The organism is Histophilus somni (assembly GCF_014202395.1).
GTDB classification, from domain to species: Bacteria; Pseudomonadota; Gammaproteobacteria; order Enterobacterales; family Pasteurellaceae; genus Histophilus; species Histophilus somni.
This window is the reverse complement of record NZ_JACHGQ010000001.1, coordinates 230,686-288,356: the sequence shown is the minus strand read 5'-3', so window position 1 is coordinate 288,356 and position 57,671 is coordinate 230,686. Positions and strand designations below refer to the sequence as shown.

Here is a 57,671-nt window from a genome sequence, read left to right as displayed (position 1 = left end):
TGTTGCAATAGGAAGTAATATTAATGTAGGAAGTGGCAACGATGATTTAATCGTAATAGGAAATAGAGGCGACAGTTCACCACAAATAACAAACGCCAAAAACTCCGTCATTATCGGCAAACAGGCAATTTCTCAAGCGGAAAGTGCGGTTGTTATTGGTACGAGTGCGAATGTTGAAGCAAACGCAACAGGTGCTGTGGCGATTGGGGATAGTGCGAAAGTTGAAAGTGCGGCTGGCGATTCGATTGCTTTGGGGAAAAATTCTGTTGCTAAAACTAAACAACCTTCACCAGCTGGGTTAATTTCTAATTCAGGAACAAATGATATAAAAATTACTTGGAGAACTACTGAAGGAGATACAACAAAATCAGTATTTAGCGTTGGATCATCAGGAAACGAGAGAATAATAACTAACGTCGCAGATGGTAAAGTCGATACAGGGTCAACCGATGCGATTAATGGTGGGCAACTTAAGAGTGTAATTGATGTGTTTGCTAATTTAGGTGTAAGTGTACTCGGTGCGGAAAAAGCGGATAGCGGAGATGGCTTTAAACAAACCGCATTTACCAAATTGAAAGATGAAACTGGACAAGATACAGCGGTTAAGGCTCAGACCACGTTTAAAGGTGCGATTGAGGAAAGTATTAAAACCATTAATAAAGGCTTGAAGTTTGCTGGGGATCAAGGCAATGAATTTACTCGCCAACTTGGTGCAACGGTAAGCATTAAAGGTGCGAAAGGTGATGCCTCAAGCCCAACGTCAGCCTCAAGTGCGGTGCAAAATGGTGCGGATAACCATCAAAATATTTTCACCACTGCAAAAGCCGGAACGCTGGAAATCGCTTTGAATAAGGATTTAAAAGGTATTCAATCCATCGCTAATGGTGAGAAAGCAAAAATCGCTTTGGATAAGGACGAGAAAACTATTACGTTCTCATCAGGTGAGAAGCCAGAAAGCGTAACCTTAAAAGGAAGCACATTTAGCGGTGTTTCTGAAATTACCAAAGGAGAGAATAAAGCCGCATTAAAACTAGAAGATGCCAAGGCGACTTTAAAAAATGCGAAAGACGGTTCAAGTCTGGCATTGGATAATACCGGTGCGACCTTAAGTGCGGGTAAAGATAAAGGAAGCATTAAAGTTAGCAATGGAACATCTAACAAAATCGAGTTAAGCCCTGAAAACGGTTCAATCGTTACTTTGAAAAAAGACACAACGAATAGCGGAGTACAAGCCACTGGCTTATCTACCATCGGTAAAGATGGGGATAACGCTTTAGTGTTTAAAAATGGTGCTGGCAACAAGGCAGAGTTAAAAGTTGGCGGAAGTACGTTGACCTTTACTAAATCCGATAGCGGAAATGCCGTGAAAATCTCAAATGTGGCGGTTGGTAAGATAGAAAGTAGTTCATCAGAAGCTATTACAGGCGGACAACTTGCCGATTTAGCTACTCATTTAGGGGTTAGTGTTAAAGATGACAATGGTAAGAAAATTGCATTTGAGCAGCCAAATTTTGATGTTATCAAAGGCGGTACTAAAGAAGCGAATAGTGGCACGACTACGGCTACAGGTCCTACAACCTTTAAGGGGGCGATTGACCAATTAATCACCGCCGTGAATGGTGGCTTGACCTTTAAAGGCAATGATGGCATGCCAACTTCAACCACATTACAATTGGGCGGTACGTTAACCATTGATAGCTCGACAGTGGGCAATGGTACGACCGGTGCGACTGTTGAAAAAGACATCACTGTATCCTTAACACCATCTACCAATGGTGATGCTAAAGAGGCCGGCACACTCACGCTTAAATTAAATAAAGCAACAGAAGTTAAAGAAGACGATGAAAAAGTCGTGACTTCTAAAGCGGTAGCAACAGAGTTGAAAAAATATACGACAACAGCTGATTTAGATAAAGGCTATCTCAAAGTCGATGGGTCGAATATTGGTGAAGATGAAGAGAAGAAGAAACAAGGCAGAAAAACATTCGGTAGCAATGTCGGTATTGCTGAAATCAAGTTAGATAGCACTGACAAGAGCGACACTGAATTAGTACAAGCTAAAGCCTTAATCGGTTATTTAAAAGGTAAAGGAACTAACTCTGTAAAAATCTCTGATTCACCGGAAACTAAAGCTGATGGGGATAATTCAATCAGTATAGGTCTGAAAGCCGTTACACAAAATGCCGACTCCATTGCAATTGGCTATAACACAAGTGCTACAAATCGCAAGTCATTGGTGTTAGGTAGCGATAGCAAAATGGACGGCGAAGAGTCTGTGGCAATCGGTTCAACAAATACCGTGAGCGGTAAATATTCAGGGGTATTAGGAAAAAGAAACACGGTTAGCGGAGAGCATTCCTATGCTGTGGGTGCTTATAATACGCTAGCTGGCGAACACACTTATGTCTTGGGTTCAAATATCACGACAGACGACAAAGTAAAAAATGCTGTTATCTTAGGTAATAACTCAAAAGGTGAGAAAGATGCGGTGTCTGTGGGTAGTGATACGCAACAAAGAAGAATTGTTTATGTCGCCAATCCAAAAAATCAACACGATGCGGTGAATAAACAATATGTTGATGGACTTGGATTAAATTTCAAAGGTAATGATAATCAAGAGATACACAAAAAATTATCACAAACTTTAGAAATAGTTGGTAAGGGTTTAAATAAAGCTCAAACTGCTAAATTTAAAGGAACAAATGGAAATATTGCCGTTAAATCAAGTAGTGGTAAAGATAAAAAATTAGAAATATCTCTTAATGAGAAATTATCAAATATTAAAACAATAGAAAATAAAGGTAGTTCAATAGAATTTAATGCAAATGATAAAAATGGATCTAGCAAAACAATTAAAAATTTACTTCTTACAGGAAATGGAACAAAAATGGTTCTTTCTTACAAAGGAGTACATTTAAATGAAAAACAATTGATTGGACTAAAAAGTGGACTATTAGAAAAACACAACGGAAAAGATCAAGAAAGAAAAGGTTTAGACGATTTAATAGGAGAAAATTTTGATAAATCATCGATTAAAACTCATGCCGTCAATGTTGGAGATTTAGCGAAAATTTCTAAGGAAATAGTTGAAAAAGGATATAAGTATAAAGCTGATATTCCGTCAAATAATAGCAATGATACCAGCATAAAACTAGGCTCAACCATATCTATTGTTAAATTATCCGGTACATCAACAAATGGAGTAATAACATCTTCACAACCGAGTACACCTACAATAAATATTGGGGACTATAAAGGAGATAACCTAATCACTCGATATACCAACGAGAGTGGAAACGCTAAGATCGAAATCGGGTTTAAAGACGCACCGATATTTAGCAAAGTGACACTTTCTACACCGCAAATGTATGGTGGTAATAGCATTGGTGGTAACGACTTAATCACCAAGTCCTACCTTGAACAAGCGTTAGATAGCTTTAAATTCAATGTGGCGAATGGTGATGGTACAACTTATCAAATTGGTCGTAATGATACGTTGAAGTTTAATGCTGGCTTGAATATTCAATTAACGTTAGCTAAAGAGGGTGAAAAACCGGAAAATGGGGCAACGTCTGCAAGTAGCACAAGTGCGGTAACTTCTACCCCAGCACCAGCACCAGCACCAGCACCAGCACCAGCAGTGGCAGTGGCAAGCAGTCCGTCAGGTGGTACAAGTACAAACGGCGGTGGTGCAAATAGAGGAGGTAGCTCAAATGGTGCAGGTTCAAATGGTGGCGGTTCAAACGGGATGGCTTCGCCAAGTACAACCGCTTCAACTGGTGCTGGCATGGCTACGACAGGTGCTACCTCAAGCACAATGCCAACAAGTACACCAACAACCACTACTACCCCAACAACAGCTGTAGTAACCATTGGTACAAAAAATGATTTAACTGATATCACCTCGATTTCTTCCAAACCTAAGGATGGAAGTGCGGATGGAAGCGGTGCAGGTTCAAGTGCGGGCGGAAGTAGTGCAAATGGTGCAACTGGAGAAGTGACGAAACTTACGTTAGATCCGACTAAGGGGGCGACTTTCCAAGTGGGCAAGCAAGGTTCTCAAGTCACTATTAATGACGATGGTATTTCCCTCACACCGAAAGGGGCGAGTGGAATGAATAATCCATCTGCTAGCACACCATCAATTGTGATTAATGCTGGTTCAGCACCAGCTGATTCAACTAGTTCAGCGACTCCAGCTGATCCAAGCTTGCCTGCTGTTGATAACGGACCATCTATTACTTTCTCTACAAAAGACGAGAGTGGTAAGAAAATCGGTTTCGGTACGATCAAAGGTCTTGCGGACATTAAGCCAAATGAAACGGATGGAAGCATTGCAGCGAATAAAAACTATGTTGATAGCAAAATAAAAGAAGTGACAGCTGGTCAACCTTTTGAATATGCTACGATAAAGGATAACGCTAAAGTTGTGAGAGGGTTGGACGGTAAACTGTATAAAGAGGCTGATCTGAATAAGTATTATTACGATGAGAAAACTGCTTCATATAAACCAAGAGATCCGAAAAATTCTAGCATGACTGAATTAAAAGCATTAAAAAATGATGAAGTTATCGTAAACTTAATGCCAAAAGGAGGAGATGATAAATCTCCGATAGCAATTGGAAATGTAAAAAGTATTTTAGGTGCAGAGGCTTCAACAGACCAAGATGAAGCAGCAAAAGCAATTGAAGAACTTATTAAAGAAAACGGAACGTTATCAACTAAGAAAGATAATGTTGCGACAGGTTCTGATATAGCCGCTTTGGCGAAAGCAGGTTTGAATTTCAGTGTCAGTACAGGAAAAGATATTCATAGAAATTTAGGCGAAAAAATATCTATTGTAGGTAGAGATCTGAAAGCAGAAATTCTAAAAGAAATGAATATTTCGAATGGAAAAGTTGATGATGATAAAAAAGCAGAATATGAAGCTAAATTGGCGGTAGCTAAGAAAGCAATTGCTGATGGATTTAGCACTAAGAATGTGGTTACTATTGCCAATCAAAATTCTGTTGTGATCAATATTGCAGATAAACCTGAGTTTAAAGCTATTTCTATTAAAGATGAAACAGCACCTGGTATGTCTTTAGATTTAAATCCAAATGCGATTAGTATGGAAGACGATGATGGTAATAACACAGTCATGGATGCTGGCGGTATGGTCGTTACTGATGGTAATAACAGTGCTGAAATTAGCACGAGCGAGATAAGTTTGACGGGTTCTGATGGTAAAGAAAGCCATTTGGAAGCAGGTAAATTGGTATTATCTCATACAGACAAAGAGCTTGTTATTGAGGCGGGTGAAAAAGGTGGCAAGATAACAGGCTTGGCAGTTCGTCATCCAACAGATAGCGATTATGGTACCGATACAACTCGTGCAGCAACGGAAAGTGCGGTGAAGAAAAACCGAGATGATGTTGAGGACGGTGTAATTGGTCCGATGGTTTATACTGATAACAAAGGTAATCGCTTAGTTAAAGTAGAAGGTAAATATTACCTCGTTTCAGATGTTGAAAATGGTAAAGCCAAGGAAAAAGCCAATGCGGTGGCAAATCCAGCTCTGTCGTTAGTGAATGCTGATAGAAATGGAGGAGATACAAAAGCCCCTGTTGTGTTAAATAATGTTGCAGCGGGAGAACTTTCTGAAAATAGTCGTCAAGCGGTAAATGGGGCTCAGTTACATCAAACTAATGTGCATGTTCAAAACAATAGCTTGCGTATTAATAACTTGCAAAACCAAGTCAATATCTTAAACAAAGATATGCGAGCAGGGGTTGCTCAAGCTGTTGCACAAGCGAACTTGCCGGTCAATATATTACCGGGTAAAAGTACGTTAAGTTTGGCGACCGGTAACTATATGGGTACGCAAGCCTTTGCGGTAGGTTATTCCAGAGTGTCCGATAACGGCAAACTTAGCGTCAAATTCAGCTTAGGACATGGCGATAAGAAAACCTCTGTGGGTGCAGGTATCGGTTATAGCTGGTAATTCTTGATTGCTATCCATCAAAAAAGGGCGTTTATACGCCCTTTTTTCTATTAGTGTCGATATTTTTTGTCAATCTAACCGCACTTTTCGTAAATACTAAATTAATTTAAGCAATACCTTTATGTCGTAGTAGTGCATCTAATTGAGGCTCACGACCTCTAAAGCGTTTAAATAGAATCATAGGTTCTTCCGATCCTCCACGAGTTAAAATTTCATCTAAAAATGAACGACCTGTTTCCGCATTAAAAATTCCTTCTTCTTCAAAACGGGAATAAGCATCGGCAGATAAAACTTCAGCCCAAAGATAGCTGTAGTATCCGGCAGAATATCCGCCTGCAAAAATATGACTAAAGCTGTGAGGTGTTCTTGCCCAATCCACACCTTTGATCACCGCAACGTCAGATTTAACCTGTTTTAAGGTCGCTAAGATTTGATTTGGTTTATTAGCTTCAAAATAATGGTGTAAACGGAAGTCGAATAAACCGAATTCTAATTGACGTAAAACAAACATTGCCGCTTGAAAGTTTTTCGCTTTTAGTAATTGATCTAATTTTTCTTTTGGTAGTGGCTTGCCGGTTTCATAATGTCCTGAGATGAATGCTAACGCCTCTTCTTCCCAACACCAATTTTCTAAAAATTGACTTGGCAATTCTACTGCATCCCAAGGTACACCATTAATTCCGGCAACATCAGCGACATCAATTTTTGTGAGCATATGATGAATACCATGTCCAAATTCATGGAATAGGGTAGTGACTTCGTCATGGGTGAATAAAGCAGGTTTGTCGCCAATCGGAGCATTAAAATTACAAGTCAGGTATGCAACAGGTTTTTGAATTGAACCGTCAGCTTTACGTTTTCGTCCAATACAATCATCCATCCAAGCACCGCCACGTTTATTTTCTCGAGCATAAAGATCTAAGTAGAAACTTCCTCTCACTTCATTCTTTTCATCAATTAAATCAAAGAAGCGTACATCTTTGTGCCAAGTGTCTACGTCAAAACGCTCTACTGCTCGAATATTGAAAATTCGTTTAATTAATTCAAATAGACCTGAAATAACTTGATCTTCTGGAAAATAAGGGCGAAGTTCCTCATCATTAATTGAGTATAAATACTGTTTTTGTTTTTCGCTATAAAAGCTAATATCCCAAGGTTCAAGTGCGGTGATATTGTAATTTTTTTGGCAAAATTCTTGTAATTCGGTCAATTCTTTCTCGCCTTGATTTTTTGAACGTTTTGCTAAACTTTCCAAGAAATCAATAACTTGTTGTGGAGTGTCCGCCATTTTGGTCGCAAGGGAAAGCTCTGTATAAGTATTAAAGCCTAACAAATGAGCAAGTTCGACACGCAAAGTCAAAATTTCTTGCATAACATCTGTATTATCCCATTTTCCTGCATTTGGTCCCAGTTCTGAAGCACGAGTAGCAAAAGCTCGATACATTTCTTCTCGTAGTTCTCGGTTTTCACAATAGGTCATGACGGGTAAATAACTAGGGAATTCCAAGGTAAAACGATAACCATCAAGCCCTTTAGATTGTGCGGATTGTTTTGCTGCTTGTAATGCACTTTCAGGCAAGCCAATTAGATCTTGTTCATTTTCGACGACTTTATCCCATCCCATTGTTGCATCAAGGACATTATTACTAAATTTAGCGTTTAGTTCAGATAAACGAGCAACGATTTCACCGTATCTTTGCTGTTTATCTTCTGATAAGGCAATACCCGATAATTCAAAATCACGCAACGCATTTTCTATCGCTTTTTTTTGTGCAACCGTATATTGGGTAAATTCCGGACTATTTTTTAGTTGCACATAGGCATTATATAACCCTTTATGTTGCCCTAACCAAGTACTATATTCTGAAATCAGCGGTAAACAAGCTTGATAAGCGGCACGCAATTCAGGACTGTTTTTCACCGCATTTAAATGAGAAACAGGCGACCAAGCACGACCAAGTTTTTCCTCTTTATCGTTTAGGGGTTGAATAAAATTCTCCCACGTAAAGTGCGGTTGTTTTAACAGTTGTTCTACTGTTTCACGATTTTCTCGGATTAATTGCTCAATCGCCGGTTGAACATGTTCAGGCTTGATTTTTGAAAATTGTGGAAGTTCTGAATGGGTTAACAGTGGATTAGACATAAGTGTTCCTCAAAATAGACAGTTATTTTATATAAAAAAGTGGTAAGTAGATTGGGATTTATTCTAGAAAATCAAGGTTGAGGTCTAAAAAATGTGAATAATTTAGGGGTATTTTATTAATAGTTCATAGGAAAATTTTTATTTTGTTTTCATTTTATTTTTCATATCTTATTTTGTGTACTAGATCACAAAAAAGAAAAAAAGTAAATTAAATATTAAAATTAATAATTTAAAAGATTAATTTCAATAGATAAACTTACTTAAAGTTAGAAAACAGGGGAATTCCATGAAAGAGTTATCTGTGGATTGTATTATTGAGCGGAGAGATTGTCATAGTGCTAAATGGGAATTAGCAAAAAAATATAGTGAAGATATTATTCCTATGTCGGTAGCTGATATGGATATTCCTTCACCTAGAGAGTTAATAGAGTATTTAGGAAAGTTAAATAAAAAAGGGATATATGGATATACTATTTTTCCTAATAATTATAAAAAAATAATTCAAAAATATTTTTTAAGACATTATGGAAGTTATATAGATGAAGAAAGTATAGTATTTTGTCCAAGAATAATACAGGCTGTTTCTATTTATATCAGAGAGTTTACATGTATAAATGATAATATATCTATTTTATCACCTTCTTATAAACCATTGGTAAATGCAATTTCTTTAAATAAAAGAAATGCAATTTTATGTGATTTAATATATAAAAATAATCAATACTATATTAATTTTGATTTGTTAGAAGATTGCTTTAAGAAATCAAAAGTATTTATATTTATTTCTCCACATAATCCTACAGGAACAGTATGGAGTAAAAATGATTTGGAAAAAATAGCCATGTTAGCAGAAAAATATGGCGTTTTTATTATATCTGATGATATACATGCAGATTTTAATTTTTCCAACAATAAGCATATTTTTATTTCATCTGTTAGTGAATATGTTGAGAATAATTCTATTATATGTACATCCCCGTCTAAAACTTTTAATATTCCTGGATTAGAAATATCAAACTTATTAATAAAAAATACCTGCATTAGAAATAAATTTAAACATCACTTAGAAGCATTGGGATTTCATAATCCAAATTATTTTTCTGCATCTGCATTAATAATTACATATAGTAATTGTGATGAGTGGAGAAAAGAATTATTGGAATATATTAGAGAAAATAGATCTTTGGTGAAAGATTTTTTTGAAAAAGAGATTCCTGAGTTAGAGGTTGTTAATAGTCAAGGGACATATCTTGTTTGGATTAACTATAAAAAATTAAATCTAAATGAAGATAAATTAAAATATTGGCTCATTAACTTATCTAAAATTGAAATGTCTTGGGGGTCTGATTTCTTAAGAGGTGGTGAATATTTTTTTAGAATGAATATAGCTATGCCAAGAATAGTTTTAATATCTTGTTTAAGAAAAATAAAAGAAGGATTAATTTTGCTATTAGAGGAATCAAATTATGGAAAATAATATGAAAAGAAAACCGAAATTATTAGAGGCATTATCTCCAATTTTATTTATGCTATTTTTATTGGGGTGCGGTTATGCATTTTTTGATTTGCCACCAGAGCCTTTAATGATTCTTTCATGTGTATTTGCAGGTATTTTAGTGAAAAAGTTAGGGTATTCTTATAATGATATTTTAGATTCAATTTCATTTAAAATATCTAAAACTATGCCTGCATTATTAATTTTAATTACTGTTGGCTTATTAATTGGAACTTGGATCATTGGCGGTACTATACCAATGATGATTTATTATGGATTAAAGGTCATTGATCCTAAATTTATTTATATTACAGCATTATTTCTAACAGCAATAGTATCAATTTGTACAGGAACATCCTGGGGGTCAGCGGGTACAGTTGGTGTTGCATTTATGGGTGTTGCAATTGGTTTGGATGCCAATTTAGCTGCCACAGCGGGTGCCATTGTTGCCGGTGCTTATTTTGGAGATAAACTTTCACCATTATCTGATACAACAAATATAGCTTCTGCTGCAACTAATGTTGATTTATATGAACATATTGCTCACTTACTTTACACAACATTACCATCTTTTCTAATTTCTGCTTTAGTTTATATTGTATATGGATTTAATATTAATATTGATAATGTAGCAACACCTGATAAAGTATTATTGATGATTTCAGGGTTAGAAAGTATTTATAATTTTAATTTATTTTTATTGATACCTGTAATAATTATTTTGTGGGGATCTATCACCAAAAAACCAACAATTCCAGTTATGTTATTTTCAGCAGTTATAGCATCATTTAATGCAATTTTTATTCAACATTTCTCATTAAATGATGTTATTAATAGTGCATTAAATGGATTTAATATCTCAATGTTACCTGATTCTTTAAATATTAGTTCAGATCTTGCCCGTTTACTGAATCGGGGAGGGATGAATTCTATGATGGGAACCTTATTAATTTGTTTTTGTGCGTTATCTTTTGCAGGGATACTTTCACTTAGTGGTGCATTAGATGTAATCATTAATTACTTATTGAGATTAGTGAGATCAACGGCTTCATTAATTTTTATTACTATTCTTTGTGGTCTTACTATGATTGGTGTGACTTGCAATGGGCAAATATCAATATTAATTCCAGGAGAAATGCTTAAAGATGCTTACATTGACAGAGGTTTACATCCTAAAAATTTAAGTCGTACTGTTGAGGATTCAGCTACAATTATAGAGCCTATCCTTCCTTGGACTGCTGCAGGGGCTTATATGGCTGGTACTTTAGGTGTTGCCACATTAACTTATTTACCTTGGGCAATCCTTTGTTGGAGCGGTATTGTATTTGCGATGATCTACGGTATAAGTGGGATTGGTATCGCTAAATTAAAACAAGAGTAACGTAGGAAGAAAATACTTAAGGAATTACTCGTCCTTTTAATTAAAACCAGTGAAAAAGAGCGGTTAGTTTTAGAAAATTTTATATGAAGCAATTTTTCGTATTTGTATGGTGAAGCTAAAGCTCGATATTATTAAAGGAAGATACATGGATAACACACAAAAATATTACCGCATTGCTTTATTGTTCAACGCCAATAAGGTGTATGATCGAGAGGTGGTGGCTGGCATTGGACAGTATATTCAAGCATCGCAATGCACATGGAATATTTTTGTGGAGGATGATTTTGTTTACCATAAAGAAACCATTGAACGACTGTCTATTGATGGTATTATTGCAGACTTTGACGATCCTGAAACCGTTTCCTTGTTGAAAAATATTGATGTTCCCACTATTGCGGTAGGGGGGTCTTATCAGAATTTTGCTGATTATCCGCACTTTCCTTATGTCGCTACTGATAATTACGCTTTAGTCGAAACCGCTTTTTCCCATTTAAAACATAAAGGAATTAGTCAATTTGCCTTCTATGGTTTGCCGACTCAAGGCACTCGGCATTGGGCAAATGAGCGGAAAAATGCTTTTGTAGATCTAATGGAAAAATATGCTTATCAATTTTCTGTATATTTAGGTGATAAAACTGATTCAGGCAGTTGGCAAGTGGCACAATCTGAATTATGCCAATGGCTACAAACATTGCCGGCACATACCGGCATTATTGCAGTCACGGATGCAAGGGCAAGGCATTTATTACAAGCCTGCGAATATTTGAAAATAGCCGTTCCTGAGAAACTTTGTGTGATTGGTATTGATAACGAAGAATTGATCCAATATTTATCTCGCATTTCTCTATCGTCTGTTGCTCAAGGTACCAAACAAATTGGTTATCAAGCAGCGAAAATGTTGCATAGCCTGTTAAGTGGACATAAAGTGAGATTACAACCAATTTTAATTCCTCCCTTAAAAGTAGAAGAAAGGGCTTCTACGGATTACCGTTCTTTGCGTGATCCTTTTGTGATTCAAGCAATGCATTATATTCGCCAACGAGCCTGTCATGGTATTAAAACAGAGCAAGTATTGGATCATTTAAAAATTTCCCGTTCTAACTTGGAACAACGTTTCAAATTGGAATTAAACAAAACCGTTCATCAAATTATCCATGAAGAAAAACTTAACCGAGCCGTGTATTTACTTCGCTTTACCGATATTTCTATGCCAGAAATTGCTGAAATCTGCGGTTATCCTTCTTTGCAATATTTTTATGCAGTAATGAAGAAAGCCTATGGGATAACCCCAAAGGCTTTTCGTCGATAAATTACTAAAGCACTAATGATTTAGTTACTGATTGAGTAAAATCAGGGTTGAAAATCTAAAAAAAATGAGAATAATTGAAAACTGTTTTTATTTTATTAGTAAGCTGTATGAAAATCGTTTATTTAAGTTTTGGTTTTATTTTTCTCGCATTAGGTATTCTTGGCATTATTATGCCGGGATTACCGGGTTTTCCATTTTTACTCTTGACTGTTTTTTGTTTTAGTCGAAGTTCGGAGCGTGTGCATAATTGGTTTTTGCAAACAAAAATATACCAAAAGCATGTTTTACCTTTCAAAGAAAAGAAGGGAATGTACAAAAAAACAAAATACAATATCTTGATTTTTGCGACTGTTATGATGGCAATGGCTTTTTACTTTACACCCAGTGCGGTCGGAAAAGCGATCATTCTTATCGCCTTGGTCATTAAATATTGGTATTTCTTATTTAAAATCAAAAATTTAAAAACTTAACTGGTATTGTCCAAGTGTTTTTGTATAATGCCCTAAATAATTTAAATAAGTAACAAAAATGCCTTTTTATTTCTTTCGTATTTATCTTTTTTTATTACTAAAAAGTGCGGTACTTTTTGGTGTATTTCTGTTATCTGCTTGTAATGAAAAACAAGAAAATATTAAGACTGAAGTTTTTCAACATAAACAGTCTGAGCAAGTTCAGTTGCAAGAAATAGAAAAAAAGCAATTAACACGAGGTATTTATGCTGAGTTGGTCGTAGATCCTTTGTTGCTGAAAGAAGAAGGACAGGCAGAGATTTTGCGTGATATTTTCGAAGGATTAACAAGCTACAATACGCAGGGTAAGATTATTCCTGCGGTTGCAGAATATTGGCAAACGGAAGACAACAAAAACTGGATTTTTGTGTTGCGTAAAGATGCAAAATGGTCTAACGGCGTCAAGGTCATCGCACAAGATTTTGTGGATAGTTGGCATAGACTGGCTTTATCTGATAATCCATTGAAGATTTATCTTCGTCTAATGAATGTCAGTAATGCGGAATCAGTTTTAAATAAAATGTTACCTGTGGATAAATTGGGGGTTTTTGCATCAAATGAACGCTTGTTACATATTCAACTTGATAAACCGACACCACAATTACCGGCAATGTTGACCCATGCTGTTTTATTACCTAAATATCAATCGACAGATAATGAATTTATAACAAATGGTGCTTATCAAATTGCTGAACGACAAGAAAAACAAATTGCTTTAGCAAAAAATCCTTATTATCGAGAATCGGAAAACGTTTATTTTGATCGAGTTATTTATCGAGAAATTTCCCAAAATCAATCGATTAACTCTTTAGATTTCGTTCTGAATGCAAAATCATCGCAGGAAAACTTAATTTATTTGCCCCAATTATGTGTTTATTTTTATGAGTTTAATTTTTCTCACCCCCATTTGAAAAAAAGTGCGGTTCGTAGAGCATTAATTTCAATGGCAACCATTCCACAAACTTTTTTTTCAGCGAAAATGCAAGCAATTCATTCTTTTTTGCCTCATTCTTTGCGATTAGGACAAGAAGACATTTGGGAGCCGACTATTGTGGAAAAATTATTCGCAGAAAGCCAAATTACAGAAAAATCGCCGTTAAAATTCACGTTAACTTACGATAAAACGGAAATACAAGAAAACATTGCAAGAAAATTTATTCAACATTGGTCGCAATCAGATTTAATTCATGTAAGAGCAAATCCGGTTTCAAGAGAAGAATTATTGCAACAACGGGCAATTGGTGATTTTGATATTATCCGTTCAGGCTGGTGTGCAGATTATAAGGAACCGTCAAGTTTTTTGCTTAATTTTCATTCTAAGAGTCCGGACAATAAAACAGGCTACCAAAATCCTCAAGTAGATCAATTACTGGAAAAAGCGTTGCAGTCTTTAGAAGAAAAAGAGCGTAATATTTTGTATATGGAAATAATAAAAATTTTGCAACAAGAGCAAGTGGTATTGCCTATTTTTCAGCCTCTTATCCCCGTTTGGCAAAACAACATTTTGGGTATTGAACAGAACAATGACAGTGGTGTGATATATAGCAAAGATTTGTATCGACAGAACAAAGCAAGCGAATAAGAATATCTTATTTCCGCATAAATAACCTATTTAACTTTTAAACATATTAAGGAATTATTGTGGCATTAGTGAGTTTAACCAATGGCTATCTTTCTTTTGGTGATCAGCCGTTATTAGATTGTGCAGAATTACATATTGAGGCGGGTGAACGAGTTTGTTTAGTCGGTCGTAATGGAGCAGGAAAATCGACATTAATGAAAATATTGGCACAAGACGTCATGATGGATGATGGACACTTGCAATTTGAACGAGATTTGATTGTGTCTCGGTTACCTCAAGATCCGCCAAACTATGCAGAAGGCAATGTATTTGATTATGTAGCGGAAGGTATTGGACATTTAGCTGATTTATTAAAAGATTATCATCGTATTTCTCTACGATTAGAAAAAGAATACAGTGAAACATTGCTTAATCAATTAGCACATATTCAAGCTGAACTGGAACATACCGGCGGTTGGCAATTTGAAACAAAAATTAAAGAAATTCTAACTAAATTAGATTTGAATCCAGATACTTTATTAAATGAGCTGTCAGGGGGGTGGCTACGCAAAGTTGCCCTTGCCAAAGCGTTAGTTTGTAATCCACATGTTTTATTACTTGATGAGCCGACTAACCATTTAGATGTTGACGCAATTGAATGGCTCGAAGAATTTTTATTGACCTTTAGTGGCAGTATTATTTTTATTTCTCATGACCGCTCTTTTATTCGAAAAATGGCGACACGTATTGTGGATTTAGATCGAGGTAAATTAGTTTCTTATCCGGGCAATTATGATTTGTATTTAACAGCCAAAGAGGAAAATTTACGGGTTGAAGCACTAAAAAATGAACTCTTTGACAAAAAATTAGCACAAGAAGAAGTTTGGATTAGACAAGGAATTAAAGCTCGCCGAACTAGAAATGAAGGTCGTGTAAGAGCGTTAAAAGCATTGCGTGAAGAACGTCGGCAACGGAGAGAGGTACTGGGCAAAGCTAAACTACAATTAGATAATTCAAGTCGCTCAGGAAAGATCGTGTTTGAATTAGAAAATGTTTGTTATGAGGTAGCAGGGAAAACCTTGTTAAAAGATTTCACAACGACCATTTTGCGTGGAGATAAAATTGCTTTAGTCGGTGTAAACGGGTGTGGTAAGACAACGTTTATCAAGTTGTTGTTGGGAGAAATTAAACCAACGTCCGGAATAATTCGTTGCGGTACAAAATTAGAAATTGCTTATTTTGATCAGTATCGTGCCGATCTCGATCCGGAAAAATCGGTTATGGATAATGTCGCTGATGGCAAACAAGATATTGAAGTGAATGGTATTAAACGCCATGTTTTAGGTTATTTGCAAGATTTCTTATTTCCGCCTAAACGTGCTATGACACCTGTAAAAGCACTTTCCGGCGGAGAGCGTAATCGCCTGTTGTTAGCAAAATTATTACTCAAACCCAATAATTTATTAATTCTTGATGAACCGACAAATGATTTAGACGTGGAAACATTGGAATTGTTGGAAGAATTATTGGCGGATTATCAAGGAACACTTTTAATTGTCAGTCATGATCGTCAATTTATTGATAATACAGCAACTGAATGTTATATGTTTGAGGGAAATGGCGTTCTGAATAAATATGTGGGCGGTTTTTTTGATGCAAAACAACAGCAAGCTAATTATTTTGCTTGTAAAGCAGAGGAACAAGTTAAGCAGAAAAAACATGAAGAAGAGAAAAGAGGCGTAAATTCAGTCGTTGAGAAAGCAGAATACAAAACTCGCCAAGTTAAATTATCCTATAAAGAGCGGTTGGAATTAGAGCAATTACCGCAGTTATTAGAAGAATTGGAGGAAAAAATCACCGCACTTCAAATGGAAATTAGTGATGTGAACTTCTTTCAGCAACCGCATGAATATACTTCAACAAAATTACAGACCTTAGCAGATATGGAGCAAGATTTAGAGAGGGCTTTTTTGCGTTGGGAAGAATTGGAAGAAAAAAAGAATTTAGCTAAGATTAACGCTTAATAAGATAAACCGCACTGAAGTGCGGTTGCTTTATCGATTATATCCCAGCGATAACAACACTGCTATCGCCGGTTTAGTTTTATATGATGAATTAGTTAAACACACCGCTGATGCCGACACGGAAACCTACTCGCCCTCGACTATCAGAAGAAATGCCGCCGGATATGGAATATTTTCCGTTTGCGGAAGTTCTACCGAGGTTTAAAGAGACCGCACTTTCGCTGCTATAATGAGCGGCACCGGCGGCATAAGACCATTTTCCCGGGACGAAAGGGACTTCTTTGAAAGCCATCGCGGCGGCGATACCGGCTTTAGCGTCTTTGTTGACCTCTTCAACACGTTGGTTGGTTGCGTGTAATTGGCTACCGTTTACCGCATCGGTTGAATGATGAGACAATAAACCTGCTGCAACATTTTGAATACGACGTTCATTGCCTTTGCTGCCTACGGAAACGACGCCTTTCGCCTCAACGCCAGCGTAATTGCCGTCGACTTTGCCGATACCGCCTGAAGTCTCGCTCGGTGCGGTGTAAGCGGAACTATCGCCTAGAAATACAGAATTATCTTTTGTATGTTGAATGTTGTAGCCTATAGCAACAGTATTTTTACTATTATTCGTAATTTGACGACCAACTGAGAATGAATTTTTTCCTGTTGTATGTACACCACTACCAAAGCTTATTGAACCTTCGCCAGATGCTAACGAATCAGTACCAATAGCTTGAGAGCGTACCGCACTTGCTTTAGCATTTACCCCAAATGCATTACTATAAGTACCTGTTGCCGTAGCACCATAACCAAATGCGTGGCTAGAATCTCCCGAAGCTGATGCCCTACGACCAAATGCTAAAGTGTGGTTATGAGTTGCTTTTGCTTCATCACCTAATGCTACTGAAAGTGTTCCTGTCCCTTTAGCATCTTTACCTATAGAAATCGCTTGTACACCTGCTTCTGCTTTATGCCCCATTGCCACGGCATACGATTGAGCTTTAGTACCACGCCCTACTGCTGTTGCCCCTTCTTTTTGAGCGTCTGCTTCATAACCTACTGCAACAGCGGATTCACCGACTTTAGTTCTATCTCCAACGGCAACGGCTTTAGCGTTTGGTATGTTTTTAGGAACTTCTGTAATACTTTTCCCAATATAAATACCCTCTTTTTCATACTTTATAATATCCAGAGAACTATTTTGAGCTACAGCTAAATTAGCAGCTAAAACAAGCACCGCACCTAAAGATAAAGAGAAATAACATTTTTTCACTTGAAAGAAATCCTTAATATAAAAAATTAATATAGAAAAATCACAAAAAACATAACCGCATTATGGTGCGGTTATTTATGACAATAATTAAAAAGAGGTAGGTAGTCCTACCGGAGCGGGCGAAATTTTAAGCGGGGGGGGGGTACTGTCAATATATTTTTTTACAAAATGTTTACTTTTTTAACAAAATTGAAACGGAAAAACATTTGTCGAACACGGAAAAAATATTCATTTGTTTTTGTGTTATGGAATGCAGTAGAAAGAAGAAATGAACTTGCGTAAGTGATTTAAACGCTCCACGCATTTTCATCTAGTACTTGTCCAAAATGACTTTCAACGAGGCGTTTGGTTATATCGCTTTGTGGTTGGGTAAAGATTGTTTTTGTATCGCCATATTCGATCATTTGTCCTTCGTCCATCACTAATACATGATCGGCTATGTGTTTGATGATGCCTAAATGTTGACCTACATAAATATAAGAGATGCTGAGTTTCTCTTGAATGTCTAACATCAAATTTATTAATTGAGTTTTGACTGTCGCATCAAGTGAGCCGAGAGCATCATCGGTAATAATAATTTCCGGTCCAAGAATAAGTGCACGTGCAATAGCAACACGTTGTTTTTGACCGATGGACATAGTATTAATTTTTACATTGGCATGTTCGGGATAAAGTCCCACTAAACGTAATGTTTCAGCTATTTTAAGATTACGTTCATTTTCGTTTAGGTTGGTTGTCAGGCGTAGAGGTGCATCTAAAATTTGTCCTACATTTAAACGAGGATTAAAGGCAGAATAGGGGTCTTGAAAGACCATGCGAATATGTTGTGAACGATATTGATAATCTCCGTACTCTAAGGGATTTCCTTTAAATAGAAGTTCGCCAGATGTGGGTTTTATAATACCAACGATCATTTTGGCAACAGTTGATTTTCCGGAGCCATTTTTACCGATAATAGCCAATGTTTTTTTTCGTGCCAAAACGAAACTAATATTTTCTACAGCTTTAAATTGGCTTGTGCTGAAGATACCAATATTATCATTAAAAAATTTTGATAAACCTGAAACTTCCAGTAAGTTCATTTTTACTTCCTGTTCTTATTTTGTTGTGTTTACGACTAATGGGCCAGTTTCCATTTCTTTTTCTCTACGTTGACTTTCTTTTAAATTAATAGGGAAATGGCAGAAAAATTCATGTTGTTTAATCCGTTGTGCACTTGGTTTTCGAATACATTCTTTTTGTGCAAAAGGACAACGTGGACCTAAACGGCAACCGATAGGCATTCCTTCTAATAATGGAACAGCACCTTTTAGCGTACTCAAACGACTTTTATGTACTAAGGGCTGTTTAAAATCAGGAATAGAATGTAATAATGCTCTTGTATAGGGATGGTGAGGATTTTCTAAAATGTTTTCTTTAGATCCTGATTCAGCGTTTTGTCCGCAATAAAGAACTGAAAAACTATCACACCATGCACTAATACTATTTATATCATTACTTACCAGCAGAATACTTGTTCCCTGATTTTGATTCATACTGGCAAGTAAACGAAATATTTGTACTTTTGTCATTGACTCAAGAGAATTTGTAGGTTCATCAGCGATTAATAATCGAGGTTGGTTTGCAATTGCAAGGGCAATCATAATTTTTTGTCCTTCACCTTCAGTTACTTCATGTGGGTAACTTTGCATAATATCTTTATGATCTTTCACACCTACACGATGTAATAATTCAATAGCACGACGTTTTTTCCAACCGAACCATTGCCACCATCGCCCTTTAAATGTCCAAGAGGGAATGCTCTGAATAAGTTGTTGTCCAATTTTTCGGCTGGGATCTAAAGATGCTAAAGGCTCTTGGTAAATCATGGAGATTTCTTTACCTACCAGTTTACGTCTTTTTTTGGGATTTAGTTTTAGTAGTTCTACATCGTCAAAACGAAAACGATCGGCTGTAATAATCCAAGAATCCTTAATTGCATTACAAATAACTTTAGCAATCAGGCTTTTTCCGGAACCCGATTCACCGACTAAACCACAGATTTCACCTTCATTTAAGGTTAAATTAACATTATCAATAATTTTGACTCGTCCTTTTGGTGTTTCTATTTCAATACAAAGATTACGAATATCAAGTAAAGCCATGTCGGTTGTCCTTATCCATAATATTTTTCTATGGCTTTACAAAGCCCATTAGTCAAAATGAGAACGATAACAATGGTGATGATAATAGCAACACCGGGTAAGATTGTTGCCCAAGGGGCAAGATAAATTAATTCTATATAATCTTTTATCATTGTTCCCCATTCTGGCGTTGGTCGTTGTGCACCCAACGAAATAAAACTTAATGCACTAATATCAATAATGGCAATGATAAATGCTCTGCTGGTTTCATGAATATAACGAATAATAATATTAGGTAAAATGGTTTCTTTTACAAGTTGCCAATTACTTGCACCATCAAGTCGTAGCATCAAAATGTATTCTTTTTTCAGTTCTTGTTGTACGGCTTGGTAAATTTCATGAATAAAATAGGGAAGTAATGCAAGCGTGATGGCAAGCATTGCATTGATTAAGCTTGGTTGCATTAATGTAGCGATAATAATAGCGATGAGTAAAATAGGGATTGATAAGAAAATATCAAAAAAATGTCCTAAGACTCTTGCTTTTAACCCTTGTGATAATCCTGCCCAAATACCAAGAATTCCACCCAAAATAGATGTGAATAATACAACAATGAGGGCGGCACCAAAAGTGTAAGTTGTACCTCGAATCAAACGACTAAAAATATCTCGTCCAATATCATCAGTTCCGAAAAAATAGGCAATTTTTCCGTTATCAGCCCAAGAGGGAGGTAGTAACTCAAAACCAATAAACTGTGCTGTATCACTATAAGGTGCGATAAATTGACTGAAAAGTGCGGTAATAATGAGTAATAAAAAAAGATAAAAGCCAGTTAATGCCAATTTATCTTGGTAGAAAAATTTCCAAATATGTTTTAATCCTTGTGTTTCGCGAAATTCTTCAGGTTCTTTATCTAGCATACCAGTTCTTCTTATTAAATGGGTCCAAAATAAAGGATAAGAATTCAGTAAATAAATTCACTGCAATAATACAAAATCCAACAACAATAATGCCTATTGAAATGCTATTATAATCTTGTTGTCTAACTGCATCTATTAACCAATGACCTATACCGAACCAACCGAACGTGCTTTCAATCAGCATACATTGAGCCATAACAAGAGTAAATAAACGACTCATTTGCGGGATCATGATAGGTATTGTGTTACGTAAAATGTAGATTTGTAGAATTTTTCTTTTTGACCACCCTCTTGTTTCTGCAATTTTGACATAACTTTGGGTGAATAAAAAATCAGCTCGTTGCTGAACGATTCTAATAATATCCATAGTTGGTAGAATTGCGAGAACTAATGTGGGCAACACAAGATGTTGCAAAACATTTTGAATCATTTTAATACGATAAGGCTGATCCGTAAACCAAACATCAATAATAGGAAAGCCTGTAATGGGCTTTATCTCATACAATAAATTATACTGTCCAATTGCTGAAATTTCCCAATTTTGAATAGCTGAAAAGTACAACAAGATTGGTGCTAACCAAAAAACGGGGATAGCAATACCTGTGATATAGAAAGAACGAATAGCTTTGCCACACAAATTATCTGCATATAATGCACTGAGTAATCCAAGAGGAATACCGAAAATTAATGCTAACAGCATTGCACTAACACATAGCTCTAATGTAGGAGGAAGTACAGCAAAAATCAATTCTTTTAGTGATTCTCCGCCGTGGTAAGTAATACCAAAATCCCCTTGTAGTAAATTTTGTAGATAGAAAAAATACCCTGAAAAAAAGTGCGGTGTTGCTAGCACTTGATTTAATGGATCTTTGAGCAGGATGCTGTAACTGATGAGAGATAAAATAAACAGCGTGCTGATAACTAAAATGCAGTGACGAAAAAAGGAAAATAGCATTGTTTTATTACCTGTTTATAATTTCTATTATTTTTTAAATGACAGTTTTGAAAAATTAATATTGCCAAACGGCGTTAATTCAATTCCCTGTACTTTTGCATTTGCTAACAGAACACGTTTTACGTTAGCAATAGGAAGAATAGGGATTTCGGATAAAATAATTTCTTGTGCGATATTATAATATTTTGCACGTTCACGTAAGTTCGATGCGGCTAATGCTTGATCTAAGGCGTGTTCAAAAGGTGCATGGCACCAATTTGAAAAATTAGTTATTTCGTTTTGTGTACCGCAACTTAAAATGGGACGCATAAAACTATCAGGGTCTAGATTTCCTGCTAACCAGCCAGTTAAGATAATATCGTAATCCTCAGTTTGTTCTTGAAGCTGTTTCATTAAATAAGTGCGGGTAACGTTACGTATATTTACATTCACCCCAACCTTAATTAAATCTGCTTTAATTAATTCAGCCATTTTTATTGGCGAAGGGTTATACACTTGTTCTTCATTAATAACCCACATATCTAGATTTATATTTTTTCCTGCAAAGTATTCCTTTGCTTTTTTGACATTATAGTCATAGGCAAAATCAGTTGTATTTACAACTGCCCCCCAAGATATTGATGGAATAATATTGTTCGCAACACTTGCTGTATTATGATAAATCAGGTTAATAATACGTTGGCGGTTAATTGCATGAGCAATATGGCGACGAATCTCCAGATCTTGCATAAGTGTTTTTTGAAAGTTAAATGCGATATAAGATAAATTCATGCCTTCAATTGATTTTATATAATATTTTTCATCATTGTGACGCAATAACCCTAATTGGCTCAGTTCTGGATAAGAGGCGATATGGCATTCATTATTGAAGAATTTAATTAATCTGCCTGAGCGATTAGTGGAAAGATCAATGATCACGTTTTCCAGGTTTACATTTTTTTGCCAATAATTAGGGTTATGAACAAGACGAACATATTGATTACGAAAGTAATCTTTAACCTGATAAGGACCTGTGCCGACAGGTAAATTATCTAATTGCACTAAATTGTCGTCCGCATTGAGTTGCAATGCGTATTCTTGAGAAAAAATAATGGCGTATTGGCTGGCTAGGTGGGAAAGCACGGAAGCATCGGGTTTAAACAAGATAATTTGAACTTGGTAAGGATTGATTGCTTTCACTTCCTGAATTTTTTCATTTAATTTAATGCTGTCAAAATAAGGAAAATGCACTTTTTTACGTTGTTCGTGATAGACCTTATATTGTGGATTTTTATAGTGAAGAGTGTTTTGATCTAATTCCGGTAGTGCTATATTTTGACCGAGTATGCGATTTAATGAAAAAACCACATCTTCCGCATTAAAATCACGGCTTGGTGTAAACCAGTCTGTATGATGAAATTTAACGCCTTTGCGTAAATTAATTGTAATAATTTTCCCATCAGGTGAGATACTATAGGATTTTGCCAAAACTGGTTCAAGAGTTGCACTATGATTTTTAATTTCAAATAATTTATTGTAAATTTGCTCCGTGACTATATTCATACTGGTTCCGGCATCTGCAGTTTGAGGATTAAAGGAAAAACTGCTTGCATTGGTACAATAAATCAAACCGTTGTTAGTGAGTATTTTGGGTATTTTTGGGGCACTAAAAGAGGGCAAACTAAAGAGTAGCCCATAGAAGAGTGTACATAATATAAAAATCTTTTTTGCCAACATAACTTAATTAATTATGATAAATTATATGGGAATTGTAAGGCATATTAACGCAATATAGAAATAAAAATGTTTAATTTTATCCATAAAGAACTTGATGAACTCATTAATCGTGGAATGGACCGCACTTTACGTATTGCCGTTACAGGGCTGAGTCGTAGCGGTAAAACTGCTTTTATTACAAGTTTTATTAATCAGCTATTACATATTAATTCCATTGACAATAAACATCTTCCGCTATTTTTACCTGCACAAAATAACCGTCTTCTTGGTGTAAAACGTGTTGAACAACGAGATCTCAGTGTTCCTCGTTTTGACTATGAACAAAATATGAAAGCGTTGAAGCGTGAGCCTGCAAGTTGGTTTAAATCAACGGAGAGTGTCAGTGAAACACGTTTAGCCATTCGTTATATACGTAAAGATGGCTTAATGCGACATTTAAAAGAAAAAGGCACATTATATGTAGAAATTTTTGATTATCCGGGTGAATGGTTACTGGATCTGCCCTTACTGGATTTGGATTTTCAACAATGGTCTTTACAGCAACAAGAGCTATTTATTGAGCAACGACAAGAATTAGCACAAAACTGGCTGAATAAGATCCGCACTTTAGATTTAAGTGAGCCGGCAAATGAAGAGATATTGGCACAACTTGCCCAAGACTATACTGAATTCTTATTTGCTTGTAAAAAACAGGGATTTCATTTAACACAACCAGGACGCTTTGTGCTACCCGGTGAATTAAAAGGTGCTCCGGTATTACAATTTTTTCCTCTGGTTCATTTAACTGAGCAAGAGTGGAAAAGACTAAAAGAGCGGTCTAAATCTGACAGTTATTTTGCGATGTTGAGCAAGCGTTATCATCATTATCAACAAAAAATAGTGAAAGGTTTTTATCAAGAATATTTTTCTACTTTTGATCGTCAGGTGATTTTAGCGGATTGCTTAACACCACTTAATTATGGTCGCCAAGCGTTTCAGGATATGCAAAATGCTTTACAGCAACTATTCAAAAATTTCCATTATGGCAAGCGAACTTTATTCAATCGTTTGTTTTCGCCAAAAATTGATAAATTAATGTTTATTGCGACCAAAGCGGATCACATTACATTGGAGCAATTTCCGAATTTAGTGAGTTTAATGCGTCAATTAGTACAAGAGGGAGGGCGTTACGTAGAATATGAAGGAATAGATACTGAATATACTGCAATTTCCGCCATTCGTTCTACTCAACAAGTACAAGTAACGCAAAATGGACAAAAGATCAAAGCATTACAAGGAATTAGATCAATAGATAAGAAAAAAATTGTTGTATATCCCGGAAGTGTACCGAGTAAATTGCCTCATGCAGACTTTTGGCAGAAGTATCATTTTGCGTTTGATCAATTCGAACCTCTTACAGTGGAAAATGGTGAGCCAATCGCCCATTTACGTATGGATGCTGTCTTACAATTTTTATTAGCAGACAAGTTAGATTAGGATATAAATATGCCAAAAAAGGTTTTTCAACAAGAAGATGTTGAGCAAAAAATCACAGAAAATTTTGAGCCTAAACAAGAATTTGAGCAAGACGAATTAGATATAGAAATGGACTGCTCTCAATTTGAAACAACAATGGATCGGCAAAATACAGATATTCCTTTTCAGCATATGGTTAGACCAAAAGTGACAATGTGGCAAAAATTGCTCATGGCTACGATCTGTTTGTTTAGCTGTGGCATTTTGGCTCAATCGGTGCAATGGTTGGTTGATAGTTGGCGGGATAATCAATGGATTGCTTTTGTTTTTGCTATGGTCAGTTTATTTTTGGTTTTGTTAGGGCTTGGAACAATAATAAAAGAATGGCGACGTTTAGTTCAACTAAAAAAGCGTTTGATATTACAAGAAAAAAGCCGAGAAATTCGCTCAAAAAGTGCGGTTAATTTAACTGAGGTTTCTTCTGAGGGCAAAGAGTTGTGTTTAAAAATTGCCTCGCTTATGGGAATTGATGATAAATCGCCACAACTCATTGCTTGGCAAGAACAAGTTCATGAAGCTTACACTGAACAAGAAATTCTGCGTTTATTTAGTCAAAATGTACTAATACCTTTTGATCGGGTAGCGAAGAAACTTATTAGCAAAAATGCCGTTGAAAGTGCATTGATTGTGGCAGTTAGCCCTTTAGCCATTGTGGACATGTTCTTTATCGCTTGGCGTAATATTCGTTTGATTAATCAATTAGCAAAACTTTATGGTATTGAGTTGGGCTATGTTAGTCGTCTCCGTTTGTTACGTATGGTTTTTGTTAATATGGCATTTGCCGGTGCGGCAGACGTCATTCAAGATCTCGGTTTAGAATGGTTATCTCAAGATATAACAGCAAAATTATCCGCACGAGTTGCTCAAGGGATTGGCGTGGGCATACTTACTGCACGCTTAGGTATTAAAGCGATGGAATTTTGTCGCCCTATAGCCGTTGCTCCAGAGGAGAAATTGCGTTTAAGTTATATCCAAACAGAATTATTGGGAACATTAAAGACGACTTTATTTAGTGCCAATAAAGTGAAAGAGAAAGTGCGGTAGAAATAATTTATTAGCTTCAAAAAGCAAAGATTATATACATAAAAATCTGCACTTTAATAAGTCTGTTAAACTGTTAGAGTGCAGATTAAAATGACCAATTTTTACTCTTAAGCGACAACATTAAATTGTGCTTTCATCAATGCTTCGAAATCTGTGCAACCGCCAATAGGTTTTTCATCAATGAAAATTTGCGGCACAGTTTCTACCGGTTTACCGACAGACAATGATAGATCCGCTTTACTAATACCTTCAGCAACAATATCAATATAACGATAATCGAAGTCTTCAAGGGTATTTTTTAATTTTTCCGCTAAGTTTTTTGCACGAACACAATACGGGCAACCTGAACGACCAAAAATAACAACGTACATATTTATTTTCCTTTTGTTTTGTTAATAAAAAAGTAGCGATATTCTAACTCATTTGGTACAAGATTTTTAGCATTGTTACAACGAAAAAAGCCTATTTCTATCAATATCAGAAATTATTCCTAACTATCAATAAGTTCAATAGTCACACCGTTATGTAATCCTCTCGGTAGAGGCGATCCTTTGCGACCTCGCTCCGCACGAAATTTTTGTATATCCTCCGGTTTTAAGGTGACTTTTCGTTTTCCAGCATGAAAGACAAGACTGGTTTTTTCGCTGATCAAGAATAATTTGACCAATAATTCTGACCGCTCTTTAGCATTTGCAGCGGGAATATGAATGATTTTGTTGCCTTTACCTTTGGATAATTCAGGTAAGTCGGCAACAGGAAAAACCAGCATTCTATTCATGGAAGTTAAAGCGACCAAAAGTGCGGTAGAATTTTGCAAAACTAATGGAGGTAGTACGTTGGCATTTTCCGGTAGGGAAATAACCGCTTTTCCTGCCTTATTGCGAGATACCAAATCTTCAAATTTACAAATAAATCCATATCCTGCATCAGATGCCATAAGCAAAGATTGATTTTCGTTTTCTATCAGTAAATGTTCAATAGTAGCACCGCTAGGTAAGGTCAATTTTCCTGTAAGCGGTTCTCCCTGTGATCGGGCAGAAGGTAAGGAAAGCGGATCTAAAGTGTAGCTACGTCCTGTGCTATCAATAAAGACCACCGGCTGATTGCTTTTACCGCAGGCATGGGTCAAATAGTTATCACCGGTCTTGTAGCTCAAAGCCCGTGCATTAATATCATGTCCCTTTGCACAACGTACCCAACCCATTTCCGATAAGATAATTGTAATCGGTTCGCTCGGTGTCATATCTGTTTCAGAAATTGCTTTTGCCTCAGCACGTTCTACTAAAGGCGATAGGCGAGGGCTTGCGAAAGTTTTCGCATCTTGCTGAATTTCTTTTTTAATTAAATTATTTAAGCGAATTTCAGAGTTTAATATTTGCTCTAAACTGTTCCGTTCTTTTGCTAAATTATTTTTTTCAGCTTGCAATTCTTGTTCTTCTAATTTGGCTAAATGGCGTAAGCGTAAATTTAAAATCGCTTCTGCTTGTTCATCTGTTAAATTAAAGCGTGCGATTAATATTTCTTTGGGTTTATCCTCATTACGGATAATTTCAATAATCTCATCAATATTTAAAAAAGCGATGAGTAGGCCGTCTAAAATATGTAAACGAGCTAACACTTTATCTAAACGGTATTGTAAGCGACGAGTCACCGTTTGACGACGGAAGGTTAGCCATTCCGTTAGAATTTGAACAAGATTTTTTACCGCGGGTTTATTGTCCAAGCCAATCATGTTCATGTTAACACGATAACTTTTTTCTAAATCAGTTGTGGCAAATAAATGAGCCATAAGTGCATCTGTATCTACTCGATTTGATCGAGGAACGATGACCAATCTAATTGGATTTTCATGATCCGCTTCATCACGAATATCTTCTACCATTGGCAGTTTTTTATTCTGCATCTGCTCGGCAATTTGTGCCACAATTTTTGACGGAGAAGATTGATGAGGAAGTGCGGTAATAATTATTTCGCCATTTTCTTTTTTCCATACCGCACGCATTTTAATTGAGCCACGTCCCTGTTCGTAAATTTTACGAATTTCTTCTTTCGGTGAAATAATTTCCGCTTCAGTTGGAAAATCAGGACCTTGTAGTGCGGTCATCAATTGATCTAAATCTGCATTAGGATTATCTAATAGCATAATTGTGGCATCGGCAACTTCATTAAGATTGTGCGGTGGAATATCCGTTGCCATACCTACAGCGATTCCTGTTGTGCCGTTGAGTAAAATATGAGGTAAGCGTGCAGGTAAATATTGCGGTTCTTCTAATGTGCCATCAAAGTTGGCTTGATAATTGACTGTGCCTTGTCCTAATTCAGATAATAAAATTTCCGAAATTTTTGATAAGCGAGATTCAGTATAACGCATGGCGGCAAAGGACTTAGGATCATCAGGTGCCCCCCAGTTGCCTTGACCGTCCACGAGAGGATAACGATAAGAGAAAGGTTGTGCCATCAGTACCATTGCTTCATAACAAGCACTATCGCCATGCGGGTGGAATTTCCCCAACACATCACCAACAGTACGTGCAGATTTTTTATATTTTGCACTCGCATTGAGTCCCAACTCAGACATTGCATAAATAATACGGCGTTGAACAGGTTTTAGCCCATCGCCAATAAAAGGTAAGGCTCGATCCATGATGACATACATGGAGTAATTTAAATAGGCTTTTTCCGTAAACTGGCGGAGTGGCATTTGTTCAATGCCTTCGTAATTCATCTCAGTTTTCATAATGTTATCTTTTATATTTTAATGATAAAAAAGTGCGGTATTGAGAGTGAAAAAATTTGAAAAATGACCGCACTTTTGAACGTATTTTATAAACTAAGTCAAGCAGTTAAATCTACTTGATCACCGTTATTTTGTAACCAAATTTTCCGATCTTCGGAACGTTTTTTAGCTAATAACATATCCATCAATTCTAACGTGGATAGATCTTCTTCGTGGGGTTCGTAGGTTAATTGCACCAAACGGCGAGTGTTTGGATCCATTGTAGTTTCACGTAGCTGATTAGGATTCATTTCACCTAGCCCTTTGAAACGCTGAACATTGAGTTTGCCTCTCTTATTTTTTAAGCGTGCCAAAATGCTCTCTTTTTCGTTTTCATCAAGAGCATAAAAAACTTCATTACCTAAATCTATACGATAAAGTGGCGGCATTGCGACATAAACATGGCCATTTTGCACTAATTTTGGAAAATGACGTAAAAATAAAGCACAAAGTAATGTGGCGATATGTAATCCGTCAGAGTCGGCATCGGCTAATATACAAACTTTACCATAGCGTAATTGAGATAAATCTTCGTTGTCAGGATCAATTCCTAATGCAATAGCAATATCATGAACTTCTTGTGAACGTAAAACTTGATCCGGTGAAACTTCCCATGTGTTTAAAATTTTTCCCCGTAATGGGAGAATTGCTTGATGTTCACGGTTGCGAGCTTGTTTGGCTGAGCCACCGGCAGAATCTCCTTCTACTAAAAAAAGCTCCGTTTTACTTAAATCTTGTTCACTACAATCCGCTAATTTTCCGGGTAAAGCAGGACCACTGACTAATTTTTTACGCACAACTTTTTTTGCTGCACGTAAACGTCTTTCCGCTGAACTTATCACCATTTTTGCAAGTTCTTCGGCATCTTGAATATTTTGATTTAGCCATAAACTGAAACTATCTTTTACAACGCCGCCAACAAAGACCGCACTTTGACGAGAGGAAAGTCGTTCTTTGGTTTGACCTGCAAATTGTGCATCGTGCATTTTTACTGATAACACATAAGCACAGCGATCCCAAATATCGTCAGCGGTTAATTTGACATTTTTGGGTAATAGGTTACGAAACTCACAAAATTCACGCATAGCATCAAGCAAACCTTGACGTAAGCCATTGACATGAGTACCTCCCTGAATGGTTGGAATAAGGTTGACATAGCTTTCGTTAAGTAATTCGCCTCCCTCAGGTAACCATAATAATGCCCAACTTGCCGCTTCTTTATTCGTCGTAAAATCACCGACAAAAGGGGTTTGTGGCAAGAGGTTATAACCATTAACATTTTCCATTAAATAATCAGATAAACCGTCTTGGTATAACCAAGTATCCTCAGTGTTATTGATTTTATCGATAAATTTAATTTCTAATCCTGAACATAAAACTGCTTTAGCACGCAATAAATGACGTAAGCGACTGACTGAAAAATTAGCACTATCAAAATATTTCGGATTAGGTTTGAAGTGAACGGAGGTCCCGGTTGTACGCTTTCCGCAAGTGCCGATAATCTCTAATTCTTCTACCTTAACGCCGTTTTCGAAGGCAATTTTATAGATTTCACCGTTACGTTTTACCTGAATATCTACACGCTCAGATAAGGCATTTACTACAGAAATACCCACACCATGCAAACCACCTGCAAATTCATAGTGCTTATTGGAAAATTTTCCGCCAGCGTGAAGTTTAGTTAAAATAACTTCAACACCGGATACTTTTTCTGTCGGGTGAATATCGACAGGCATTCCACGCCCATTATCAATCACCTCTAGAGATTGGTCTTTATACAAAATAACTTCAATTTTGGTTGCGTGCCCTGCAAGTGCTTCATCAACACTATTATCAATAACTTCTTGCCCTAAATGATTAGGGCGAGACGTATCCGTGTACATACCGGGGCGAAGTTGAACGGGTTCAAGATCTTTTAAAACGGTTATTTCTTGTGCTGAATAATTTGTCATAATGCCATGTGATCAGTAAAAATTTGGAGAATTTTAACAAAAAAAGTGTCACCTTTCATCTTGATTGTTGTGTATCTTCTTTTGAATTCCAAGGAGCAACCCAGAATAGGCAAAGCATACCGGGAATGGCTAACCAGAAACAAAACCAAAAATAGTCATAGTATCCCAAGTAGTTGATTAAAACGCCTGCTTGTGTATTGAAGGTAACTCGAGGTAAGGCGGCAAAGCTGGTAAATAAAGCCAATTGAGTGGCGGTATAAATCGGATTGGTTTCACGTGCCATAAAGGCGACAAAGGCAGAAGTACCTAAGCCGATGCCGATATATTCAGCGGCAACTACTAAACTGAGGGAAATCAGAGCAAAATTATCTATTTCTTCAAATGGGCCTAATTTTGCCAACCATGCAAAGCCTAAAATTGTTACAATTTGTACAACACCAAAAAGCCATAATGCACGATTAATTCCGATTTTCAGCATGATGACACCACCAATAATACTGGCGATGAGCATCGGCCACAAGGAAGAATTTTTGACCACTATGCCAATTTGGGTCATGTTATAACCCATATCGAGATAAAACGGCGAAATGAGGGCTGTTGCCATACTATCGCCAATTTTATAGAGAAAAATAAAAGCGAGAATACCAAGTGCGGAAGACGTGCCTTTGCGTGTAAAAAATTCTTTGAACGGTTCGATCACATTTTCTTTTAAAGTGCGGTCATTTTTTAGCTGAATTTGAGGTTCTTTACTTAAAAATAAGGTCATAAAAATACCGGGAAGCATGAAGAGTGCGGTAATTAAAAAGACCGTTTTCCAAGGTAAATAGTCTGCCAGAATTAAAGAAAGTGAGCCGGGAACAAGCCCTGCAATACGATAGGCATTTACATGAATAGAATTACCCAAGCCCAATTCACGATCAGAGAGAATTTCTCGGCGATAAGCATCAAGTACAATATCCTGACTTGCCGAAAAGAAAGACACCAGCACTGCAATACCTGCAATCAGTTGTAAATTAAAGGAGGAGCTTGGTTGTAAAAAACCGAAGAAAGCGAGTGAAATGAGCAGTAAAACTTGCGAAATGAGTAACCAACCTCGACGCCGTCCTAAAAAGGGCGGTATAAAACGATCAAGTAAAGGAGACCATAGAAATTTCCAAGTAAAAGGAAGCGTTGTAGCTGTAAAATAACCTAAGGTTTCCAAATCTACGTGTTCTTTACGTAGCCAAAGTGGCAATAAGGAAATGATAATATAAAAAGGTAATCCTGAGCTAAAGCCTGTAAACACACAAATAAGCATATTACGACTAAAGATTTGTTGTAGCATTGAGTGAGATTTTTCCATAATTTTTCCGTATGTATAAATTTTTTCAACAGTATAGATGATTTTTTCACGTTCATGATAGGATTTTTTTATTCACATAACAAGTAGATAAAATCTTTTACGCAAACGTTTACTATTTGAAAGTTTCAGGTAAAATACGCGAACTTTTTTTATTCATTTTAATTTGCCTATAGGGGACGCTATGTCTTTAGAAAAAACTTTTGAGTTGACGAAACGTGGTTCTAACGTACGTCAAGAAATTATTGCCGGATTAACAACCTTCTTGGCTATGGTTTATTCAGTAATTGTTGTACCGAATATGCTGAGTGCAGCGGGATTTCCGGCAGAAAGTGTGTTTATAGCAACTTGTTTGGTAGCAGGATTAGGTTCAATTTTAATTGGCTTATGGGCAAATGCACCGATGGCGATTGGTTGTGCTATTTCATTAACCGCCTTTACTGCATTTAGCTTAGTGTTGGGACAAGGTGTGAGTATTCCTGTCGCATTAGGTGCGGTATTTCTTATGGGGATAGTCTTTACTTTAATTTCTGCAACAGGTATTCGCTCTTGGATTTTACGTAATCTTCCGTCGAGTATTGCACATGGTGCAGGTATTGGTATCGGTTTATTTTTGCTACTTATCGCTACAACGAATGTGGGTATTATTGTAGCCAATCAAAATGGCTTATTAGTTAAGTTTGGTGATTTTACGTCTTTCTCTGTGCTGATGTCTTTGGTTGGACTTGCTGTAATTATTGGCTTGGAAAAAATGCAAGTCAAAGGTGGGATCTTATGGGTTATGATCGCAATTACGATCGCAGGGCTTATTTGGGATCAAAATGTACAGTTTAAAGGCGAAATTTTCAGATTACCGACTTTTGGTGAACAATCCTTATTTTTAGAATTGGATATTATGGGAGCATTACAACCGGCAATTTTACCTGTTGTTTTTGCCTTAGTAATGACCGCAGTATTTGATGCAACAGGGACAATTCGTGCAGTTGCAGGTCAAGCAAATTTATTAGATAAAGATGGTCAAATTATCAATGGCGGCAAAGCATTAACAGCGGATTCCGTAAGTAGCTTATTATCTGGGACACTTGGTACCGCACCTGCCGCTGTATATATTGAATCTGCCGCCGGAACTGCTGCTGGGGGTAAAACAGGTATGACAGCGATTGTTGTCGGTATACTGTTTTTATTAATGCTATTTTTCCAGCCATTAGCAAGTTTGGTGCCAAACTATGCAACTGCACCTGCGTTAATGTACGTAGGATTATTAATGTTAAGCAATGTCAGCAAACTTGATTTTAGCGATTTTGTTGGAGCAATGAGCGGACTGGTTTGTGGCGTATTTATTGTACTAACTGCAAATATTGTAACCGGAATTATGCTAGGTTTTGCAACTTTAGTTATCGGTCGTTTAGTTTGTGGTGATTGGAAAAAACTTAATGTAGGTACAGTCATCATTGCCATTGTTTTGGTTGCTTTTTATATTGGCGGTTGGGCAATTTAATTGTATATAAAATGTTAGGTGGGTAAGCTTAGTCAGCTCTCGAAAGTATCTACAAAAAACCGGCGATAACAACACTGCTATCGCCGGTTTAGTTTTATATGATGAATTAGTTAAATACGCCGCTGATGCCGACACGGAAACCAACTCGGCCTCTACTATCAGAAGAAATGCCGCCGGATATGGCATATTTTCCGTTTGCGGAAGTTCTACCGAGGTTTAAAGAGACCGCACTTTCGCTGCTATAACGAGCGGCACCGGCGGCGTAAGACCATTTTCCCGGGACGAAAGGGACTTCTTTGAAAGCCATAGCGGCGGCGATACCGGCTTTTGCGTCTTTGTTGACCTCTTCAACACGTTGGTTGGTTGCGTGTAATTGGCTACCGTTTACCGCATCGGTTGAGCGATGAGAAAGCAAACCGGCAGCAACATTTTGAATACGACGTTCATTGCCTTTGTTTCCCACGGAAACGACACCTTTCGCATCAACACCGGCGTAATTACCGTCGACTTTACCGATACCGCCTGTTGTCTCGCCTTTTTCTACATAAGCAGAAGAATCACCGAGGAAGACGGAGTTTGTAGCGGTGGTTTTAATGTTATTCCCTACAGCAACAGTATTGTTAGAGCTTGCTTCTATAGTGTTATTATAACCTATAGCAACAGACTCTTTGCCGTGATTATGAGTTACATTACCTATTGCCACAGCATGTTCTGCTAATGCTTTGGCAGTATTACCAATACTTACAGATTTTAAGCCCGAAGCTTCAGCTCCAGAACCAACCGCTACTGCACGATCTGCTAGTGATTTTGTACCCCAACCAATCGCTGTGGAGAGATAATTTTTTGCTTTAGCACCTTGACCAAAAGCAGAAGCATAATTGCCTGCCTCTGTTTCTCCCCCTACAGCCGTTCCTGATTGAGCGGTTGTTTTTGCTTTGTAACCAGCAGCGATAGATTGATTGCCGGTTGCTATGGCTTGAAAGCCAACAGCGATAGCCGCTTTAGCCTTACCACCTACTTTTTCGATTTTTGCACCTTTTCCTACGGCGATATTATCTTCATAAGTATCGGCGGTACCAGTAGCTGTAGTACCATCCGCCTCAAAAGCAAAATAATTCTTACCTGCCTGAGCCATAGCCACATTCGCACTAAAAATCATTACCGCAGTTAAAGATAAAGGGAAAAAAGTTTTGTTCATGTTCATTTTGAAAAAAAATCCTCTAATAAAAAAATAATGTCTCATGAGAAAAAAGCGACAAATGAGACGATTGATGATGAAAAACCACTAAGATGTATAAATCTTAAAATCCTATGTACAACAAAAACCCTTTAAGGGTTATTTCATAAAGGGCGGTGGATTATAAGCGGGGGGGGGGGACTGTCAATAAAAAAATGAAAAAAATGTGAAAAAAGATAAAAAAAGTAAAAAATGAAGATAAGAAGCAAAAAAGTGAGAAGTACAAGTAAAAAAGTAAAAAAAGCCCGCACTTTTTAACAAAAAGTGCGGGTTGGATTGGGAAATTTTGGGTTATGTAGAAAGCGAGAAGCTATGATGATTTCCTGAAAATGAATAATCGATAAAAAGCATAGCAATAATCTTAAATCACTAATCTAACATACGTCAAATTTCTTTACTTGCAAGCGTTATTCTTCCAAAATCTCTGCAAAAATCTGAATCCCTTTGACTCCTAGTGCGGTGGCTAACCCAACGAAATCCGCTCCAGCGGTTTTCATTCGTTCAAAACCGGCTTTGTCATTAACACCGCCCACACCAATAATCTGTACGTCTTTTAATTTTGGTTCTTTATCCAGCATTTGACGCAGAGTATAGACATTGCCTAATGATAATGCGTGAATTGCTGTTCCTGCCAGTCCTCCAATACCTGTTCCTGTTTCAGAATTTAATATGGATTTCCCCTCTTGCATCACTAATGAAGAGCCAAGCGTATTAGTAGAAGTAATAAAGGAAATCGGTAGTGTTTTATTTTCTGTTAGCGATTTTAATAGTCCATTAATTAATTCATCATATTGGTTTTGATAGGTAAATGGTGGAATTTTAATGCCAATCGGTAAAGCCTCTTCCCCTAGACTTAACTTGGCTAAAGTGGTTTGTAACGCATTTAAATAAGGTAATAACTCTTCTGCGGCATAGGCAGGCGAAATTTCTCCGGGCATATTGGGGCAAGAAATATTGATTTCCATTGCTAAGGGCATCTTCACTTCTGTTTGCAGAGCCACGATTTGCTCATAGCATTCTCCCACTTCTTCAGGTGAACCAAACACGGAAATAATGAAAGGCTTGTTGGAAATAGTCTTTAATTCATCGGAGATAGTACGAACAAAGCGAATGGTAGTCGCTAAATTATTGGGACTAAGTCCAATTGTATTTAAGCTGGTAGTTTGTTGTAGAGTAGCATTTGCTGTATTGACGCCGGCGGCTTGTTGTGAGGCTGAATCAAATAATACATATTGGTTTTTTGCCCAATCGTGTGGATAAGGTTCAAGCATAGAAGTGCGGGTTGTAACCGCACCTGTATATTCACAGGCGTAAAGTTCACGTAAGTTTTCTAATTCAGAACACCAAGGGCAAGGAGCATTTAATATTGCAGGGCTGATGTAAAGTTTTTTCATTTTAAGTTTCTCCATGAATAAATAATGGTTAATAAAAAAGGACGCTATAAATAGCGTCCCGGTAAGTTAAGATTAATTCTTTTCAGATGTAACAAATTCAATAGAATGGTAACTAAATCACAAGATTTGATGTTTTTTAATGAAAATTTATGGATATATATTAACATGTTGCTGATGCAGAAAAAACATTACCATAGAAAGAGTGTTGAACGTGGTTGAGAAAGTCAATCTTTTATTTATACAAGATTTCTAAACCACGTTATTAAACTGGGGCGGTAATATAACTTATTTCAGCAAAAATGAGAAGCTAATTTAGCTATATTTTTATCTAAAAATTTTAGGGTATTAGAATTCAGTCAAAATTTTATCCTTTGAAAGAGGGTAATATGTTAAACATCGATAGAAAATGGAAAAGTGCGGTAACAATACCAAATAGAATAACCAGTAGAATAGTGACGTTTCCGCCTGCAACCATAAATCCTTGTTTACCATTAGGTAATTGACGTGATTTGTAAGCCAATAATGCAGGGATAATACAAGCCCAAATTGTTGCCACCGCACCTGCATAACCGATAGCTTTCAAAAAACCTAATGGGAAAGCAACTGATAATATTAATGGAGGAAGGAAAGTTACTGCCCAAGATTTTGTTCTCCCTATTTTGTTGTCATCAAATTTAAATAAGTCAGCCAAGAAGTCAAATACACCTAAACCTACACCAATGAAAGAGGATAGAATTGCAGCAATGGAAAAAGCATTAATAGCTTGTTTAACCGATGCAGATTCAATTACATTTCCCAAAGCTTTGAGTAACACATCTAAATTGCCATCACTGGCAATAATTGGTGCAAATTGATTTCGTGGCAGATTACCAAAAATGGAAATGACCCATAGTAAATAGAGTGTAAGGGCAATTATTGTTCCGCCTAAAATAGCTAATTTGGCTTTATATTCATTTTTATAGTATGCACGCATTGTTGCAACCGAGTGGTGATAACCGAAAGATGTTAATGCAACGGGTAATAAACCCATTGTGTATATGACATAGTTATTATCTGAGCCGGTATTTGTATTAAATAAAATGGCTAAGTCAATATTTTTAGTTAAGCCAAATACACTAAGCACAAAGGAGGTTGCCATAAAAATAATTAATATAACGGAAATGCGATCGACAATGCGAGTAGAATGCCAAACAAAGAAAGAGAATATCAAAACGAAGATAATTGACCAAACTCGAGAGTCAATGTTGAACATTTCACTTGTTAATCCACTTAGGATGCCACCTGATGCTGTAGTATAAGCGTACAGTAAAATACCTCCAACAAAATAAACGGATAAATTGTTGATGATGTTGACAGTATTACCTAATAGGCTTTTGGTGACTGTATTAAAAGAAGCTCGTAAATCAAAATGTTTATAAGCCTCAAGTAATAACCAACCGGATAACGTCATGCAAGTCATCGTAAATCCAATGGTGAGGACAGACCAAATAGTCCAAGCTCCCGCACCAGATGTAGGTAAGCCTAACATTCCGGCACCGACACAGACACTCGCAATAATGCAAGCGCCACCGAAAATAGAAGGTGATTTTTGCATAATATAGCTCCTTTTGAAAACTATAAAAAAACACCGCACTTTTTGTTAAAAGTGCGGTGCCAAAATTAAATCTCTTTTAATCGAGCGGTGAAATGACGCAGTACTTTAGGTTCATAAGTAAAATCTAACCCTTTGATATTATTTGCATTCTCTTTCACTTGTTTGAATGCTTCAATGATGAAGTCCATATGTGTTTGAGTGTAGGTCGCACGAGGAATAGTTAAACGTAACAATTCAGCCGGGCAAGGTAATTGTTGACCTGTTTTCGGATCTCGTCCTAATAGGAGAGAACCGATTTCTACGGATCGAATACCTGCTACTTTATATAATTCACAAGCAAGAGCCTGAGCTGGGAATTGTTCTGCTGGGATATGTGGTAATAATTTGCCTGCATCCACAAAGGCGGCATGTCCACCGGGTTGTTGACAAACAACACCGATCTTTTCTAAACCTTGTACAAGGTATTCAATTTGGCTAATACGATAAGCTAACCAATCTTGACGCATACCATCACGTAAACCTACAGCTAGGCGTTCCATTGCACCACCTTCTAGACCACCATAGGTAGGGAAACCTTCTTGTACAACACAAAGTGTACGACACTCGTTGTAAACATCTTCCATTGAATTATCTTTGAAGCAGAGTAGTCCTCCCATAGGTACCATTGCATCTTTTTTTGCAGACATAGCCAAGGCATCTGCATATTTATAGCTTTCGTAAGTAATTTGTTCAATAGTCCAATCTTTGTATTCTGCTTCACGTTGTTGAATAAAGTAGGCATTTTCAGCGAAGCGAGCCGAATCCATAATCACAGGAATATCATATTTACGTGCAATTTGGTACATGGCTTTCATATTGGCAAGAGATACCGGTTGTCCACCGGCAGAATTACAGGTAATAGTACATACAATGTAAGGAACATTATTTGCTCCAACTTCTAAAATACCTTGTTCCAGTTTTTCTAAATCAAAATTACCTTTGAAATCATGATCTACATCTGTGTCAAAAGCTTCTTTTATATAGACATTACGTACAGTTGCACCATTTAATTGGCTATGACCTTGAGTAGTGTCAAAAAAATAGTTAGAGAAAACAACCATTTTATTTCTATCCAACCCTTTTTCTTGCTCACGTTTTTTGATCAAGACAGGAATATAAATTTGTTCTGCACCACGACCTTGATGGGTTGGAATTGTGTATTCATAACCAAAGATTTCTTTCACTGCATTGGCAAGAGCATAGTAACTGCGACTTCCGCTATAAGCTTCATCACCTCTTAGCATGGCAGCCTGCATATCTTGAGTAACGGCACCTGTACCACTATCAGTTAATAGATCAATAAAAATATCTTCACTGTCTAATAAAAATAGATTCATGCCTGCTTTTAAGATAGATTCATCACGATAGGCACGAGTTGTACGTTTGACAGGTTCAATAACACGAATACGGAACGGTTCTGGTAAATGTTCGAAATTTTCCATGATTAAATCCTCAAATAATTGATTAAAAAATGTATATTACAAAAATATTATTAGGATTGAGGAGTTATGGGAAAATACAGGGATAGCTTTGGATCTACAAGTATCCAAACTTGATTTGGTGATAAAACATTTACCATAGCTTATCCCTTTTTAGAAATGAAATGTAATTTATCTCAGACGAGGAAGATAGTAACTTAGCAATTGCACTTTGTCATATAGAATGTTTTAAATTTGTGAACTAAGTCAAAAATTTTGATAAAAAATAAGACTCTACTTATAGAGTCTTATTTTTATGAAAGTGCGGTCTATTTCCGCAAATTTTTATTGTGTCGCTTGAATTGCAGTTAATGCAATAGTATACACAATATCATCAACCAATGCTCCACGAGATAGGTCATTGACCGGCTTACGCATACCTTGTAACATCGGACCAATAGATACTAAATCTGCTGAGCGTTGTACTGCTTTATAGGTTGTATTTCCGGTATTGAGATCTGGGAAGACAAATACTGTCGCTTTACCGGCAACCGGAGAATTTGGTGCTTTAGATTTTGCTACATCTTCCATTACTGCCGCATCATATTGTAATGGGCCATCTATTAATAAATCCGAGCGTTTTTCTTGGGCAATACGAGTTGCTTCTTTTACTTTCTCAACATCAGCACCGGAACCTGACGTGCCTGTTGAGTAAGAGATCATCGCCACTTTTGGATCAATACCGAATGCTTTTGCGGAATCAGCAGATTGAATTGCAATCTCTGCCAATTGTTCTGCGGTTGGATCCGGATTAACTGCACAGTCGCCATAAACAAGTACTTGGTCAGGTAATAACATAAAGAAAATTGAAGAAACAATTGAGTTACCAGGTGCTGTTTTAATGATTTGCATCGGTGGACGAATAGTATTCGCTGTTGTATGTATCGCACCTGAAACAAGTCCATCGACTTCGTTAGCCTCAAGCATCATAGTGCCTAATACGACGGTATCTTCTAATTGCTCTCGTGCAGACGTTTCAGTCATACCTTTGGCTTTACGTAATTCTACTAAACGGTCTACATAATTTTCACGTACAGAGACAGGATCAATTATTGTAATACCTTTTCCTAATACAACGCCTTGAGCATCAGCAACACGTTTAACATCATCAGGATTTGCTAATAAGATACATTCTGCAATACCACGTTCTGCACAAAGACTAGCAGCTTTAACTGTACGAGGTTCATCTCCCTCAGGTAATACTATTCGTTTTTTGGCTGCACGAGCTAACTCAGTTAATTGAAAACGGAATGCAGGAGGAGATAAACGACGAGGACGAGTTGAGGCGGCAACTAAATTTTCAATAAATGAAGATTTAAATTGTTGGCTTGTGTATTGTTTAATGTTTTCGATGCGTTCTTTATCATCAACAGGTACTTCAAGGTTGAAGCTTTGTAGAGCCAATGCACTTTGCCATGTGTTACCTTCAATTCGAAAAATAGGTAAGCCGGTATTTTCAAATACTGGTTGGCATAGTTTTTTAATTTGATTGTCAATTTTGTAACCACCTGTGAGTAAAATACCACCTAGCTCGATCCCGTTAGTCGCAGCAAGTGCGGAGGCAGTTAGGACATCAGGACGATCAGCGGAGGTAACTAACAGACTACCTGTTTTGAAATGCTCAACCATATTTTGTAATGAACGAGCACAGAAAGTAATACTACGAATACGACGAGTTTTAATATCGCCCTCATGTAGAATAGAAGCACCTAAATGATTGACCAAATCAATAGCACGAGTTGCAATAAGCTCCGCATTCCACGGAACGCAAGCTAATACTTTAATAGGGCTTTTTTCAAATAGCTTGTAAACCTCATTAAGGTTATTTTGTTTATGTTGGTAAGCATCAAAAATTTCACTTAGGTCTGGACGAGTACGTCCGGATTCATCAATTGGTGCATTAAATTTATTAATTATGACACCAAGTAAGTTTGGATTATTTTTTCCGCCAAATTGAGAGGCTGCCGCTTCAATGCGTTCTTTTAACTCTGCCAGCGTTTCTGTTGCAGGTGCTGCAACTAATACGATTTCAGCATCTAACGCCTTTGCAATTTCGTAGTTGATACTGTTTGCATAGCCATGCTTGCGAGTTGGAACTAAGCCTTCAACAATAATCAATTCATTATTTTTAGCTAGTTGTTGATGATTTTCAACAATCTTTTCCAGTAACACATCGGATTGATTTTGACCGATTAGATTTTCAGCCACACTTAGCATAAACGGTTCGGCTGTTTCAAGTGTTGTACTGGTACGCACAATTGAAGTAGTGCGGTCTAATTTATCTTCATCGGTACTTGGTTGCGAAATTGGCTTCATGAAACCGATTTTTGCCCCTTTTTGCTCAAGAGCGTGGATTAAACCTAAACTTACACTGGTTAAACCAACACCGGTGCTAATAGGAATAAGGATAATTGTACGAGACATAATAAACCTTAAATAATGTTGTTAAAAAAGAAACTGCCGAATTTATCGGCAGCCTGTAGATTACAATTAGAAACTTAAACGAGCAGTATCTTGTGCAATTACAAGTTCTTCGTTTGTTGGAATAACGATTGCGATTGGCGTATTATCCGCTGTAATAACACCTTCATTACCAAAACGAGCTGCTGAGTTTTTCTCATCGTCAATTTTATAACCAAATAGTTTTAAATGATTTAAAGTAATTTGACGAACCAAGGCGGCGTTTTCACCAATACCGCCGGTAAAGACAATCGCATCTAAGTTTTCGCCAATAATAGCCATGTATGAACCGATATATTTTGCTAAACGATAGCAGAATACATCTAATGCACGTTTTGCAGCACTTTCTTTTTCATAGTTATCTTCAGAATAACGGCAATCACTCGTGACTTCTGTTAAACCTAACAAACCTGATTTTTTAACTAAAGTTTCCTCGATCTGTGCTACTGACATGCCTAACGTATTGTGCATGTAAAAAATGATTGCTGGATCAAGATCACCGGAACGAGTACCCATCACCAAGCCTTCCAGTGGAGTAAAGCCCATGGAAGTATCAATACATTTACCTTGGCGAATTGCAGCAACAGAGGCACCGTTGCCTAGATGACAGGTAATTACGTTTATTTTATCTTCAGCAATATTTAAACGTTTGGCAGCTTCACGACTCACGAAATAGTGGCTGGTTCCATGCATACCATAACGACGAACGCCATGTTCTTTGTATAAAGAATATGGCAGAGCGTATAAGAATGCTTCTTCTGGCATTGTTTGATGGAAGGCTGTATCAAATACGGCTACGTTATTATCTTTTAAATGAGGAAATGCTTTAAATGCTTCTTCAATACCGATCAAATGTGCAGGGTTATGAAGAGGAGCAAATTCAGCAGCATCTTTAATACCTTGGATAACTTCATCGGTAATAACAACAGATTTGGTATATTTTTCACCTCCATGAACAACACGGTGTCCAATGGCTGCGATTGAATTTTTAAGATCTTCAGTTAAGATAGTTGAAACGATAAAGTTTAATGCTTCACTATGTGCTGCACCAGCACCTAAATCTGCATTACCTTTCTCACCGTTAAGTTTCCACTTAATTCGGGCATCCGGTAGGTAGAAGGCCTCGGCTAAACCTGATAATTTTTCAGCACCTGAAACTGGATCAAGAATAGCAAATTTTAAAGATGAACTACCGCAGTTAAGAATTAGGACTAATTTTTGAGACATACGAGACCTATTTTGAAAGTTAAGTTAAAAAATAAATTCATTTACTCAACAATATTCCAAGTAAATGAACTGACATGAAAGTCTTTGCCCTGCATAGAATACACTTTTCAGATAATAAAATAAATTGGTAAAATCAAAAAATACGACTTTTATCAAAAAATGTATCAAACTCATCGTTTAATTTTCTTGATAAAAATAATAGATTTTTTTATAAATAATTCTAAACGAATATGTATCAAACACTAAAATTAGGTCAACGTTATTTGGAAACTTGGCCTTCAATACCTAAACTGAGTATTATTTTTCCTGAAAATCGAGTTATTAAGGTAACATTATTTGCACAAAAATTTATGCCGTTTTTAGCAGTATTTTCATTAGTTTGGCAACAAGTTTATATAAAACATGATTTGGTTGCTTTAGCTATTGCAGTTTTAACCGCTTTGTTTGCGTTGAGCTTGCCATTACAAGGTCTATATTGGCTAGGTAAACGCTCAAAGTTGCCTTTACCTCCACAAACAAAGGTATGGTTTGATAAGATAGTTGAGGTGTTACAGCAAAAAAATACTAATCTTGTTTCTATTGAGCAACCAACGTATCAGGATTTGGCAGAGTTATTGCGTAAGGCTGAACAGAAATTAGATACTGAGTTTTGGCAGAGTATTTGAGCGAAGTTTATCGCTAAACAGCAAGTGATATATCTAATGGGTTGAATATAGTAAAATTTTCCCCGCACTTGGTTATCAAGTAGCTTATTTTTTCACTATATAAGGAAAGAAAATGCTTTGTGCTATTTACAAGACTAAAAGAAAAGAAGGGATGTATCTTTATATTGAAAAACGGGGGCATTTTGATTCCGTTCCATCTTCCTTACTTGAGTCATTCGGCAAGCCAATTTTTGTGATGTTATTTAATTTAGCAGGACAAAAATCATTGATTAATGCTAACAATGAAGATGTGCAACAACAAATTAAACAAAATGGATTTTATTTGCAGATGCCAAAACAGCAAGAAAATTTACTTGAACAAGAAAGACAGTATCTTAAGCACAATAAATGACATAATCAATGATATGATTTTTTAAAATTTTTACCGCACTTTGACACTTTTGAAAAAATAAAGGCGATCATAGATCGCCTTAAATGTATAAATTATGCTACACAGACTGTTTCGGTTGGTCAAATACCGTCACTTTCGGTGCAGTTTCTGTGTATTTTTCCACTTGAACAATACATGTATTCGGGGAATTACCTTGTGCTAATTTTGAAGTACCTTCATCACGTGTCAGTACGTTGGCACAACCATTTTTACATAAAGGTTGTTCTGATTGACCTAAATCAGCCGGATCATACCAAGCCCCCTCATGTAATGCGACCGTACCTTTAATAATTCCTTCAGTAACTACCGCACCTGCCAATACTTGTCCTCTTTTGTTGAAAATACGAACAATATCACCATCCATGATGCCACGAGCCATTGCATCTTCTTTATGAATTAGCACAGGTTCACGATCGTTTACTGCATATTTTTTCCGTAATGATGTGTGAGCCAATTGACTGTGTAAGCGATAGTAAGGATGTGGTGTAACTAATGCTAAAGGGGCTTCCGTCGTTGTATTACCTGCAAATTCTTCAGGAACAAACCAATATGGATGACCTTTACAATCATCATAATTCATTTTTGCGACAACATCAGAGTAAATTTCAATTTTTCCTGATGGTGTACCAAGTGGATTCAGTAAAGGATCATTGCGGAATGCTTCGTAACGTACCCATTTTTTTGATTTTTCAGTTGGTTTAAAGTTAACAGGTTTATTTTCTTGCCAGAATTTTTCAAATTTCGGCATAAGTACACGATTTTTACGTGCTGCATTAAATGCCACGTTGTAAAAATCTTGCAACCATTCCATTTCCGTTTTTCCTTCAGTAAATTTGTCTTCTACTCCTGCACGTTTGGCTAATTCTGCAAAAATATCATAGTCATTTTTCGCTTCAAATTGTGGAGGGACAACTTGTTTCATTGGAAAAATATTCATCATGGCATAATCACCGGACATAGTTAAGTCGTTACGTTCATAGCTCGTTGTGGCTGGTAATACAATATCCGCCATGCGAGCAGTCGGTGTCCAGTTAACTTCATTGACAATAACAGTTTCAGGTTTTTGCCATGCTTTCACTAATGTATTTGTATCTTGGTGATGAACGAAAGGATTACCACCCGCCCAATAAATTAACTTAATGTCAGGATAGGTCACTTTAGAGCCATTATAATCAATTGTTTTTCCAGGATTCAGCAATACATCAGCAATACGTGCTAATGGGAAAGAGAATTTTGATGTATCATCCAGCCATGTTTTTTCTCCGGCTTGTACTGATGGATTAGCTGTAATTGAACCAATAATACCACCGACTGCGGAAGGTGCACCACCATTAGAATAATGATAACTGAAACCAAATCCGCCTCCAGGTAACCCAATTTGTCCCAGCATCGCCGCTAAAGTAACTAATGTCCAGTGAGTTTGTTCACCATGGCGTTGACGTTGCATACCCCAACCGCCCATTAACATAGTACGTTTTGACGAAAAATCAGCTGCTAACTGTTTGATGATATCTGCAGGTAACCCACAAATTTTGCTTGCCCAATTTGCGTCTTTCGGTTGACCGTCAGTTTTTCCTAATAAATATTGTTCAAATTTATCATAGCCAGTAGTGTATTTTTTCAAGAATGCCTTATCATGTTTATCTGTAGTAACCAACGTATGTGCAATCCCCAACATTAAAGGAACATCGGTGCCTGTATGCACAGGTAACCATTCTGCATTTAAGAATTCACAGCTTTCACTTCTAACCGGATCGATACAAATAATACGTTTACCGCTTTCTTTCAATTTTTTGAAATATTCAATACCTTGTTGATCGGTAGAAGTCCATGCAATTCGCAAAGTCGTAAGAGGATTAGCCGCCCATAACACAACAATATCTGAACTTTCTAAAACGGTTTCCCAGCTGGTTTGTTGTTCATAAACTTCAATTGTACCTAATACATGAGGCATAATTACTTGTGCCGCACCTGTTGAATAGTCCCCTTTGACTCCGACAAATCCACCGGTAACATTCATGTAACGCTGTAACAAGGTACGACTGGCATGTAATGCACCTGAACTATACCAGCCATAAGAACCGGCAAAAATACTGCCTGCACCATAAGCATCACGAACACGTTTCATTTCACCTGCAACTAAATCAAAGGCTTTATCCCAAGAAACACGAACCCATTCATCACGTCCACGCAAACTGGTATCTTTATTACCCTCCAAAAATCCTTTACGAACCATTGGATATTTTACCCTTGTTTCACTATAAAGTTGGTCAGCTACTACGCTTTGTAATTCATTTTCGACTGAAATTGGCATTGCAGATCCTGATTTAACTACCTTGCCATTTTCTACAACTACACCTAAAGCCCCCCAATGAGCAGCTGTTACAACGGTATGTTGTTCAGCCGCCACAGCTTTCGAAGCTAATGTTCCGACAACACCGCCACTTAGAGATACGCCAGCCACGCCTAATGATGAATTTTTTAAAAAATCACGGCGACTTGTATTAACTTTATTTTGTGTTTTCATTTTAAACCTCGTTATTTACTAGGCTCACAATGAACTGGTGAAAGAAAAGACATCGAAACGGTTAGAAAACACACCGCACTTTCTCCAACACATTGTGAAAGTTTTATTTTCGACACCTTTCTAAAGGGAGTGGCACAACCATTTCTAGTTATACCATGTGCAACATTTGACAATGTTACAGGCTTGCAACCTTATTTTGCAACTTAGGTCAACAAGCTCGGAGTCGTCAGTTTTTTCAAAAATTTCAGCGTTTCCTTTAAGTGTAGCTTAATGGCTTTTTTCGCCAAAATCTTTGGCATTGCGTTGTAAATAGATTGTTACAGATCGTACGTCATCTGCTGTCATTGATGTACGATCTTTCATCGAATTTACAACACCAATCCATTGATTTGCAGTGTAATGATCTGCCCCAATTGGTGCATGACAACCACTACAATGAGTTTGATTTAAATTATTTCCAAACTGATTTAATGCCTCTAAATTAGACGTTAGTACATTTTTTGCCACGTTTATTTCAAACGTAACCTCTTTCCACTCAGAATCTGTGACTTTGTCATGAACAGTTTGCAACACGTTCACATTTTTCTCAATTCCATCACCTAAAGCCAACATAATGCGTTGCCCTAATTGTGCATAGACTATTGTTTCCGCACCTACTTGTTGCCAACCGTGAATTGTGCCGATAATATTGTCATCTTGCAATTTCCAATCATTCACTTCTGCAAACGGCATTAACCGCACTTCATCGCCTTGTGCCAGCTGTGCCGGACTCATTGCCAAACTATATAATATTTTATCGGTTTGCTTAAATTCTCCTGCATGTTTAGTTAATTCACCATATGCGGCTGTATCATCAACCTCTATTTCAGGCATAAAATGAGCAATACCTTTATGGCAATCAATACAAGTTTGATTTGTTTCGATGCCGGTTTTGTGCATTTTTTGTGCTGTCGATGTTTGCGAAGACATTTCCATTGCTTCGAAACTATGACAACTGCGACAAGTGGCAGAATCTGATTCTTTTAAATCTTGCCAAACGGACTTCGCCATTTCTAAACGATGCTTTTCAAATGCTTCTTCATCAGGCAATTTATCAGTAACATAAGTATGCCAAAGATCTTTCACTGCAAAGACTTTTGTTTTCACATAATGGAAAACGTTATCTTGCGGGATATGGCAATCCGCACATTCGGCACGAATCCCTTTTCGGTTAGAGAAATGTATAGAGGCTTCCCATTCTGCTTGAGGTTGTTGCATTGAATGGCAAGAAACGCAAAATTCAGTGGTGCTGGTTGCTTTCATTGCATACTGTACTCCCGCTAAAATAATCACCCCTAATAACATACCAACGATTCCACTAAACAGCCATTTTTTATTTGATTTTGCCATTCGCTTTTCCCCCAAAATAAAATTCAATAAATCAATTACAACAAAAAAATCATACTCTTATATTGTAACGATATGATGTTGGTAATTCACTAGGCACACACGAAAAATAACGGCTATTTGCACCGCTCTTGACGTAGATCAATATTTAAATTTAAGAGTGAATATGTGAAATAAAATGCGTAATTTTAGGTGGCATTTTTAGTATTTTCTCCCATAAATTGAAAGGATTGATATGGTACAATTTTATTTTTTATCTTATATAGAGGAAAAGGATAGGTTCTTTTTTGTGCCACTATTAAGGTTAAAGGAGAAAAGCAATCTTGTTGTTTTTTTTCACTCAAATTGACTTGATCGAGTATTTCAAAATTTAATAATTTTATCCAATCAAGGATACGCCAAGTGAAATATTGTTTAAAGGGAAGTGCGGTTTGATTTTTATGATTTAAATTTTGTTTGAAAATCAATGGGCTATAAGGGTTAAATAAGGAAATAAAGAGATAACCGTCATTTTCTAAAACCCTGGCTATTTCACCTAATAATTGATGGGAATGTTGCGTGAAGTTTAATGTATTGGCTAATACACAAGCGTGAATAGATTGTTGTACAAAAGGAAGTTGTAATGGATCAGCTTGTATCAGACTAATTTCTTCTGTTACGTTTTGATTAGCCGGAAAAAGTGCGGTAGGATTTTTCGTCATTTCCGGCATGAGGATTATTTTGTGGCGTAAAGGTAAATTGAGTTCTAATTCTGCACTTAATCCGCCAATCATGAGCCACTGATCGCCTAAGACTTTTTGAAACCAATCTGCAAAAAATTCGTTGATTAGGCTACAATACATTGTTCCTTTTTGGATATGTTGCCAACTCATCGGCAATCGATAATTTTTTACTGATTTTATGTTGAATTTCATATTTTCTAACTTGATACCCTTTGGAGGAGCTTGATGTTAATTCCTATTCCTGCACTTAATGATAACTATATTTGGGTGTATAAACGAGAGAATTTATCTGTAATTGTGATCGATATACCGGAAATAGCTGCATTATCTCAATTTATACAGGCACAAAATTTAGTGATTGTAGCTTTGCTGATCACACATAACCATAGGGATCATATTGGTGCTTTGGCTGAATTTAAGCAGTTTTATCCTCATGTTCATATTTATGGTCCGGCAGAATGTGCCGATCAAGGGGTGACACAAGTCATTGATGCAGGAAGGTTAATTATTGATGAATATCATATAGATGTATTACCGACCGGCGGGCATACGGCACAGCATCTTAGTTTTTTGGTAGATGGTCATTTATTTTGTGGAGATACTTTATTTTCTGCCGGTTGCGGGCGTGTTTTTACGGGAGACTATTCGCAAATGTTTACTTCTTTACAGTTACTCAAATCCTTGCCGGATGAAACAATAGTTTGCCCAGCTCATGAATATACGTTAGGCAATTTAGCGTTTGCTTTAACTACAGGCAAAAATAAAAGTGCGGTTCAAAAGCAACTTGAAAAAGTAAAAAAACTAAGAGCAGAAAATAAGCCCAGTTTGCCGACAACATTAGCATTAGAAAAACAAATTAACCCATTTTTGCAAGTTGAGGGCCTTGAGGAATTTATTGAGTTGCGTAAAGCAAAAGATATGTTTTAACCTAAATTGGCAATTCTATTGTATTGATAGACAATCGAATTTGCTCAATGTGAGACAATTTATTAGAATAGCGACGTTTTTTACATGAATTTCCCAACAATAAATTATTTATGACCATTCTTGTTCTCGGTATTAATCATAAAACTGCGTCTGTTGCACTACGAGAGAAAGTTGCTTTTTCTGAAGAAAAGCACTTGTTGGCATTGAAGCAAATTAAACAAACTCAGCTGGCAGAATGTGCGGTGATTTTATCAACTTGCAATCGAACGGAAGTGTATTTACATAATAAAAATGTTGGACCTCAAAATGATGAAGTCTGGTTAGATAGTTGTGTTCAATGGTTTGCAGATATCCATCAAGTAGATTTAGAAGAACTGAAAAGTTGTTTATATAGTCAGCAGAATTTACAAGCATCTCGTCATTTAATGCGAGTTGCTTCCGGTTTAGATTCTTTGATTCTCGGTGAGCCGCAAATTTTAGGTCAAGTAAAACAGGCCTATCAAATGAGTGAAGAGTATTATTCACTGCATTCTGATATTGGCATGATGAGTACTGAGTTATCTCGCTTATTTCAAAAAACTTTTGCTACGGCAAAACGAGTTCGTACTAAAACTCATATTGGAGAAAGTGCGGTATCGGTTGCTTATGCAGCCTGTAGTTTAGCTCGTCAAATTTTTGATAGCTTACGCAATTTGAATATTTTGCTTGTGGGTGCCGGAGAAACCATTGAATTAGTCAGCCGTCATTTATTGCGTCATGGAGTGAACGGCTTAGCTATTGCTAACCGTACGTTATCTCGTGCGGAAAAATTGGTGGAAAAACTGGAAACAACACAAAAGATAGATATTTTTAGTTTAGACAGACTTTCGGAAGGGTTAAAGAGAGCAGATATTGTTATTACCTCTACCGGCAGTCCTCATGTTTTAATCTCCCGAAACTTGATTGAACAGGCGCAGCAAATGCGTCATTACAAACCAATGCTGATTGTTGATATTGCGGTTCCTCGTGATGTGGAGGAAAGTGCGGGGGAAATTGAATCTGTATATCATTACACTGTAGATGATCTACATAATATTATTCAACATAACATCAACCAACGTGAACAAGCTTCTCAACAAGCTGAACATATTATTCAGCAAGAAAGTGCAGATTTCTTTGAATGGCTTAAAGTACATCAATTTTCTAATTTGATTCGCAATTATCGAGAAAGTGCGGAGATAATTAGACAAGATTTACTCGAAAAAGCCTTGCAGGCTCTGCAAAATGGTGAGAATACAGAGCAAGTTTTACAAGAGTTGAGTCACAAACTGACTAAGAAGCTGATCCATCAACCTACTCAAGCTATGCAAACGATGGTAAAAGCCGGTAATACAGAAGGTTTACAGGCTTTTTCTCATGCAGTTAAGTCCTAGGAAAGTACAATTTATTTAAGTTTATCCAGTTTTGCCAATAAAATAGGTGCTGGTTGTTGTTGAATTTTATACATACGCCAAAGCAGTAAAATAGCAGCGATTGTTAAACTCACTACAAAAGATACCCAAAAGCCGGCAGCACCGATACTTGGAATAATCCAGTCAGTTCTTGATAAGGAAAATCCTAACGGCATGCCAATGCCCCAATAACAAAAAAGGGTAATGTATAAAATAGCTTGTGTATCTTTGTATCCCCGTAATGCACCACTGGAAACTACTTGAGCTGTATCCGAAAATTGATAAAGTGCGACGAGCATCAGCAGACTACTTGATATAGCAATCACTTCTTTATCATTTACAAAAATTGATGCTATTTCATAGCGGAAGAAAAAGATGATGGATGCCGTCAGGAAAGCAATAGATAAACCTACAGTAAGAGCAGAGAAAGATATCTGCTTGGCATTATCTATTTTGCCTTCGCCTAGACGTTGACCAACAAGAATAGTAGTAGCCATACCTAAAGACATAGGTAACATAAATGCAAAGGAACTGGTATTTAGTGCAATTTGATGGCTTGCTACAACTTGAGTACCGAGAGGTGATAATAATAGTGAGGTAAGTGCAAATAATGCCACTTCACAACATAAAGAAACCGCAATAGGCAATCCTAAACGAAATAATTTTGCCAAAGTTTTCGTATCAGGTTTTTCAAATAAATGTTCAAAAACCTTGAGATCACGTTGATTTCTAGCATGCTTACTATAGACGATCATCATTAAGCACATTATCCAGTTGACAATAGCTGTTGCAATGCCACAACCAACCGCTCCAAACGCCGGAATACCTAATTTGCCGTAAATAAAAATATAGTTTAGAGGGATATTGCACAGTAAGCCAAAAAATGTAATCACCATAGCCGGTTTTGTTTTGGCAATGCCGTCATTTAAGCAACGGAAGTTAATTAATAATAAATAACCAGGTAATCCCCATAACATTGCACGCAAATAACCGATGGTAATATTGGCAAGTTTTTCTTCCATTTTCATATACTGAATGACAAAATCGCTATTGTAGATTAATAAGCCAAGAGGAATACAGCTAATAAAAACAATCCATAAGCCTTGGCGTATTTGATGAGCAATATGATCTCGTTGCCCGGAACCATTTAAATAAGAGATTGTTGGAGGCAAGGCAAGTAATAAGCCATGTCCAAATAATACTAGGGGTAACCAAATAGATGCCCCAACTGCAACGGCAGCCATATCAGCTGCACTAACACGTCCAGCCATTATTGTATCTACTAATCCCATGGAATTTTGTGCTACTTGTGCAAGTAAAATAGGGGTAGCGATGGCAATTAATTTTTTAGCTTCTGTGTGATATTGTTGAAAACGAGTTAATTTCATAAAAATCCGATTTTGCTATAATATTGGAAATATTTATTTAGAGAGAACTTTATATGTTTACAGGAATTGTCCAAGGAACAGCACAAATTCAGTCTATTATTGAGAAAGCTAATTTTAGAACACAGGTAATTAAAATGCCACAGGATTTATTAGCAAATTTAGAAATTGGTGCATCTATTGCAAATAATGGTGTTTGTTTAACGGTTACAGAAATTAAGGGTGATTTGATTAGCTTCGACTTAATGGCGGAAACATTACGTATTACAAATTTAGGTAATTTAGCGGTAGGCGATTTTGTTAATGTTGAACGTGCAATGAAAATGGGGGATGAAATTGGCGGGCATATTTTATCTGGTCATGTTTATTGCACTGCAACAATCCAAAATCGTATTCAAGCAGAGAATAATTTGCAAATTTGGTTTGAAATGCCTACAGCTGAATTAATGAAATATGTGTTAACTAAAGGATTTATTGCTATTGATGGAATTAGTTTAACCGTTGGCGAAGTCAAAGGGCAGTGCTTTTGTGTGAATTTAATTCCTGAAACAATTAACCGCACTTTGATTGCAAAATATGATATAGGTGATTTAGTCAATATTGAAATAGATTCTCAAACACAGGCGGTTGTGGACACAGTAGAACGCTACTTGGCAAACAGATAAATTCATTTTGCCTAAAATCTAAAATTGTGGGAGTGTACTCTCACAATTTTATCTATTTATAGCGTTTTTTTGTGCTTTGCTCATCTAAATTATGCAATCGTGCTAATTTTTCTTTAAGTTGAATTTCCAGTCCACGATCTGTAGGAAAATAAAATTTCGTATTTTTTAATTCTTCTGGAAAATAAATTTCTCCTGCTGCATAGGCATTAGGTTCATCATGAGCATAACGATATTCTGCTCCATATCCCAACTCTTTCATTAAATGAGTTGGTGCATTACGTAAATGTACCGGTACATCATAATCCGGCATTTCTTTTGCGAGTTTTTTTGCTTGTTTAAAGGCAACATATACAGCGTTACTTTTTGGTGCAACAGCTAAATATACAATCGCTTGTGCGATAGCACGTTCTCCTTCAGCTGCACCAACTCGAGTAAAACAATCCCATGCTGCAAGTGCTACTTGCATTGCTCTCGGATCGGCATTCCCTACGTCTTCGGAGGCAATAGCTAATAAACGCCTTGCAACATAGAGAGGATCACCTCCGGCAGTAATAATTCTAGCATACCAATATAAAGCAGCATCGGGAGCGGAGCCACGAATAGATTTATGTAGAGCGGAAATTAGATCATAAAAGCGATCCCCTTGCTTGTCGAAGCGAGCCTGTCGTTCCCCTAATACTTCGGTTAGGAGATGATGATTAATCAATTTCCCTTTTTCTGTTTCATCTGCCATATCCACCATGAGTTCTAAACAATTTAGTGCTAAACGGGCATCCCCATTGACATATTCAGCTAAGGTTTCAAGAACATTTTCAGCGAAAATCAACCGCTCTTTTCCCAATCCTTGCTCTGCATCTTGGATAGCATTTTGTAACACTGTCACAATATTAGATGTAGTTAAAGGTTTCAAAATATAAACTTTGACACGAGAGAGTAACGCATTATTTAATTCAAATGATGGATTTTCTGTGGTTGCACCTATAAAAATGATAGTGCCATTTTCAATATGGGGCAAAAAAGCATCTTGTTGGCTTTTATTAAAACGGTGAACTTCATCAACAAATAAAATAGTTTGTTGACCCATTAAACGATTTTGTTTTGCCCGTTCAACACTTTCCCGAATCTCTTTCACTCCGGCGGTAACTGCAGAAATACGCTCAACTTGAGCATGAATTTGTTGTGCAATAATCTCTGCCAGCGTTGTTTTTCCTGTACCAGGCGGGCCCCAAAAAATCATAGAATGAATATGTCCGTTTTCAATGGCTTTATATAGTGGCTTTCCAGCTCCGATTAAATGTTCTTGGCCACAATATTGCTTCAGTGTTTGCGGTCTCATTTTTGCGGCTAACGGTTGAAATGTACCGAGAGAGAAATCAAGTGAAAAGCTGGACATACAAAACTCCATTAAATGATTAAAAGTGGACGTTTATTGCGTCCAATCATTTCAATTTTAATTAATTATTTTTTACGTTGATCGTCAAATTCAACGCCCTTAGGCAAGGTAAATGTGAATATTGCATCATTTAAGGCTGGATTGGTAATCTTACGCAGAATATACAAGTTACTTTGCCCATCGTTCTCTATTGTACTAAAATTTTTTAATACACCATCTTTTTCAATTCGAATATTAAATTGCTTGATGGTACTTTTCTTAGATTTGGGTTTAATAATAAACGTATCGGATTTTTGCTCAACAATATATTGTTGCCAATGACTTGGATTATTACTTGTTAGCAAAACAAAGGGGGTATCGCTTAAGGTATCTTCAACCCAATTTGCTGTTACTTGCTCAACAAAAGGATCGTAGAACCATAATGTTTTTCCATCTGCAATAATTTGACTTTCTTGAGGTGTTTCATTGTCCATACGAAATAAATTAGGACGTTTGAGTTGTATTTTTCCACTACCTTGCTGTATTTTTTTTCCCTGTGCATCAGTCACTTGTTGTGTATAGTCAGCACTTAACACATCAATTTTATTTAAACGATTTTGTAACTCATTAACCGCATTTGCCCAAGTTACATTACTGATACCTACTAATAAAAGTGCGGTTAAATTTAGATATTTTTTCATTATTTGTCCTTTTCAATTGAGAATGAATTGATTCGATATAATCAAAAGGCTGAAATGTTGTATAACATATCATAAAAGATAAGTATAAACCCTAAAAAATAAATAATATTCCGTTCAGTTTATGATACTGTGATCTAGTGCAAAGAAAAATTTTTTTCGCTAGCTATAATACAACTTGGTAGTTTATGTTAGTTTAACAGTTTATTTGAGGAGTATTTCTTATGCAAAATTGGGCACCTGAAGTATGGCAAAGTGCATTAATTGGTTTATGTATTGGAGTTTTTATAGGTTACTTATTATTGCGTTTCACTAAAGGAACGGTCAAAAAACAGATAAAAACAGAGGCTGAGTTGGAGCAAGTGAAAATTCAACTTAACAATCAGAAACGACAATTAGAGCAACATTTTGCTGAAAGTGCAGAGTTGTTAAAAAATATTGCACAGGATTATCAAAAACTTTATTTACATTTAGCTAATTCATCTACAACACTATTGCCTGAATTGGCACAGAAAGAATTATTTTCACCGCATTTATTAGCCACGGAATCTATTTCGTCACAACAAGATAAATCAAAAGATAATCAGCCTAGAGATTATTCTGAGGGTTCATCAGGTATTCTTAAAGCTGAAAAATAACTATTTCTAAATAGGCACATTGAGGTGCCTATTTTGCTGTTTTTCTTTAATCTCTTTGAATTTCTGAAACTTTTTTGTATTTTTTCTGTCTTAAATTAGCGATATATATGATTTAAATGGAGAAAAAAGTGAAAAAATCTAGCTTTGTTTTAACCGGTATTGCTTTAGGGTTAAGTGTTCTAACAACATCAATTAATGTTCAAGCAAGTTTGCCTATGGCAGTTGATGGACAATCTCTTCCAAGCTTAGCACCAATGTTACAAAAAGTTTTACCCGCAGTAGTTTCTATTGCGGTAGAAGGGAAACAAAAAAATGATTTTTCTTTCAATAATGAAATTCCCGAAGAGTTTCGCCGTTTTTTTGGTGACAGCTTTGGTTTTGAAGGATTTAGCAGTCGTGCACCGCGTAGTTTTCGTGGTATTGGATCCGGAGTGATTATTGATGCAGAAAAAGGTTATGTATTGACAAATAATCACGTGATTGATCAGGCTGATAAAATCACGGTCAAATTAGAAGATGGGCGTGAATTTAAGGCAAAGGTTCTTGGCAAGGATGATATGTCGGATATTGCACTTATTCAATTAGAAAATCCTAAAAATCTGACCGCAGTTAAGATCGCTGATTCTGATAAATTAAGAGTCGGGGATTTTACAGTTGCTATCGGTAATCCATTCGGTTTGGGGCAAACCGCAACATCGGGAATTGTTTCGGCATTAGGGCGTTCAACAGGATTTGATAGCGGAGCTTATGAGAACTATATTCAAACTGATGCTGCCGTAAATAGAGGTAATTCCGGAGGACCATTAGTAAATTTAAATGGTGAGCTTATAGGGATTAATACTGCTATTATTTCTCCAAGTGGCGGAAATGCGGGAATTGCATTTGCGATTCCAAGTAATATGGCAATCAGTTTAGTTAAGCAAATTATTGAATTTGGCGAAGTTCGTCGAGGATTACTCGGTATTAAAGGAGGTGAATTGAATGCCAACTTAGCAAAAGAATTCAATATTGATGTACAACAAGGTGCGTTTGTGAGTGAAGTATTGCCAAATTCAGCGGCAGAAAAAGCCGGACTTCAAGCGGGTGATGTGATTACGGCAATTGATGGACAAAAACTGGCAAGTTTTGCGGAGTTGCGTGCAAAAATTGCAACAAGTGGTGCCGGTAAAGAAATTAAATTGACCTATTTACGTGACGGTAAATCGAAAACTGCGAAAGTGAAATTGCAATCTGATGATGGAGATACAATTTCTGCAGTTGGCAACATTTCTATATTAGAAGGTGCGGAATTAAGTAATTATAATCAAAAAGGCACAAAAGGCGTTGAAATTAAAGAAGTTAAATCAAGATCTCTTGCTGCTCAATATGGTTTAGAAAAAGGCGATATTATTATTGGAGTGAACCGCCATAAAGTAGAAAATTTATCTGATTTACGTAAAATTTTAGGCAAAAAACCTTCAGCTATTGCCTTGAACATTTTACGAGATAACAGTCGTTTTTATTTATTAATCCAATAATTTTACTGAACCTATAATTCTTATTAAGATAAAACGAAATCCGCACTTTAAAGATTGACCGATCAAAATGCGGATTTTTTGTGTTTAAAGATGATGTTCTTGTCTAATTTTTTTGAGTAACGCATCGCAGCATTTATCCAGTAATTGATAAGTCTGCTGAAAATTGCCGGTATACCAAGGATCTGGAATATGATCACAAGCTAAATCTTCACATATCGTGGTTATTTGAAAAAGTTTAGATGGTGCTTTCGTAAAGAATTTTTCCAAATCATGTAGATTGTTGTTATCCATTGCGATTAAATAATCAAATTGTTGCCAATCACTATTGCGAATTTTTCGGCTGGTAAACCCTCTGTTATCAATAGCATATTTGGTA

At 36.6% G+C, this 57,671-nt stretch carries 42 protein-coding genes and 1 riboswitch (2 of these 43 only partly in view); of the genes, 17 read left to right on the top strand and 25 right to left on the bottom strand.

Features of this window, described 5'->3' with window-relative positions:
• A protein-coding gene (locus HNR69_RS01205; protein WP_136122227.1) for a YadA-like family protein crosses the window boundary here: on the top strand, nucleotides 1-5,983 show its end. The gene continues 7,676 nt to the left of window position 1, outside the view; only the last 5,983 of its 13,659 coding nucleotides appear in the window; its start codon lies off the left edge, out of view; the stop codon is at nucleotides 5,981-5,983.
• Between the two features lie 106 nt (nucleotides 5,984-6,089).
• On the opposite strand, the gene prlC is transcribed toward HNR69_RS01205, so the two are convergent.
• Nucleotides 6,090-8,126 carry an oligopeptidase A gene (gene prlC / locus HNR69_RS01200; RefSeq protein WP_075290811.1) on the bottom strand — a complete coding sequence of 679 codons (2,037 nt, stop codon included), beginning with the start codon at nucleotides 8,124-8,126 and terminating at the stop codon, nucleotides 6,090-6,092.
• A gap of 286 nt (nucleotides 8,127-8,412) precedes the next feature.
• Between prlC and HNR69_RS01195 the strand changes: the two genes are divergently transcribed.
• The 6 genes from HNR69_RS01195 (at nucleotide 8,413) to HNR69_RS01170 (ending at nucleotide 16,405) form a co-directional block, all read left to right on the top strand.
• Nucleotides 8,413-9,603 carry a MalY/PatB family protein gene (locus tag HNR69_RS01195; protein WP_012340422.1) on the top strand — a complete coding sequence of 397 codons (1,191 nt, stop codon included), beginning with the start codon at nucleotides 8,413-8,415 and terminating at the stop codon, nucleotides 9,601-9,603.
• Nucleotides 9,593-11,002: a Na+/H+ antiporter NhaC gene (gene nhaC, locus HNR69_RS01190; RefSeq protein WP_012340423.1), complete on the top strand. Its 1,410-nt coding sequence runs from the start codon at nucleotides 9,593-9,595 to the stop codon at nucleotides 11,000-11,002. Before HNR69_RS01195 ends, nhaC begins: the two co-directional genes overlap by 11 nt.
• A gap of 145 nt (nucleotides 11,003-11,147) precedes the next feature.
• Entirely contained in the window at nucleotides 11,148-12,311 is a 1,164-nt protein-coding gene (locus HNR69_RS01185) for a XylR family transcriptional regulator (RefSeq protein ID WP_075290810.1), read from the top strand.
• Nucleotides 12,312-12,418: 107 nt separating this feature from the next.
• On the top strand, nucleotides 12,419-12,781 hold the full coding sequence (locus HNR69_RS01180; protein ID WP_075290812.1) for a YbaN family protein: 363 nt from the start codon (nucleotides 12,419-12,421) through the stop codon (nucleotides 12,779-12,781).
• 58 nt (nucleotides 12,782-12,839) lie between these two features.
• Nucleotides 12,840-14,402: a peptide ABC transporter substrate-binding protein gene (locus tag HNR69_RS01175; RefSeq protein ID WP_075290809.1), complete on the top strand. Its 1,563-nt coding sequence runs from the start codon at nucleotides 12,840-12,842 to the stop codon at nucleotides 14,400-14,402.
• A gap of 59 nt (nucleotides 14,403-14,461) precedes the next feature.
• Nucleotides 14,462-16,405, top strand: a complete 1,944-nt coding sequence (locus HNR69_RS01170) for an ABC transporter ATP-binding protein (RefSeq protein ID WP_075293807.1) — start codon at nucleotides 14,462-14,464, stop codon at nucleotides 16,403-16,405.
• Between the two features lie 91 nt (nucleotides 16,406-16,496).
• Here the strand turns inward: HNR69_RS01170 and HNR69_RS01165 are convergent, their stop codons facing one another.
• The 6 genes from HNR69_RS01165 to HNR69_RS01140 all read right to left on the bottom strand — a co-directional run bounded on the left by HNR69_RS01165 (nucleotide 16,497) and on the right by HNR69_RS01140 (nucleotide 23,380).
• The gene (locus HNR69_RS01165) at nucleotides 16,497-17,666 is read right to left on the bottom strand and encodes a YadA-like family protein (RefSeq protein ID WP_075293808.1); all 1,170 of its coding nucleotides are present in this window, start codon (nucleotides 17,664-17,666) and stop codon (nucleotides 16,497-16,499) included.
• A gap of 287 nt (nucleotides 17,667-17,953) precedes the next feature.
• On the bottom strand, nucleotides 17,954-18,748 hold the full coding sequence (locus HNR69_RS01160) for a peptide ABC transporter ATP-binding protein (protein WP_011608747.1): 795 nt from the start codon (nucleotides 18,746-18,748) through the stop codon (nucleotides 17,954-17,956).
• Between the two features lie 15 nt (nucleotides 18,749-18,763).
• Entirely contained in the window at nucleotides 18,764-19,810 is a 1,047-nt protein-coding gene (locus HNR69_RS01155) for a peptide ABC transporter ATP-binding protein (protein ID WP_012341746.1), read from the bottom strand.
• A gap of 11 nt (nucleotides 19,811-19,821) precedes the next feature.
• The gene (locus tag HNR69_RS01150; protein ID WP_012341747.1) at nucleotides 19,822-20,709 is read right to left on the bottom strand and encodes an ABC transporter permease subunit; all 888 of its coding nucleotides are present in this window, start codon (nucleotides 20,707-20,709) and stop codon (nucleotides 19,822-19,824) included.
• Nucleotides 20,699-21,664, bottom strand: a complete 966-nt coding sequence (locus HNR69_RS01145; RefSeq protein ID WP_075293809.1) for an ABC transporter permease — start codon at nucleotides 21,662-21,664, stop codon at nucleotides 20,699-20,701. Before HNR69_RS01145 ends, HNR69_RS01150 begins: the two co-directional genes overlap by 11 nt.
• Nucleotides 21,665-21,691: 27 nt before the next feature.
• Nucleotides 21,692-23,380 carry an ABC transporter substrate-binding protein gene (locus tag HNR69_RS01140; RefSeq protein ID WP_136122226.1) on the bottom strand — a complete coding sequence of 563 codons (1,689 nt, stop codon included), beginning with the start codon at nucleotides 23,378-23,380 and terminating at the stop codon, nucleotides 21,692-21,694.
• Nucleotides 23,381-23,446: 66 nt separating this feature from the next.
• On the opposite strand from HNR69_RS01140, the gene HNR69_RS01135 reads away from it, so the two are divergent.
• On the top strand, nucleotides 23,447-24,856 hold the full coding sequence (locus HNR69_RS01135; protein ID WP_075293811.1) for a YcjX family GTP-binding protein: 1,410 nt from the start codon (nucleotides 23,447-23,449) through the stop codon (nucleotides 24,854-24,856).
• A gap of 9 nt (nucleotides 24,857-24,865) precedes the next feature.
• Entirely contained in the window at nucleotides 24,866-25,939 is a 1,074-nt protein-coding gene (locus HNR69_RS01130; protein WP_075293812.1) for a TIGR01620 family protein, read from the top strand.
• A 107-nt stretch (nucleotides 25,940-26,046) separates the two neighbouring features.
• On the opposite strand, the gene HNR69_RS01125 is transcribed toward HNR69_RS01130, so the two are convergent.
• From HNR69_RS01125 to HNR69_RS01110, 4 genes are all read right to left on the bottom strand, one after another.
• Nucleotides 26,047-26,310 (bottom strand): GrxA family glutaredoxin, encoded by a 264-nt coding sequence (locus tag HNR69_RS01125; RefSeq protein ID WP_011608754.1) that lies wholly within the window; start codon nucleotides 26,308-26,310, stop codon nucleotides 26,047-26,049.
• Between the two features lie 119 nt (nucleotides 26,311-26,429).
• A complete protein-coding gene (gene parC, locus HNR69_RS01120) occupies nucleotides 26,430-28,676 on the bottom strand; it encodes a DNA topoisomerase IV subunit A (protein ID WP_075293813.1) in 2,247 nt (748 codons plus the stop codon).
• 98 nt (nucleotides 28,677-28,774) lie between these two features.
• A complete protein-coding gene (gene parE / locus HNR69_RS01115) occupies nucleotides 28,775-30,670 on the bottom strand; it encodes a DNA topoisomerase IV subunit B (protein ID WP_075293814.1) in 1,896 nt (631 codons plus the stop codon).
• 52 nt (nucleotides 30,671-30,722) lie between these two features.
• Nucleotides 30,723-32,009, bottom strand: coding sequence for an AmpG family muropeptide MFS transporter (locus HNR69_RS01110; protein ID WP_075293815.1), 1,287 nt, complete (start codon nucleotides 32,007-32,009; stop codon nucleotides 30,723-30,725).
• A gap of 181 nt (nucleotides 32,010-32,190) precedes the next feature.
• Between HNR69_RS01110 and HNR69_RS01105 the strand changes: the two genes are divergently transcribed.
• Nucleotides 32,191-33,504 (top strand): NCS2 family permease, encoded by a 1,314-nt coding sequence (locus HNR69_RS01105; RefSeq protein ID WP_075293816.1) that lies wholly within the window; start codon nucleotides 32,191-32,193, stop codon nucleotides 33,502-33,504.
• 106 nt (nucleotides 33,505-33,610) lie between these two features.
• Here HNR69_RS01105 and HNR69_RS01100 read toward each other — a convergent pair whose 3' ends face one another.
• The 7 genes from HNR69_RS01100 to HNR69_RS01070 form a co-directional block, all read right to left on the bottom strand.
• Nucleotides 33,611-34,708: a YadA-like family protein gene (locus HNR69_RS01100; protein WP_232451437.1), complete on the bottom strand. Its 1,098-nt coding sequence runs from the start codon at nucleotides 34,706-34,708 to the stop codon at nucleotides 33,611-33,613.
• A gap of 440 nt (nucleotides 34,709-35,148) precedes the next feature.
• Nucleotides 35,149-36,135 (bottom strand): beta/alpha barrel domain-containing protein, encoded by a 987-nt coding sequence (locus HNR69_RS01095; protein ID WP_075293817.1) that lies wholly within the window; start codon nucleotides 36,133-36,135, stop codon nucleotides 35,149-35,151.
• A gap of 364 nt (nucleotides 36,136-36,499) precedes the next feature.
• Nucleotides 36,500-37,729 carry an aromatic amino acid transporter gene (locus HNR69_RS01090; protein WP_075293818.1) on the bottom strand — a complete coding sequence of 410 codons (1,230 nt, stop codon included), beginning with the start codon at nucleotides 37,727-37,729 and terminating at the stop codon, nucleotides 36,500-36,502.
• Between the two features lie 65 nt (nucleotides 37,730-37,794).
• Complete coding sequence (tnaA, locus tag HNR69_RS01085; protein WP_136122225.1) at nucleotides 37,795-39,210, bottom strand: tryptophanase; 1,416 nt, start codon at nucleotides 39,208-39,210, stop codon at nucleotides 37,795-37,797.
• 50 nt (nucleotides 39,211-39,260) lie between these two features.
• Nucleotides 39,261-39,347, bottom strand: a complete 87-nt coding sequence (gene tnaC / locus HNR69_RS09730) for a tryptophanase leader peptide (RefSeq protein WP_075290610.1) — start codon at nucleotides 39,345-39,347, stop codon at nucleotides 39,261-39,263.
• 184 nt (nucleotides 39,348-39,531) lie between these two features.
• A complete protein-coding gene (gene pta / locus HNR69_RS01075; RefSeq protein ID WP_136122224.1) occupies nucleotides 39,532-41,670 on the bottom strand; it encodes a phosphate acetyltransferase in 2,139 nt (712 codons plus the stop codon).
• Nucleotides 41,671-41,736: 66 nt separating this feature from the next.
• A complete protein-coding gene (locus HNR69_RS01070; RefSeq protein ID WP_012340432.1) occupies nucleotides 41,737-42,933 on the bottom strand; it encodes an acetate kinase in 1,197 nt (398 codons plus the stop codon).
• 230 nt (nucleotides 42,934-43,163) lie between these two features.
• On the opposite strand from HNR69_RS01070, the gene yfbV reads away from it, so the two are divergent.
• Together yfbV and HNR69_RS01060 are read left to right on the top strand one after the other, a co-directional pair.
• Nucleotides 43,164-43,598: a terminus macrodomain insulation protein YfbV gene (gene yfbV, locus HNR69_RS01065; RefSeq protein ID WP_075293821.1), complete on the top strand. Its 435-nt coding sequence runs from the start codon at nucleotides 43,164-43,166 to the stop codon at nucleotides 43,596-43,598.
• A 112-nt stretch (nucleotides 43,599-43,710) separates the two neighbouring features.
• Complete coding sequence (locus HNR69_RS01060) at nucleotides 43,711-43,989, top strand: YcgL domain-containing protein (protein ID WP_011608958.1); 279 nt, start codon at nucleotides 43,711-43,713, stop codon at nucleotides 43,987-43,989.
• A gap of 97 nt (nucleotides 43,990-44,086) precedes the next feature.
• Here the strand turns inward: HNR69_RS01060 and torA are convergent, their stop codons facing one another.
• From torA to HNR69_RS01045, 3 genes are all read right to left on the bottom strand, one after another.
• Entirely contained in the window at nucleotides 44,087-46,555 is a 2,469-nt protein-coding gene (gene torA, locus HNR69_RS01055; protein ID WP_075293822.1) for a trimethylamine-N-oxide reductase TorA, read from the bottom strand.
• Nucleotides 46,556-46,652: 97 nt separating this feature from the next.
• Nucleotides 46,653-46,790, bottom strand: a riboswitch (molybdenum cofactor riboswitch).
• 32 nt (nucleotides 46,791-46,822) lie between these two features.
• A complete protein-coding gene (locus HNR69_RS01050) occupies nucleotides 46,823-47,944 on the bottom strand; it encodes a NapC/NirT family cytochrome c (protein WP_075293823.1) in 1,122 nt (373 codons plus the stop codon).
• A 185-nt stretch (nucleotides 47,945-48,129) separates the two neighbouring features.
• Nucleotides 48,130-48,855 (bottom strand): class I SAM-dependent methyltransferase, encoded by a 726-nt coding sequence (locus tag HNR69_RS01045; RefSeq protein WP_011608961.1) that lies wholly within the window; start codon nucleotides 48,853-48,855, stop codon nucleotides 48,130-48,132.
• 33 nt (nucleotides 48,856-48,888) lie between these two features.
• Between HNR69_RS01045 and gloB the strand changes: the two genes are divergently transcribed.
• Both gloB and hemA read left to right on the top strand, forming a co-directional pair.
• Nucleotides 48,889-49,590 (top strand): hydroxyacylglutathione hydrolase, encoded by a 702-nt coding sequence (gene gloB, locus HNR69_RS01040; RefSeq protein WP_075293824.1) that lies wholly within the window; start codon nucleotides 48,889-48,891, stop codon nucleotides 49,588-49,590.
• Nucleotides 49,591-49,700: 110 nt separating this feature from the next.
• Nucleotides 49,701-51,002 carry a glutamyl-tRNA reductase gene (hemA, locus tag HNR69_RS01035; protein ID WP_075293825.1) on the top strand — a complete coding sequence of 434 codons (1,302 nt, stop codon included), beginning with the start codon at nucleotides 49,701-49,703 and terminating at the stop codon, nucleotides 51,000-51,002.
• A gap of 11 nt (nucleotides 51,003-51,013) precedes the next feature.
• Here the strand turns inward: hemA and HNR69_RS01030 are convergent, their stop codons facing one another.
• The gene (locus HNR69_RS01030) at nucleotides 51,014-52,408 is read right to left on the bottom strand and encodes an MATE family efflux transporter (RefSeq protein ID WP_075293826.1); all 1,395 of its coding nucleotides are present in this window, start codon (nucleotides 52,406-52,408) and stop codon (nucleotides 51,014-51,016) included.
• 53 nt (nucleotides 52,409-52,461) lie between these two features.
• Between HNR69_RS01030 and HNR69_RS01025 the strand changes: the two genes are divergently transcribed.
• Nucleotides 52,462-53,070: a riboflavin synthase gene (locus HNR69_RS01025; RefSeq protein WP_011608965.1), complete on the top strand. Its 609-nt coding sequence runs from the start codon at nucleotides 52,462-52,464 to the stop codon at nucleotides 53,068-53,070.
• A gap of 52 nt (nucleotides 53,071-53,122) precedes the next feature.
• Here HNR69_RS01025 and HNR69_RS01020 read toward each other — a convergent pair whose 3' ends face one another.
• Both HNR69_RS01020 and lolA read right to left on the bottom strand, forming a co-directional pair.
• Nucleotides 53,123-54,463, bottom strand: coding sequence for a replication-associated recombination protein A (locus HNR69_RS01020; RefSeq protein WP_075293827.1), 1,341 nt, complete (start codon nucleotides 54,461-54,463; stop codon nucleotides 53,123-53,125).
• Nucleotides 54,464-54,528: 65 nt separating this feature from the next.
• Nucleotides 54,529-55,143, bottom strand: coding sequence for an outer membrane lipoprotein periplasmic chaperone LolA (gene lolA / locus HNR69_RS01015; protein WP_011608967.1), 615 nt, complete (start codon nucleotides 55,141-55,143; stop codon nucleotides 54,529-54,531).
• Nucleotides 55,144-55,364: 221 nt separating this feature from the next.
• Between lolA and HNR69_RS01010 the strand changes: the two genes are divergently transcribed.
• A complete protein-coding gene (locus HNR69_RS01010; RefSeq protein ID WP_012340443.1) occupies nucleotides 55,365-55,778 on the top strand; it encodes a Z-ring associated ZapG family protein in 414 nt (137 codons plus the stop codon).
• Between the two features lie 128 nt (nucleotides 55,779-55,906).
• Nucleotides 55,907-57,295 carry a Do family serine endopeptidase gene (locus HNR69_RS01005; RefSeq protein ID WP_011608969.1) on the top strand — a complete coding sequence of 463 codons (1,389 nt, stop codon included), beginning with the start codon at nucleotides 55,907-55,909 and terminating at the stop codon, nucleotides 57,293-57,295.
• A gap of 84 nt (nucleotides 57,296-57,379) precedes the next feature.
• Here HNR69_RS01005 and HNR69_RS01000 read toward each other — a convergent pair whose 3' ends face one another.
• Nucleotides 57,380-57,671, bottom strand: partial view of a low molecular weight protein-tyrosine-phosphatase gene (locus tag HNR69_RS01000; protein WP_041604159.1) — the 3' portion only. Its footprint extends 185 nt past the window's final position; the window shows 292 of its 477 coding nt (coding positions 186-477); its start codon lies beyond the right edge, outside the window; the stop codon is at nucleotides 57,380-57,382.

Coding starts and splice junctions, on each gene's coding strand:
- prlC (WP_075290811.1), bottom strand. CDS start 8,126: ATGTCTAATCCACTGTTAACCCATTCAGAACTTCCACAATTTTCAAAA.
- HNR69_RS01195 (WP_012340422.1), top strand. CDS start 8,413: ATGAAAGAGTTATCTGTGGATTGTATTATTGAGCGGAGAGATTGTCAT.
- nhaC (WP_012340423.1), top strand. CDS start 9,593: ATGGAAAATAATATGAAAAGAAAACCGAAATTATTAGAGGCATTATCT.
- HNR69_RS01185 (WP_075290810.1), top strand. CDS start 11,148: ATGGATAACACACAAAAATATTACCGCATTGCTTTATTGTTCAACGCC.
- HNR69_RS01180 (WP_075290812.1), top strand. CDS start 12,419: ATGAAAATCGTTTATTTAAGTTTTGGTTTTATTTTTCTCGCATTAGGT.
- HNR69_RS01175 (WP_075290809.1), top strand. CDS start 12,840: ATGCCTTTTTATTTCTTTCGTATTTATCTTTTTTTATTACTAAAAAGT.
- HNR69_RS01160 (WP_011608747.1), bottom strand. CDS start 18,748: ATGAACTTACTGGAAGTTTCAGGTTTATCAAAATTTTTTAATGATAAT.
- HNR69_RS01155 (WP_012341746.1), bottom strand. CDS start 19,810: ATGGCTTTACTTGATATTCGTAATCTTTGTATTGAAATAGAAACACCA.
- HNR69_RS01150 (WP_012341747.1), bottom strand. CDS start 20,709: ATGCTAGATAAAGAACCTGAAGAATTTCGCGAAACACAAGGATTAAAA.
- HNR69_RS01145 (WP_075293809.1), bottom strand. CDS start 21,664: ATGCTATTTTCCTTTTTTCGTCACTGCATTTTAGTTATCAGCACGCTG.
- HNR69_RS01140 (WP_136122226.1), bottom strand. CDS start 23,380: ATGTTGGCAAAAAAGATTTTTATATTATGTACACTCTTCTATGGGCTA.
- HNR69_RS01135 (WP_075293811.1), top strand. CDS start 23,447: ATGTTTAATTTTATCCATAAAGAACTTGATGAACTCATTAATCGTGGA.
- HNR69_RS01130 (WP_075293812.1), top strand. CDS start 24,866: ATGCCAAAAAAGGTTTTTCAACAAGAAGATGTTGAGCAAAAAATCACA.
- HNR69_RS01125 (WP_011608754.1), bottom strand. CDS start 26,310: ATGTACGTTGTTATTTTTGGTCGTTCAGGTTGCCCGTATTGTGTTCGT.
- parC (WP_075293813.1), bottom strand. CDS start 28,676: ATGAAAACTGAGATGAATTACGAAGGCATTGAACAAATGCCACTCCGC.
- HNR69_RS01110 (WP_075293815.1), bottom strand. CDS start 32,009: ATGGAAAAATCTCACTCAATGCTACAACAAATCTTTAGTCGTAATATG.
- HNR69_RS01105 (WP_075293816.1), top strand. CDS start 32,191: ATGTCTTTAGAAAAAACTTTTGAGTTGACGAAACGTGGTTCTAACGTA.
- HNR69_RS01100 (WP_232451437.1), bottom strand. CDS start 34,708: ATGAACATGAACAAAACTTTTTTCCCTTTATCTTTAACTGCGGTAATG.
- HNR69_RS01095 (WP_075293817.1), bottom strand. CDS start 36,135: ATGAAAAAACTTTACATCAGCCCTGCAATATTAAATGCTCCTTGCCCT.
- HNR69_RS01090 (WP_075293818.1), bottom strand. CDS start 37,729: ATGCAAAAATCACCTTCTATTTTCGGTGGCGCTTGCATTATTGCGAGT.
- tnaA (WP_136122225.1), bottom strand. CDS start 39,210: ATGGAAAATTTCGAACATTTACCAGAACCGTTCCGTATTCGTGTTATT.
- tnaC (WP_075290610.1), bottom strand. CDS start 39,347: ATGGTAAATGTTTTATCACCAAATCAAGTTTGGATACTTGTAGATCCA.
- pta (WP_136122224.1), bottom strand. CDS start 41,670: ATGTCTCGTACAATTATCCTTATTCCTATTAGCACCGGTGTTGGTTTA.
- HNR69_RS01070 (WP_012340432.1), bottom strand. CDS start 42,933: ATGTCTCAAAAATTAGTCCTAATTCTTAACTGCGGTAGTTCATCTTTA.
- yfbV (WP_075293821.1), top strand. CDS start 43,164: ATGTATCAAACACTAAAATTAGGTCAACGTTATTTGGAAACTTGGCCT.
- HNR69_RS01060 (WP_011608958.1), top strand. CDS start 43,711: ATGCTTTGTGCTATTTACAAGACTAAAAGAAAAGAAGGGATGTATCTT.
- torA (WP_075293822.1), bottom strand. CDS start 46,555: ATGAAAACACAAAATAAAGTTAATACAAGTCGCCGTGATTTTTTAAAA.
- HNR69_RS01050 (WP_075293823.1), bottom strand. CDS start 47,944: ATGGCAAAATCAAATAAAAAATGGCTGTTTAGTGGAATCGTTGGTATG.
- HNR69_RS01045 (WP_011608961.1), bottom strand. CDS start 48,855: ATGAAATTCAACATAAAATCAGTAAAAAATTATCGATTGCCGATGAGT.
- gloB (WP_075293824.1), top strand. CDS start 48,889: ATGTTAATTCCTATTCCTGCACTTAATGATAACTATATTTGGGTGTAT.
- hemA (WP_075293825.1), top strand. CDS start 49,701: ATGACCATTCTTGTTCTCGGTATTAATCATAAAACTGCGTCTGTTGCA.
- HNR69_RS01030 (WP_075293826.1), bottom strand. CDS start 52,408: ATGAAATTAACTCGTTTTCAACAATATCACACAGAAGCTAAAAAATTA.
- HNR69_RS01025 (WP_011608965.1), top strand. CDS start 52,462: ATGTTTACAGGAATTGTCCAAGGAACAGCACAAATTCAGTCTATTATT.
- HNR69_RS01020 (WP_075293827.1), bottom strand. CDS start 54,463: ATGTCCAGCTTTTCACTTGATTTCTCTCTCGGTACATTTCAACCGTTA.
- lolA (WP_011608967.1), bottom strand. CDS start 55,143: ATGAAAAAATATCTAAATTTAACCGCACTTTTATTAGTAGGTATCAGT.
- HNR69_RS01010 (WP_012340443.1), top strand. CDS start 55,365: ATGCAAAATTGGGCACCTGAAGTATGGCAAAGTGCATTAATTGGTTTA.